The organism is Enterocloster aldenensis (assembly GCF_003434055.1).
In the GTDB taxonomy this organism is placed as follows: Bacteria; Bacillota; Clostridia; order Lachnospirales; family Lachnospiraceae; genus Enterocloster; species Enterocloster aldenensis.
Genome location: NZ_QVEX01000001.1, coordinates 1,070,210 through 1,127,880 on the forward strand (window position 1 = coordinate 1,070,210; position 57,671 = coordinate 1,127,880).

56 protein-coding genes and 1 pseudogene (2 of these 57 running past the window's edge) are annotated in these 57,671 nt (G+C 52.2%); 12 read left to right on the forward strand and 45 right to left on the reverse strand.

Translation table 11 applies throughout. The features are described from left to right. Both DWX59_RS05035 and DWX59_RS05040 read right to left on the reverse strand, forming a co-directional pair. Nucleotides 1-390: the start of a ComEC/Rec2 family competence protein gene (locus tag DWX59_RS05035; protein ID WP_117556647.1), read on the reverse strand. 831 nt of this gene lie to the left of the window's left edge; the window shows 390 of its 1,221 coding nt (coding positions 1-390); its start codon is at nt 388-390; its stop codon lies beyond the left edge, outside the window. A gap of 13 nt (nt 391-403) precedes the next feature. Further along, nucleotides 404-952 (reverse strand): hypothetical protein, encoded by a 549-nt coding sequence (locus DWX59_RS05040; RefSeq protein ID WP_117556649.1) that lies wholly within the window; start codon nt 950-952, stop codon nt 404-406. A gap of 186 nt (nt 953-1,138) precedes the next feature. Between DWX59_RS05040 and DWX59_RS05045 the strand changes: the two genes are divergently transcribed. Further along, entirely contained in the window at nt 1,139-2,683 is a 1,545-nt protein-coding gene (locus DWX59_RS05045; protein WP_117556651.1) for a BCCT family transporter, read from the forward strand. Nucleotides 2,684-2,775: 92 nt separating this feature from the next. Here DWX59_RS05045 and DWX59_RS05050 read toward each other — a convergent pair whose 3' ends face one another. The 9 genes from DWX59_RS05050 to DWX59_RS29790 form a co-directional block, all read right to left on the reverse strand. Next, nucleotides 2,776-3,024: an HPr family phosphocarrier protein gene (locus DWX59_RS05050; RefSeq protein WP_117556653.1), complete on the reverse strand. Its 249-nt coding sequence runs from the start codon at nt 3,022-3,024 to the stop codon at nt 2,776-2,778. A gap of 252 nt (nt 3,025-3,276) precedes the next feature. Next, nucleotides 3,277-4,512: a TolC family protein gene (locus tag DWX59_RS05055; RefSeq protein WP_117556655.1), complete on the reverse strand. Its 1,236-nt coding sequence runs from the start codon at nt 4,510-4,512 to the stop codon at nt 3,277-3,279. Between the two features lie 38 nt (nt 4,513-4,550). After that, nucleotides 4,551-5,786, reverse strand: coding sequence for a TolC family protein (locus tag DWX59_RS05060; RefSeq protein ID WP_117556657.1), 1,236 nt, complete (start codon nt 5,784-5,786; stop codon nt 4,551-4,553). Next, nucleotides 5,783-6,457: a TetR/AcrR family transcriptional regulator gene (locus DWX59_RS05065; RefSeq protein ID WP_117556659.1), complete on the reverse strand. Its 675-nt coding sequence runs from the start codon at nt 6,455-6,457 to the stop codon at nt 5,783-5,785. Before DWX59_RS05065 ends, DWX59_RS05060 begins: the two co-directional genes overlap by 4 nt. A gap of 208 nt (nt 6,458-6,665) precedes the next feature. After that, on the reverse strand, nt 6,666-7,601 hold the full coding sequence (locus DWX59_RS05070; protein ID WP_117556661.1) for a glycosyltransferase family 2 protein: 936 nt from the start codon (nt 7,599-7,601) through the stop codon (nt 6,666-6,668). A gap of 23 nt (nt 7,602-7,624) precedes the next feature. Further along, nucleotides 7,625-8,467 carry a LicD family protein gene (locus DWX59_RS05075; protein WP_117556663.1) on the reverse strand — a complete coding sequence of 281 codons (843 nt, stop codon included), beginning with the start codon at nt 8,465-8,467 and terminating at the stop codon, nt 7,625-7,627. A 69-nt stretch (nt 8,468-8,536) separates the two neighbouring features. Beyond that, on the reverse strand, nt 8,537-9,892 hold the full coding sequence (gene rfbH / locus DWX59_RS05080) for a lipopolysaccharide biosynthesis protein RfbH (protein ID WP_117556665.1): 1,356 nt from the start codon (nt 9,890-9,892) through the stop codon (nt 8,537-8,539). Between the two features lie 43 nt (nt 9,893-9,935). Next, on the reverse strand, nt 9,936-10,994 hold the full coding sequence (rfbG, locus tag DWX59_RS05085; protein WP_117556667.1) for a CDP-glucose 4,6-dehydratase: 1,059 nt from the start codon (nt 10,992-10,994) through the stop codon (nt 9,936-9,938). Nucleotides 10,995-11,085: 91 nt separating this feature from the next. Then, nucleotides 11,086-11,289, reverse strand: a complete 204-nt coding sequence (locus DWX59_RS29790; RefSeq protein WP_117557264.1) for a DUF6783 domain-containing protein — start codon at nt 11,287-11,289, stop codon at nt 11,086-11,088. On the opposite strand from DWX59_RS29790, the pseudogene DWX59_RS29795 reads away from it, so the two are divergent. Continuing rightward, nucleotides 11,209-11,490, forward strand: a pseudogene (locus tag DWX59_RS29795) (DUF6783 domain-containing protein); the annotation flags it as partial. The gene DWX59_RS29790 and the pseudogene DWX59_RS29795 overlap by 81 nt on opposite strands. Here DWX59_RS29795 and rfbF read toward each other — a convergent pair. The 11 genes from rfbF to DWX59_RS05145 all read right to left on the reverse strand — a co-directional run bounded on the left by rfbF (nt 11,378) and on the right by DWX59_RS05145 (nt 27,470). Further along, a complete protein-coding gene (rfbF, locus tag DWX59_RS05095) occupies nt 11,378-12,151 on the reverse strand; it encodes a glucose-1-phosphate cytidylyltransferase (RefSeq protein WP_117556669.1) in 774 nt (257 codons plus the stop codon). The pseudogene DWX59_RS29795 and the gene rfbF sit on opposite strands and share 113 nt — an antisense overlap. A gap of 45 nt (nt 12,152-12,196) precedes the next feature. Beyond that, nucleotides 12,197-13,738, reverse strand: a complete 1,542-nt coding sequence (locus DWX59_RS05100; RefSeq protein WP_235844918.1) for a hypothetical protein — start codon at nt 13,736-13,738, stop codon at nt 12,197-12,199. A gap of 126 nt (nt 13,739-13,864) precedes the next feature. Beyond that, on the reverse strand, nt 13,865-15,727 hold the full coding sequence (locus tag DWX59_RS05105) for a hypothetical protein (protein ID WP_117556671.1): 1,863 nt from the start codon (nt 15,725-15,727) through the stop codon (nt 13,865-13,867). A 126-nt stretch (nt 15,728-15,853) separates the two neighbouring features. Further along, entirely contained in the window at nt 15,854-18,163 is a 2,310-nt protein-coding gene (locus DWX59_RS05110; protein WP_117557268.1) for a hypothetical protein, read from the reverse strand. A gap of 23 nt (nt 18,164-18,186) precedes the next feature. Then, nucleotides 18,187-18,972, reverse strand: coding sequence for a glycosyltransferase family A protein (locus DWX59_RS05115; RefSeq protein WP_117556673.1), 786 nt, complete (start codon nt 18,970-18,972; stop codon nt 18,187-18,189). Further along, a complete protein-coding gene (locus DWX59_RS05120; protein WP_117557270.1) occupies nt 18,962-19,603 on the reverse strand; it encodes a D-sedoheptulose-7-phosphate isomerase in 642 nt (213 codons plus the stop codon). Before DWX59_RS05120 ends, DWX59_RS05115 begins: the two co-directional genes overlap by 11 nt. Nucleotides 19,604-19,608: 5 nt before the next feature. Beyond that, nucleotides 19,609-20,187, reverse strand: a complete 579-nt coding sequence (locus DWX59_RS05125) for a D-glycero-alpha-D-manno-heptose-1,7-bisphosphate 7-phosphatase (protein ID WP_117557272.1) — start codon at nt 20,185-20,187, stop codon at nt 19,609-19,611. A gap of 16 nt (nt 20,188-20,203) precedes the next feature. After that, a complete protein-coding gene (locus tag DWX59_RS05130) occupies nt 20,204-21,274 on the reverse strand; it encodes a GHMP family kinase ATP-binding protein (protein WP_117556675.1) in 1,071 nt (356 codons plus the stop codon). 52 nt (nt 21,275-21,326) lie between these two features. Further along, nucleotides 21,327-22,034, reverse strand: coding sequence for a nucleotidyltransferase family protein (locus DWX59_RS05135; RefSeq protein ID WP_117556677.1), 708 nt, complete (start codon nt 22,032-22,034; stop codon nt 21,327-21,329). Between the two features lie 31 nt (nt 22,035-22,065). Next, nucleotides 22,066-26,052: a glycosyltransferase gene (locus DWX59_RS05140; protein WP_117556679.1), complete on the reverse strand. Its 3,987-nt coding sequence runs from the start codon at nt 26,050-26,052 to the stop codon at nt 22,066-22,068. Continuing rightward, on the reverse strand, nt 26,049-27,470 hold the full coding sequence (locus DWX59_RS05145) for an ABC transporter ATP-binding protein (protein WP_117556681.1): 1,422 nt from the start codon (nt 27,468-27,470) through the stop codon (nt 26,049-26,051). Before DWX59_RS05145 ends, DWX59_RS05140 begins: the two co-directional genes overlap by 4 nt. A 191-nt stretch (nt 27,471-27,661) precedes the next feature. On the opposite strand from DWX59_RS05145, the gene DWX59_RS05150 reads away from it, so the two are divergent. Next, nucleotides 27,662-28,216, forward strand: coding sequence for a rhodanese-like domain-containing protein (locus tag DWX59_RS05150; protein WP_117556683.1), 555 nt, complete (start codon nt 27,662-27,664; stop codon nt 28,214-28,216). A gap of 161 nt (nt 28,217-28,377) precedes the next feature. Further along, a complete protein-coding gene (trxA, locus tag DWX59_RS05155; RefSeq protein ID WP_117556685.1) occupies nt 28,378-28,695 on the forward strand; it encodes a thioredoxin in 318 nt (105 codons plus the stop codon). 98 nt (nt 28,696-28,793) lie between these two features. On the opposite strand, the gene DWX59_RS05160 is transcribed toward trxA, so the two are convergent. Continuing rightward, nucleotides 28,794-29,504 carry a hypothetical protein gene (locus DWX59_RS05160; protein WP_207660398.1) on the reverse strand — a complete coding sequence of 237 codons (711 nt, stop codon included), beginning with the start codon at nt 29,502-29,504 and terminating at the stop codon, nt 28,794-28,796. A 377-nt stretch (nt 29,505-29,881) separates the two neighbouring features. Between DWX59_RS05160 and DWX59_RS05165 the strand changes: the two genes are divergently transcribed. The 3 genes from DWX59_RS05165 to DWX59_RS05175 all read left to right on the forward strand — a co-directional run bounded on the left by DWX59_RS05165 (nt 29,882) and on the right by DWX59_RS05175 (nt 31,546). Next, a complete protein-coding gene (locus DWX59_RS05165) occupies nt 29,882-30,160 on the forward strand; it encodes an ATP-binding protein (protein ID WP_117556687.1) in 279 nt (92 codons plus the stop codon). Continuing rightward, the gene (locus DWX59_RS05170) at nt 30,150-30,794 is read left to right on the forward strand and encodes a 4Fe-4S binding protein (RefSeq protein WP_117556689.1); all 645 of its coding nucleotides are present in this window, start codon (nt 30,150-30,152) and stop codon (nt 30,792-30,794) included. The genes DWX59_RS05165 and DWX59_RS05170 overlap by 11 nt, the downstream gene beginning before the upstream one ends. 68 nt (nt 30,795-30,862) lie before the next feature. Further along, the gene (locus tag DWX59_RS05175; RefSeq protein ID WP_117556691.1) at nt 30,863-31,546 is read left to right on the forward strand and encodes a Crp/Fnr family transcriptional regulator; all 684 of its coding nucleotides are present in this window, start codon (nt 30,863-30,865) and stop codon (nt 31,544-31,546) included. Nucleotides 31,547-31,573: 27 nt separating this feature from the next. Here the strand turns inward: DWX59_RS05175 and DWX59_RS05180 are convergent, their stop codons facing one another. Further along, nucleotides 31,574-32,449, reverse strand: coding sequence for a LysR family transcriptional regulator (locus tag DWX59_RS05180; protein ID WP_117556693.1), 876 nt, complete (start codon nt 32,447-32,449; stop codon nt 31,574-31,576). A gap of 175 nt (nt 32,450-32,624) precedes the next feature. Between DWX59_RS05180 and DWX59_RS05185 the strand changes: the two genes are divergently transcribed. The 3 genes from DWX59_RS05185 to DWX59_RS05195 all read left to right on the forward strand — a co-directional run bounded on the left by DWX59_RS05185 (nt 32,625) and on the right by DWX59_RS05195 (nt 35,297). Beyond that, complete coding sequence (locus DWX59_RS05185) at nt 32,625-33,242, forward strand: chromate transporter (RefSeq protein WP_117556695.1); 618 nt, start codon at nt 32,625-32,627, stop codon at nt 33,240-33,242. Continuing rightward, nucleotides 33,239-33,811, forward strand: a complete 573-nt coding sequence (locus tag DWX59_RS05190; RefSeq protein ID WP_117556697.1) for a chromate transporter — start codon at nt 33,239-33,241, stop codon at nt 33,809-33,811. The genes DWX59_RS05185 and DWX59_RS05190 overlap by 4 nt, the downstream gene beginning before the upstream one ends. Nucleotides 33,812-33,965: 154 nt before the next feature. Then, nucleotides 33,966-35,297, forward strand: a complete 1,332-nt coding sequence (locus DWX59_RS05195) for a Na+/H+ antiporter NhaC family protein (RefSeq protein ID WP_117556698.1) — start codon at nt 33,966-33,968, stop codon at nt 35,295-35,297. A 20-nt stretch (nt 35,298-35,317) separates the two neighbouring features. Here DWX59_RS05195 and gloA2 read toward each other — a convergent pair whose 3' ends face one another. The 6 genes from gloA2 to DWX59_RS05225 form a co-directional block, all read right to left on the reverse strand. Beyond that, complete coding sequence (gene gloA2, locus DWX59_RS05200; RefSeq protein WP_117556700.1) at nt 35,318-35,698, reverse strand: SMU1112c/YaeR family gloxylase I-like metalloprotein; 381 nt, start codon at nt 35,696-35,698, stop codon at nt 35,318-35,320. A gap of 111 nt (nt 35,699-35,809) precedes the next feature. After that, nucleotides 35,810-36,742 (reverse strand): hypothetical protein, encoded by a 933-nt coding sequence (locus DWX59_RS05205; RefSeq protein WP_117556702.1) that lies wholly within the window; start codon nt 36,740-36,742, stop codon nt 35,810-35,812. Nucleotides 36,743-36,852: 110 nt separating this feature from the next. Next, nucleotides 36,853-37,851: a carbohydrate kinase family protein gene (locus DWX59_RS05210; RefSeq protein ID WP_117556704.1), complete on the reverse strand. Its 999-nt coding sequence runs from the start codon at nt 37,849-37,851 to the stop codon at nt 36,853-36,855. 5 nt (nt 37,852-37,856) lie between these two features. Continuing rightward, nucleotides 37,857-39,239, reverse strand: coding sequence for an MFS transporter (locus tag DWX59_RS05215; protein WP_117557274.1), 1,383 nt, complete (start codon nt 39,237-39,239; stop codon nt 37,857-37,859). A gap of 47 nt (nt 39,240-39,286) precedes the next feature. Beyond that, nucleotides 39,287-40,312 carry a zinc-dependent alcohol dehydrogenase gene (locus DWX59_RS05220; protein ID WP_117556706.1) on the reverse strand — a complete coding sequence of 342 codons (1,026 nt, stop codon included), beginning with the start codon at nt 40,310-40,312 and terminating at the stop codon, nt 39,287-39,289. A gap of 244 nt (nt 40,313-40,556) precedes the next feature. Next, nucleotides 40,557-41,684 carry an ROK family transcriptional regulator gene (locus tag DWX59_RS05225; RefSeq protein ID WP_117556707.1) on the reverse strand — a complete coding sequence of 376 codons (1,128 nt, stop codon included), beginning with the start codon at nt 41,682-41,684 and terminating at the stop codon, nt 40,557-40,559. A 165-nt stretch (nt 41,685-41,849) separates the two neighbouring features. Between DWX59_RS05225 and DWX59_RS28525 the strand changes: the two genes are divergently transcribed. Next, nucleotides 41,850-42,035, forward strand: coding sequence for a GNAT family N-acetyltransferase (locus DWX59_RS28525; RefSeq protein WP_147325759.1), 186 nt, complete (start codon nt 41,850-41,852; stop codon nt 42,033-42,035). A 25-nt stretch (nt 42,036-42,060) separates the two neighbouring features. Here the strand turns inward: DWX59_RS28525 and DWX59_RS05230 are convergent, their stop codons facing one another. From DWX59_RS05230 to DWX59_RS05285, 12 genes are all read right to left on the reverse strand, one after another. Continuing rightward, nucleotides 42,061-42,660 (reverse strand): M48 family metallopeptidase, encoded by a 600-nt coding sequence (locus tag DWX59_RS05230; protein WP_117556709.1) that lies wholly within the window; start codon nt 42,658-42,660, stop codon nt 42,061-42,063. A gap of 122 nt (nt 42,661-42,782) precedes the next feature. Next, the gene (locus tag DWX59_RS05235) at nt 42,783-43,598 is read right to left on the reverse strand and encodes an ABC transporter permease (protein ID WP_117556711.1); all 816 of its coding nucleotides are present in this window, start codon (nt 43,596-43,598) and stop codon (nt 42,783-42,785) included. Between the two features lie 33 nt (nt 43,599-43,631). After that, nucleotides 43,632-44,186, reverse strand: a complete 555-nt coding sequence (gene rfbC / locus DWX59_RS05240) for a dTDP-4-dehydrorhamnose 3,5-epimerase (protein ID WP_117556713.1) — start codon at nt 44,184-44,186, stop codon at nt 43,632-43,634. A 225-nt stretch (nt 44,187-44,411) separates the two neighbouring features. After that, complete coding sequence (locus tag DWX59_RS05245) at nt 44,412-46,136, reverse strand: DUF2142 domain-containing protein (protein ID WP_117556715.1); 1,725 nt, start codon at nt 46,134-46,136, stop codon at nt 44,412-44,414. After that, nucleotides 46,126-46,530, reverse strand: coding sequence for a DUF2304 domain-containing protein (locus DWX59_RS05250; RefSeq protein WP_117556717.1), 405 nt, complete (start codon nt 46,528-46,530; stop codon nt 46,126-46,128). Before DWX59_RS05250 ends, DWX59_RS05245 begins: the two co-directional genes overlap by 11 nt. A 31-nt stretch (nt 46,531-46,561) precedes the next feature. After that, complete coding sequence (locus tag DWX59_RS05255; protein ID WP_117556719.1) at nt 46,562-47,530, reverse strand: glycosyltransferase; 969 nt, start codon at nt 47,528-47,530, stop codon at nt 46,562-46,564. Continuing rightward, nucleotides 47,511-48,833: a lipopolysaccharide biosynthesis protein gene (locus tag DWX59_RS05260; protein ID WP_117556721.1), complete on the reverse strand. Its 1,323-nt coding sequence runs from the start codon at nt 48,831-48,833 to the stop codon at nt 47,511-47,513. Before DWX59_RS05260 ends, DWX59_RS05255 begins: the two co-directional genes overlap by 20 nt. A gap of 6 nt (nt 48,834-48,839) precedes the next feature. Then, nucleotides 48,840-49,526: a glycosyltransferase family 2 protein gene (locus DWX59_RS05265; RefSeq protein WP_117556723.1), complete on the reverse strand. Its 687-nt coding sequence runs from the start codon at nt 49,524-49,526 to the stop codon at nt 48,840-48,842. A gap of 67 nt (nt 49,527-49,593) precedes the next feature. Continuing rightward, entirely contained in the window at nt 49,594-50,607 is a 1,014-nt protein-coding gene (locus DWX59_RS05270) for an ATP-grasp domain-containing protein (RefSeq protein WP_165641790.1), read from the reverse strand. An 81-nt stretch (nt 50,608-50,688) separates the two neighbouring features. Then, complete coding sequence (locus DWX59_RS05275) at nt 50,689-51,822, reverse strand: DegT/DnrJ/EryC1/StrS family aminotransferase (RefSeq protein ID WP_117556725.1); 1,134 nt, start codon at nt 51,820-51,822, stop codon at nt 50,689-50,691. A 49-nt stretch (nt 51,823-51,871) separates the two neighbouring features. Then, the gene (locus tag DWX59_RS05280) at nt 51,872-52,768 is read right to left on the reverse strand and encodes a glycosyltransferase (protein ID WP_173906011.1); all 897 of its coding nucleotides are present in this window, start codon (nt 52,766-52,768) and stop codon (nt 51,872-51,874) included. Nucleotides 52,769-52,825: 57 nt separating this feature from the next. Then, nucleotides 52,826-53,827 carry a glycosyltransferase family 8 protein gene (locus DWX59_RS05285; protein ID WP_117556727.1) on the reverse strand — a complete coding sequence of 334 codons (1,002 nt, stop codon included), beginning with the start codon at nt 53,825-53,827 and terminating at the stop codon, nt 52,826-52,828. 162 nt (nt 53,828-53,989) lie between these two features. On the opposite strand from DWX59_RS05285, the gene DWX59_RS05290 reads away from it, so the two are divergent. Beyond that, nucleotides 53,990-55,534, forward strand: coding sequence for a L,D-transpeptidase (locus DWX59_RS05290; protein WP_117556729.1), 1,545 nt, complete (start codon nt 53,990-53,992; stop codon nt 55,532-55,534). 146 nt (nt 55,535-55,680) lie between these two features. On the opposite strand, the gene DWX59_RS28635 is transcribed toward DWX59_RS05290, so the two are convergent. The 3 genes in view from DWX59_RS28635 to DWX59_RS05300 are tightly spaced (at most 51 nt apart) and all read right to left on the reverse strand, a layout consistent with a single transcriptional unit that may run on beyond the window. Then, entirely contained in the window at nt 55,681-55,821 is a 141-nt protein-coding gene (locus DWX59_RS28635) for a hypothetical protein (protein ID WP_166460166.1), read from the reverse strand. Between the two features lie 51 nt (nt 55,822-55,872). Continuing rightward, nucleotides 55,873-57,321 carry a lipopolysaccharide biosynthesis protein gene (locus DWX59_RS05295; protein WP_117556731.1) on the reverse strand — a complete coding sequence of 483 codons (1,449 nt, stop codon included), beginning with the start codon at nt 57,319-57,321 and terminating at the stop codon, nt 55,873-55,875. A gap of 42 nt (nt 57,322-57,363) precedes the next feature. Next, nucleotides 57,364-57,671 carry the 3' portion of a glycosyltransferase family 2 protein gene (locus DWX59_RS05300; RefSeq protein ID WP_117556733.1) on the reverse strand. The gene runs 679 nt beyond the window's last position, so only the last 308 of its 987 coding nucleotides appear in the window; the start codon falls outside the window, past its right edge; its stop codon occupies nt 57,364-57,366.

Here is a 57,671-nt window from a genome sequence, read left to right on the forward strand (position 1 = left end):
TGTCTTTGGAGTGGAAACTTCCCCAAACCCAGCCACCTGGGCCTTGGCCTGAATCACTGGCTGGCTGGCCGCTGCTGCCTGGCTGCCGTTGTCCTGGATTGCCGTCTGGGCTCCGCCGCCCTGTCCCGCCGCCTGGGCTCCGCCAGCCTGGCCATTGGTTGATTGAATCTGCTGGATTACCGGAGCCGTCTGGCCGGACTGAGAGGACTGGCCGTGGTCCTGGTCATCTTTTATGATAATCTTATCCGGTGCAGTGAGGGCCTGTCCCTGTGCCTTAAATGGCTGTGAATCAGTCATTGCAAAGCTGTCCATCCCTCCTCCTGCTGTCATGAACATCATCATGGCAAGCAGTCCGGCTGCCGCCTGTTTCCAGTATCTGTCAATTCGCATCCTTATTGTCTCCTTACTGGTTCTGGGCTGTCAGCGCCCGCTGTTCGCCTGCCTTCATGGTGTCGTTGACCAGATACGTATCGGTCTTGCCTTCCTGATTGTAATAAAATACCTGGACGCACACATCATGCTCATCAAAGTAGCTTCCGTAATAAATCCTGTCTGTCTCGTCCTCATCCGGAGCTTCATAATAGAAGTTCTGGGTGGCAATGGAAGCGCCCACTGTCTTAAGCACCGCCTCGCCGAAAACAACGGCGACCTCACCCGTAGTCTTGTGGGTAACAGGAAGCAGCACGGTAAGCAGGCCGCTGCCCGCATCATATCTCACATCCATGTCCAGCACATAGTCGGCAAACTCTCCGTATGGGTCAAGATAGTTGTCCCTCAGTTCCTCCCTTATCTCCGTCCAGTCAATGGCGATATCCTTATTCACCTCCACATCAGGCACCCCGTCCCCTGTGACGGTCCCTCCGGTAGGTGATACAATATTACTCTGGGTACATCCGCTAAGCAGAGCCACTAAAGCCGCTAATATCAATGATAATTTCCCAATTTTTTTCATGATATAAAAAACCTCCTTTTGTCAACGGTACTATTATAACGAAGATCCAGATAATTTAACAGTCCTTTTTTCTTACAAAATTATTGTTATTTTTCCAAATACTACTTGCTTTTTCCAGGGACAGGTGATAATATGTTCAATATGATTTATATTTTAGATTTTTTGAACACTCAAGGAGGACATCTTATGAAACCGAAACCAAACACACCCCAAGGCGCCAGCCTGAAAAAACGGCTGGATTGGATAACCACCATCATACCTTTTATCTGTATTGTCATATTATGTTTCCTGTTCATGGCATTTCCCCAAGGCTCCACATCCATCCTGGAGTCAGTCCGTTTCTTCCTGGGCGACCAGCTGGGAAGCTATTATCTGGTCATCGGGCTGGGAGCGCTTATCTGTTCCTTCTATATGGCATTTTCCAGATACGGCAAAATCAAACTGGGAAGCCTGGAAAAACCCCAGTACTCTGCCTTCCAGTGGGGCTCCATGATGTTCACCGCGGGACTTGCTGCCGATATCCTGTTCTATTCCCTTTGTGAATGGATGCTTTATGCCAATGAAAGCCATATCACGGATATGGGCTCCAGACAGGACTGGGCCTCCACCTATCCCCTGTTCCACTGGGGTCCGATTCCCTGGAGTTTCTATATCATCCTGGCTGTTTCCTTTGGGTTTATGATCCACGTGCGCAAGCGCAGCAAGCAGAAGTATTCTGAAGCCTGCCGCCCTCTACTTGGCAAAAGGGTAGACGGGATTTTGGGAAAACTCATTGACCTTACCGCTGTGTTTGCACTGCTGGCAGGCACCGCAACCACATTCTCCCTTGCCACCCCCCTGCTTTCCATGGCCTTAAGCCGGGTGTTCGGTATTGAGGAAAGCAATCTGCTGACCATTTCCATCCTGGTTGTGATCTGCGTGGTATACACCATGGCCGTATACTTTGGCATGAAAGGCGTTGCAAAGCTGGCGGCTTCCTGCGTCTACCTGTTCTTTGCATTGCTGGCCTATTTCCTGTTCCTGGGCGGCGAGACCCGCTATATTATTGAGACAGGCATCACTGCCATCGGCAACCTGACCCAGAATTTCATTGGCATGGCAACCTGGACCGATGCCATGCGCACCTCCTCCTTTCCACAGTCATGGACGATTTTCTATTGGGCCTACTGGATGGTATGGTGCGTGGCAACCCCGTTCTTCATTGGAACGATCAGCAAAGGCAGGACCATCCGCCAGACCGTGCTTGGCGGATACTTCTTTGGGCTGGCAGGTACCTTTACCTCCTTCATCATATTGGGCAATTACGGGCTGGGCCTCCAGATGCACGGGAAGCTGGATTTAATGGCGCTTTATGAAAAGACCGGCAGCCTTTATGAGGCCATCATCGCGGTATTTGAAACAATGCCCCTGGCCCAGGCAGGGCTGGTGCTCCTGGCCGTTACCATGATTGCTTTTTACGCCACCTCTTTTGACGCGCTGACCATGGTTGCCAGTTCCTATTCCTATAAGGCCCTGGGCGCGGACGAAGAGCCGGACAAATCCGTAAAATTATTCTGGGCCGTCATGCTGATGCTGCTGCCCATAGCGCTTATCTTCTCAGGGAATTCCATGGCCAACCTGCAGACGGTTTCCATCATTGCCGCATTTCCCATTGGATTCATCATTGTTCTTATTGTGTGGAGTTTCTTCCGGGATGCCAGGCATTACCTGGACAATGAAAAACAGATTTAAGTTCAGATTCCATAAATAAGCATAAAAACGAGGGCCGCCCTTTCAGCCCTCGTTTAGTGTGTGCACCCCATAGATGTTATTCTCCTTATCCCTTATTGATCCTCCCAGAGGATACTCTGTATCCTATCCTCGGCTTCTGATTCGTCACTTCCCTTAAAGTAAAACGTCAGAAATCCTGTCATCCTGAAATTCTTAACTTCATCGTAACGCTTCACATTCGCCGTGGTCTTATCACTTGTCACATAGATGTCACAGTCAAATTGATTTGCTGTCTGAATTAAATAGGAGATAGGGATTGCCTTGAATACCTTCTCCTTGCTGTCAACCTGTCTCGTTAACATAGAATCACCTCAATTCAAAAACAAAACCAACTACTTGTTACCACTCTCCCTCGAATAATTATACATACCCCTATATTGAAAGAATAACATTTTTTTCCTTTAATTGCAAGGGACAATCCGGAAAACTTATCTATTCTTTGTAAAATGTTAATAAAATAAAGTTTAAAAAATTCCTGATTTTACAACAAATTGTCAAAAGACACATTGTGTGGTAAAATCAGGAAATTTTTGTAACCAATCACTTAAAGAGTTTTAGGATGCACTTACATCCAGACCTTTCACGGCCCAGGTATAATTCTGCATTGCCTGCTGCAGGTTCAGATCCGCTGACCTGAATCCTGCCCTGGCCTGAAGGTATGCCAGTTCCTGCTGCATATATGCAATCTGGCTTAAGCTTCCCGTCCCGTACTGGATCTGGGCTGCCTGCCATGTATTCTGTGCTGCCTGCCACGCAGTTGTGGCGGAATCATATTCCACCTTCTTTTCCAGGATGGTGTCGTACAGGGTCTGGATATTAGACCGTACCAGGTCTTCACTGTATGCCACGTTGCGCACCTTATTCTTGGTCTGGGTGGTATTCTTTGAAATAATCTGCTCAATCTGGTCCATGCCGCCGCCCTTGGCGCCCCTCATGGATATAAGGCTGTAATTGTTATTGACCGCTGTTTCCTTGTCCGCATCCACATCAATGGCTGCAATGGCAGCCACATCTGAGGATGGGACTGCCCCAATGACCGGATTGCCGTCCGACCCCCAGCCGGTAAAGGTGCACAAGGTCTTTTTAATGCTTTCAGCCTGTGTATCCAGCGCAGCCAGCTGGGACCTTGCCGAGGTCAGGCCGGAGGCGGCGCTGATCACATCCGCGTCAATGGCCAGGCCCTGGGCCTGCATGGTCTGCTGTATGTTCCTGGCTGTTTCTGCAATCTCCACGCCCTTGGCTGCCACGTCCCGGTTCAGCATAATCTGTTCATAACCGTTCATGGCCTGCTGGAGGCTGTAGACGATTTTGTTTACACCGCGCTGGATCTGCTTCAGGTTCTTGTTGTCCTCCCTTGTCCCCAGCTGTATATTACGTCCCATGCTTTGGGCCCCTGTACGGTAGCCTTTGGCGGTTGCTTTGGCCATCATCAGATCCGCCATGCCATCAGCTGCTGAAACCGCCCCTGACTTTATGGCATCCTCCAGGTCATCTGCCGCCTCATCCATCTCCCTTGCAGCTTCAAACATGGAGTTCACGATACCTGCCTGTTCATCCTCATACGTATTATAATAGGTGTCATATGTATTCTTTATAGGCGGATAAAAATTCTTAACCAGATCCTCAAGTTCGTCATAATCCATCTCATTATCATAAAGTCTCTGATAGGCCTCTGTGAATTCCTGGTCCGGGACTTCCTGTGGCAGCGCCAGGGATGTCACGGCACCGGATACCGATATGGCCAGGGACAGGGATGCTGCTGCCAGGCTTTTTGTGTGTCTGTTCATCATAATCATTACCCTTTCTAAACAACTGTCTTACCTTGGTTTTAGCTGAAAGTCAGTCCCTTCTTTATCCAGTCGTATTTTTCCATGGCAAGGGTGAGCTGCATCTTACCGGTTTCCACGCTGTTTTTGGCTGTTGTATAACTGGTCTGCTGCTGGATCAGTTCCAGCGCGCTTATGTTTCCCGTTGCAGCCTTGGCCGAAGCAGCGTTCATGTTCACGGTCTCCAGCTGAAGCTTTATGTTGGCGGCGTCCAGGGCATCCTTTGCATCCAGGACCGCATTGTACTGGGTCTTAAGGCTGCTGTATACCTGGTTGCGCTTATCCTCCAGGTCGGCCTTGGTGGCATCCGCCTGCTCATTGGTCTTCAGGTTCTGGAGCTTGTGTTCATCGGATTTGATTTCATAATTATTTGCAAGCGCCTGTTCCCTGTCAGCATCCGGGTCCATTGCCCCAATCCTTGCCAGGTCCGGCTCAGGTATATCCCGTATCTCAGGCTGTGAATCCGCGCTCCATCCCAGCATAAGCAGCAGGGAACGGTATACATTGTCCGTTGATTTCTGTGCGGACAGGATGTTGGCGTCTATGTCCTGGACGTTCTTTAAGGAAGTCAGCACCTCTGTCTGGGTGGCCATACCTGCTGCCTGACGCGCAACCGTGGCCTCATAGGAGGCCTGTGCCAGGGCGCGGTTGGCATTGAGGTTTTCCATGGTATAAGCGGACTGTTTGTAGGTGGTCATCAGCTGCTGGGCCTGGAACACCAGGTTGGCCTCTGTCTGGTCATATGAAATCTTATACATTTCCGCATCCATAAAATTCTTATCTGCTGTCTGTGCAAGGGTATTTCCTGCAAAATCCAGGTTGGCGGCAGTCATTCTCCCCATATAGCTGTCCGTGTCCGTGGAACTGGCATCATCCCACAGATCCATGGCGTCGCTCAGCAGCTTATCATTGATTTCCGTCAGATCCTGGTTCTTCTTATCGCTGAGCGTGGAACGGTTGCTGCGCACAGTGGGGTTGTATTCATGGACTAAGTCAGCCAGTTCCCCGTATTCCATCACATTGTCCCTGAGGGACGCCCATTTATCTGCGGAATAAGCAAATTCCGGGCTTATATCCTTGCTGATATCCGGCGCCGGCGGCTCCGCCACCTCGTAATTCTCATCCGGCCTGCTTGCCAGGGTGGCGAAGGCGGTCATGGGAGTGGTCCCTGCAATTGCCGATGCTGCCAGAATGACAGCTGCCCGGTATCCGTATTTCCTGTCTCTGATATGTCTCATATTGATTCTCCTCTTTTTTCTGTATGCCCTTTCATATGGTTCTGAAATGTGCCTGGGCTGATTCCACTTTCCAGAATCTGCATTTCCCTCCTGGCCACATCCAGAAGCTGGTCCTTGCCTGCAACATTTTTATAATACATGGTTATGGTCCTGATGACGATGAGCATGAGCATATCCACCAGATATGCCAATGTCTCCCTCTCAATGAGATACCGTTCCCTGTCAATGCCGTCGTGCACCTTATCCACAAATTCCATGTACGTGCTGTCCTGGAACAGGAATCCCTTAATGCCGAACAGATGGGTCTGGTCCATCAGGCTCATGTCTGACAGCATGTTCCTGTACATCCTGTATCCCAGCCCACCTTCTCCTTGTTCCATCACAATCCCCAGCAGCCCCATGGCTGCCTCAAATGGATTGCCCTGCTCTTCCCTGAGGAATTTAAATATCTTTTTTTGGCAGTTATCCCTGAATCCACGCAGTATATACCGCATCAGATCATCCTTATCCTCAAAATATGTATAAAAGCTTCCCCGTGAAATGTCAGCTTCCTTGATAATCTGGTTAATGGATGCAGATGAATAGGGAACCCTGGAAAACTCATGGACAGCGGCATCCAGTATGACCTGCTTCTTTTCTTCCTTTAATTTCAAAAAACGTTGTGTGGGCATAGGGCCAGCCTCCTTGCTATCATTCGTATCCTCATATTCCCTAAAATGACATAATGTCATTGTGACATATTGTCACGCCCCCAATTATAAACACTTATGGTATGGATTGTCAAGAAAGGAAGCATTAAATTTCCATTAAATATCAGTCTGACCCAGGAGGAGGCATGGTTGGGAAGCGGAAAAAATCAAAAAAAATCCGGGGAACGCCTTATGGACGTTCCTCGAAATTCTCAGTTCTGTCAACTATATAGATAGGCCTGTCTTTTAATTCAGTAAACAGGATGGCGATGTATTCACCAATAATCCCAATAATAATGAACATCATTGCGAACATGAAGCAGAGCAGTACCACGATGGTTGCATAACCGCTGGGAGCGCCCCTGCGGGTCAGGAGGGTGTATATCATGACTGCAAAGCCCAGGAGGGCGGAAAAAATGCCTGCATAGATTCCCAGCTTCAGCGGCATATTGGAAAAACACAGGATTGTATTGATGGAGAACACAAACAGCTTCTTGATGCTGTACTTGCTCTCCCCTGCAACCCTGGCCCTGGCCTCATACTCAATGGTGGTCTTTTTAAAGCCCACATTCTGCACATATCCCCTCAGGAACCGGACCTTTTCACGGTAGCTGTCCTTAAGGACCTGGGCCACATGGCGGCTGATGGCAAAAAAATCCGAGGCATTGGACTCAAAATGCACATCTGATATGTGGTTAATCAGCCAGTAAAAACCGGAAGAAGTTATGTTCTTTATGAACCCGGCTGTCTTATTCCTGGTGCGGACCATGTTGATGACCTCATACCCTTGGGTTAACCGATTAAGGATGACCGGGATGCATTCCGGCGGATGCTGCAGGTCTGCGTCCATGCAGATAATCCCATCCCCGCTGCTGTAATCCAGTCCCGCAATCATGGCAGCCTCATGGCCAAAATTCCGGGAAAAGCTGACAACTTTGACCGCACGGTCAGAAGCAGACAGGCGCTCAAGAATGGCAAGGCTCTGGTCTGAGCTCCCATCATTGACAAATATAAGCTCATAGGCCCAGTCAATGTCCTTTAATATTCCGGTGGTTTCTTTGTAGAAGTCTTCCAGCGCTTTTTCTTCGTTGTAGACTGATACCACAACTGATAACAATCTGTCCATGAACGATGTCTTAAGTCCTTTCTTTAGTCATATACCTCAATCTCAAGGCTGGAATGGGAGGGAACCCGCTGTTCCTCTGGCGGAAGTTTCATATAATCCCCATACACCAGGGTCAGGACCTGGTGCCAGCCTTTTGGTATCATAAGCCGGGTGTCCTCAAAATCAATGTCCTCCACCTGGTCGCACCAATCCTTATCCAGTGTGACATACAGGAAATCCGGCTGGTAATTGCTGTAATAGCGCAGGCGCCCTTTGCTGTTCCTGTCTTTGAGGGCCAATGCCTTCTGCATGGCAAATATGGCCTTCATGGGGATAATGCGTCCCACCGTGGCAAGGCCGCCCACCAATATTTTATTCATCAGGCTGTATTTGCCAAAATCCAGCTTATCCCGGTGGGCCATGGCCATGCCGTAAACAGCCATGTGCAGGAACTTTGTGGCAGCAGCGCCCGCCCTGCCGGCCGGAAGCCGGTCAATGACAAACAGATCCACCCAGAGGTGGTTCAGCTTACCTTCATAGAAAGCCATCTGGGGGCTGTCCTCATGGCACCGGCTCTTCTTATAGATGATGCGGGCCGTAAAATCATAGAACCCTTTTCCGCCCCGGAAGCTGTCAGGTTCCAGCAGTTCAAGGCCCTCGGGCAGTTCCCTCTTCACCACTTTCATGAAGGCGTCATACTGGTTCCTGGTAAATGCCACATCCGCGTCATCATCCCAGGGAATGAATCCATTGTGGCGCACAGCCCCAATCAGCGTGCCTGCGTCCAGCATATATTTTATATTGTATTTGCGGCATATCCTGTCAATCTCCTTGAGGATCTTAAGGTTAGCCCCATGGACCCTGCCCATGTCATAAGATGGTTTCATTCTGCTGCACTCCTTCAGGGCCGCCGGCCCTTTTCATCCATTGTTGTTAAGGCTCTGATGATTGATTACCTACGCCTCCACTGCCCGGCGGATCGTCTTTGCCATGTAATCAATCATATCATCGGTCATGCCCGGATACACGCCTACCCAGAAGGTATCCGACATGATCCTGTCCGTGTTTGACAGGCTGCCCACGACCCGGTATCCCTCACCACTGCTTCTCATCCCGTCAAAACAGGGATGTCTGGTCAGGTTCCCGGCAAAGAGCATCCTGGTCTGTACGCCTTTGCCTTCCACATACCGCACCACCTGGTTCCTGTCCACGCCTTCCCGGCAGGTAATAAGGAAGCCAAACCAGCTGGGGATGGAATGCTTTGCAGGTTCAGGAAGGATCAGCTTATCCTCCAGGCCTTTAAGGCCTGCCTTTAAACGGTCAAAATTCTGACGGCGGCGTTCCACGAAGGAGGGGAATTTGTCCAGCTGGGCACAGCCCACGGCCGCCTGCATATCCGTTGCCTTCAGATTGTATCCAAAATGGGAATACACATACTTATGGTCATATCCCAGGGGCAGTTCGCCAAACTGTCTGTCAAACCTGTGTCCGCACATATTGTCGCGTCCGGAGGGGCATACGCAGTCACGGCCCCAGTCACGGAAGGAACGGATGATTTTATTCAGCAGCGGATTATCCGTGTACACAGCGCCGCCTTCCCCCATGGTCATATGGTGGGGCGGGTAAAAACTGGAGGTGCCGATATCGCCGATGGTTCCGGTGAACCTGGTTACTTCCTTCCCATCCTCTTCCATGGCATACCTGGTTCCCAGGGCATCGCAGTTATCCTCCACCAGCCACAGGCCGTGGCGTTCACAGAACGCCTTCACTGCCCTCAGGTCAAAGGGGTTGCCAAGGGTATGCGCAATCATCACTGCCTTTGTCTTATCAGACAGCGCATCCTCAAGCTTTGTCACGTCAATGTTATACTGGGGAATGGTCACATCCACGAACACCGGCACGGCGCCATACTGGATTGCAGGCGTGACCGTGGTGGGGAACCCGCAGGCAACCGTTATGATTTCATCTCCCCGCTTCACACGGCGCTCCCCTAAAAGAGGGGAAGTGAGGGTCATGAATGCCAGCAGGTTTGCCGAAGAACCGGAATTCACAAGGGAGCAGAACCTGACGCCCAGGTATTCCCCAAGCTTTTTCTCAAACTCATCCGTAAACCTGCCCGAAGTCAGCCAGAACTCCAGGGCGCTGTCCACCAGGTTCACCATCTCGCTGTGGTCATAGACACGTGATGCATAGGGAACCCTGTCCCCTTCCTTAAACGGTCCCTTCTTATTGTGGTAGGTATCGCAGTATTCCTTCACCATGCCAAGGATCTGCTCCCGTGCTTCATTTTCCGTCATATTGTCAAACTTCATATCATCATCTCCTCTATTTCAGAATACCAGCGCCAGACGGCGCTTACTCAAAAAACTCCATAATCTGCCTGTCCATCACCTGAAGCATTTCCTGTCCGTCCAGGTAAGCCTTGGACCATTCCACGGTCTTTGCAACCGCCTCTTCCACGCCATACCTTGGACGCCATCCAAACACATGCTTGATTTTAGAACAGTCAAGCTTCAGGAAATTAGCCTCGTGGGGACCGCCGTCGTACCGGTCCACCCATGTCATCCCATTGCCCCAAGCACGGCAGAAGATATCCACCAGATTCCCGGTGGTCACGCAGTCCCTGTCATCCGGTCCCACATTATAGTATCCCTGGAATTTCCCATCCCCATACTGTTTCATGGCAATGGTCAGATAAACCGCCAAAGGCTCCAGCACCAGCTGGTAGGGCCTGGTGGAATGGGGGTTCCTTACAATGATATCTTTGCCGGAAGCAGCCGCCCTTACACAGTCCGGGATAATCCTGTCATTGGCAAAATCCCCTCCGCCAATCACATTACCGGCCCGCGACGTGGACACAGCGCACCGTCCGTCCCCCAAAAACGACTTCTGATAGCTATGGGTCACCAGTTCCGAGCAGGATTTACTATTGGAATACGGATCATACCCATCCAGGGGATCACATTCCCTGTAACCATACTCCCATTCCCTGTTCTCATACACCTTATCCGTGGTCACATTTAAGAAAGAACGCACGCTTTTTGTCAGCCGCACACATTCCAGCACATTCACGGTCCCCATTACGTTGGTCTCATAAGTATACACCGGATCCTTATAAGAATCCCTGACAATTGGCTGTGCCGCCAAATGAAACACAACCTCGGGCCTTACCCGGTCAAAGACCTCCCGCAGATGCTTCAGGTCCCGTATGTCCCCAATCACGCTGTCCATACAATCCTCCAGCCCCGCAATCTCAAACAGGCTCGGATCCGTAGGCGGACTTAGCGCATACCCCGTCACCTGAGCCCCAGCCAGCCCCAGCATCCTGCAAAGCCAGGCCCCCTTAAACCCGGTATGTCCGGTTACCAGCACACGCTTACCTTTATAAAATCCTTCCAACTCCCTAATAGTCATAAAAACTCCTCACTAAATCCATCTATGTTCCACAACGTTTTTCCTCCCTGGCGTTAGCGGAAGCGCAGCAGGGCTGCGGTATTCCTTCCTGCTAAAACCATCTTTCCACGCCGGCACTTAGGCGCGGTCTTTCACGCGCCTTAGGGTGTGTTTGGAAATTGCTTTCCGTCAGCTGTGCGTTCCACTTTGTGGGAGATTTGGTCCCGATGAGGGAGGCGTAGCGGGCTACGTTGACCGAATTGGGACCAAATATGCCGCGAAGTGGGGCGGGCAGATGGCGGGAATGAATTTTCAAACAGACCTTAGTACCGCTGCGTGGAAAACGAGCGAGAGCGGGTTGCAGCAGGAAGGAATACCGCAGCCCTGCGGACCCTCCGCCAAACCTACTCCCATATCTTCCACGGCGCATTACCCGACTGCCACAGTTCCTCCAGCTTGTTCATCTCCCTCTGGGTGTCCATGCACTGCCAGAATCCGCTGTGGTAAAAGGATTTAAGCTGTCCTTCCATGGCCAGCCTCTGCATGGGCTGCTTTTCAAACACAGTGGTATCATCCTCCAGATAATTGAAGATTTCCGGTTCCATCACCATAAATCCGCCATTAATCAGTGCGCCGTCGTTATCCTCCTTCTCACGGAAGGAAAGGATGGTATTGTCCTCATCAATATCCAGTACCCCCTTCATCTGGCCGATGTTCACCGTGGTAATGGTGGCTGTCCTGCCATGGGATCTGTGGAACTGCACCAGCTTATCCAGATTAACGGTGCTGACACCGTCCCCGTAGGTCAGCATGAAGGTCTCATTGCCAATATAGGGCTGGATGCGCTTCACGCGTCCGCCGGTCATGGTGTTAAGGCCTGTGTCCACAAGGGTCACCTTCCATGGCTCAGAATAATTGTTGTGGACTTCCATCTTATTATTGGCCAGGTCAAAGGTCACATCTGAGGTGTGAAGGAAATAGTCAGCAAAAAATTCCTTTACCACATACTGCTTATATCCAAGGCAGATGACAAAATCATGGAAACCGAATCCTGAGTAATATTTCATGATATGCCACAGGATGGGCCTTCCGCCGATTTCAATCATTGGCTTTGGCTTTAGATGGCTTTCCTCACTGATCCTGGTTCCAAGTCCGCCTGCTAAAATAACAACTTTCATCTTTATCCTCCATTGTGTCCCAGCCGCCCTCCCCGGGGCCGCCCGTCATCTGAAAACGTTCCATCCATGTTCCTTCAGGATACGCAGTGCATCCTGTATCTTGTCCACACCCTTCCTGTACTCAAACAGGCCGGACAGTTCCGCGTCCCTGGCCCGAAGTTCCTCTTGGTCCATATCCGGCACCTGAAGGGCCATGGCCGCCATTTTTTCAAAATTCCCTTCCCTGTGCGGGGCCTTCTTAATCTCATGGTAAGTAGTATAACCATTTCCTGACAGGATTGCAAGACAGAATACCGCAATCAGGCACCGCCGGAACACGCCCCTGGCGGTACGGACCCCTCCGGCTGATTCCGGATTCCCATGTGCATGCCGGCACACTCCCGGATTCCCACATGCATGCCGGCTCACTCCCGGATTCCCACAAACGCCCTGGTCCTTTCCGGGATTCCCACACATATACCCCTTCCTCCCCTGGTTCCACGCAAGGGCAAAGGTGATTACCATTCCCAGGATTCCCACCTGGAACTGCAGGGCGTACCTGGAACTCAGGGCATATGACTCGCTCTCAAATATATACCGGGACATGAATATAAGTATATGGTTCAGCCCTCCGCCCACCAGAAGCATCATGGGGAGAAGGGTTTTCTCATAGAACCGGAACCGCAGGTTAAGCCAAAGCGCAAACAGGTAACCGCTGACCACAAAAAGGCCGATGATGTAAAGGAAGCGGTTGGTAATGACCCCCTGCCTCACCAGTTCCTGCAGCTCCTCACCTCCAACAAGGATACCTGCAAAGGATTTAAGCAGGAACCGGATAGGGAAGTCAGGATGGTCTGACAGGATTTCCATCAGGGAACGCCCGGTTGCCCCTGCATGTTCCTCCACTGCGAATGAATTGCTGAGGATATAGAGAAGCAGCGGGGCCAGCGTACAGGCCATATAGGCAATGTAACGCATGTCCCATTCATTTTCCCGCATCCTGCCCCGGATTATGCAGAATGCGTAGGACATCAGGATGGTCACTGCGTAGATTGCACAGTAAGGGCCTGCTGTCCCCAGTATGATAAGCCACGGGAGCACCAGAAGCTTTAATCTGTCCCTTGTCTTTTCCTCACCGGCCCATACCCGGTCCAGCACCAGTTCATGGTAGTAAAAGCAGGCAAAGGCGAAGAAATGGGACCAGCCGCTGCCGTTTGTGAGCATTTCCCATTTATTCAGGCTGAACATCACAGCCATCAGAAGCGCAAACCAGCCAATACCAATCCTTTTATTTTTACAGTAAATCCCAAATACCCATCCGGCCAGCCCCAGGCTTATAACCCCCAGGACACGCTCCAGGGTAACGGAGAACCCAAACAGCTCAACATTGATAATCCGGCACAGGTAGTTGATGGGGATCCTGGTGAGCACATCCGGGACAAAGAATCTGCCAGGGTCATACACATCAGGAAGATAGCTGTTAACCAGACGGATGTAATCAGAATACACCACGTCACAGGTGGCATTTTTAACATACCAAAGGCAGAAGCCAATGCCAAGAAGGGGCAGAAGCCAATATATGATTTTTCTGTACCTGGATGTGTCCATGGTTCCTCCTTTTCTAAACGGTACGCACTCTTCCGGCAAAATAAACCTTGCCCTGCCGTCCTATGCACAATCCCCGCAAGACAATCCTGCCCTGCCGTCCTATGCACAATCCCCGCAAGACAATCCTTACCGCGCCGTCATATGCACAATTGCAGCCAGACGGTCCTTGCCGCGCTGTTCCTGGGCATTGTGCATATAGAAATTGTAGTCAAAGGTCAGGTGGACCATCTGCCACGGTTCGGCCTCAATGGTCTGGTTCACCACGGTGGAACGCACCGGGATTGTGAACGGCTCATCCTGGTCCTTTGTTATCTTAATCCCCTCGCCTCCGCTCATGACGCCCGGATATATGATTTCCAGGTCAATGACTCCTGTCTCACCTGCCATGACCGTCAGGCTGGCATGTTCATCCATCCATCCGTCATCGTAATAGCCATACTCCACATTCAGCTTGATTTCCTTCACGAACTGGGTGATATCCTGGAAACCATTGTGCTCCGGGTCCTCCCTCAGCACAAGCATACGGCTGTCCACCAGTCCGATGTCGCGGATACTGTCAATGAATTCCACACTGGTCCCCTCTGCTGTCCTTTCCTTGTCAAAGACCTTAAAAAAGGTACGGGCCGTAAAGTCGCTCATCTTATAACTGCTGCCTATGATATAAATATTTTTTCCGAACAGGCTGTCGCCATACCGTCCGTATGTCTCCTCTGCCAGTGAATTGTAGCGCAGCTGGTCCGGCCACAGGTACAGGTTCGGGTACTGGGCCCGGTAGAACAGCTCTGCCGGAAGCATGAGGATGACATAGCAGGCAAATGCCGCGCCCCAGGGCCACAGACGTTTCAGGTAAAGCTCCGGCTTCACCCCTTCGGTCAGGTATCCGTACATATATGCCAGAAGCAGAAGGGCTGCTGTCAGGGAAACATAGACCCAGCGCATCTCCACCCGGATGGTCACGCTGGAGGACGCGATACAGGCCCCGATGAATAAAAGGAACAAGGCCAGGCTGCATAGTACCTTACCCTTCACATCCTTCCTCTTGTCCCTTATGACTTTTATAAGGAAGCCCAGTACAATGACGGCAATGGCCGCATCGGCCAGCAGGACCAGGATCCTGATTGCCAGGGGGCTCTGCGCCCATGGACGGCCGTTGAGGTGTTCCGGGCCAGCGTTTATGCCGAACACGTACGCAATCTGGCTCAGTCCATGGCGGATTGTATCTGCCAGACTGAAGGTATCCGCCACCTGGGTCCCGCCAGTGCCCGCGGGAAGGACACTTCCAATGGCAAATACACGGATTGCCTGGACAAGCAGGAAGGAAGCCAGGCCGGCGCCCCATTCCGTCAGATTCTTAGACCCTTTGACAAGCAGTACAAAGAGCAGCAGCGGGAACAGCACCATATACCGTTCATGTACAAAACACACGCCAAAATACAGGGCGCAGGACAGGTAATAATACTTCCTGCCGTCCTCCCCGTCCATATAACGGTACAGGTACCAGAGGATGCCAATGGCCATCCAGAGCGCCATGGTCTCCATCAGCCCCAGGACCTGTCCGATCTGGTAATAAGCCATCCGGCTCATAAGATACATGAAGCCGCACAAAAAGCCGATTCCCTTGGAACGCGAAAGCCGTCTGCCGATTAGGTAGACAGAACAGGAAACCGCTGTGTTCAACAGGATGTTAAATGGCACAAACCAGTTCACATGATTACCCACCACCGCCATCTCAAGCCAGGCAGCCAGATAGTAAAGGAAACGGAACCTGGTGCTTCCCAAAGGGAATACATACTGGAGGAACCCCTGCTCACCATAACAGGACCAGAAATACAGGTCATCCATATAAAGCCCTTTGATTTCAATGTTCCTGTTGACCCACACTGCCGTGGCCAACAGGATTCCCATGAAAATCACATGGTCTTTCCACTCATATTTCTTCTCCATCCTGGAGAAACCGATCCTGGTCCTTGACCGTTCTTTTGTCTCCACTGCTTATGCCTCCTTTGCAGTACCTTGTGTGTAAATCCATCCGTGTCCGTGTGGGTGCCGCCCGGAAAGGACCGGCACCGGACCATGGCCATGACTTCCGTCCGATTGACATCCGTCCAATCAGCTTCAGTCCGATGAAAAACTGTAATTATTGTGGAAATCCTCTGCTGCTGCCACAGGATCCTCAGGCGGTACGGGGGGCAGCGTGACCCTGGCCGACAGATTACCCCACTCGTACGTAAGGTCCGTAAGGCTGCCCTCCTCTATCATGTCCTCTATCATCTCAAGGGCGCGCGGCTGTGCTGCCAGATATCCTTTTTCCACGAAAAAGTATTCTGTGTCCGCATATTCCAGGAACTCCTCAAAATATGCCAGCTTTTTCACCAGAAATACATTGCCCCCGCTGCCAGTGACATCGTAATAACTCTGTACACTGCAGGGCATGTCCAGCACATCCGGGTGGTTCCCGAATGCCAGCACCCTTGTATCCGGGGAAAAGCCGGATATAAGGTTCAGATACCCTGTTTCCAAATCGCGCTGCCGTGCCTCCCGCCGGTGGTCGTAGTATCCCAAATGCTTTAAGCGTACCGGGGTGAAACCGGGCTGTCCGGCCCAGCTGGTCAGGCATGTAAGAGGAATGTTAGCAATCATGAAGCAGATGACCCCCAGGCCAAGCCCGCGTCCCAGCGCATGTGCGCGGGCGGGAACCGCGCCAAGGCAGCCACTGCTTAACACGCTCCCTCCCATCCTCATGGAAATGACGACCAAAAGGGAATAAAACAGGATGAAATAATTGCCGTCCACCTGGGACAATGTATAAATGCTGGCAATGCATCCCATTATCATGACCACCATCAGAACCCTGTCAAATACTTCCAGGGGCGTCCGGTCCTTCCTGCCCCTTATGGCAGAAATGAGCCAGATGAACAGGAACAGCGTCACAAGTCCGGTTCCCCAGGCAATGACAACATGGTCCATGTCCACGGAAACAGGGGCCGTAAGCATTTCTCCAAGGCGCCGTCCCAGGCGGGCCAGTTTTTCCCCGGCAGTCAGCATGGAAGGGTCCCCAATCACATGGTTAAAGGAGTAAGGATACCTGACTTTCCATCCCAGCCGTTCGCACAGGCCTGCAAAGATGGAGGTCACCGGCACTCCGGTCAGAAGCCATGTGCGGTACCAAAGCCCTGCTGCCGCGCCAGCCGGCAGAAATAGCAGCAGCCATCCCTTTCTGTCCCCCAGGCAGAACCTGCCCCTGGCCATGAGACATATAAGGGCGGTTCCCCCCAGGGCGGTTGAAAATACCAGGGCCGTGGGCTTATATACCAGGGTCAGCAGATAGGTTGCCACCGCCATAAGAAGCCATGGCGTCTTTTCTTTTTTCTCAAACGCGCGGCACAGGAAGTTATAGATAATCAGCTGGTGCAGCAGTGTGATGATATCACTCTTGGCCGTGGCAGCCATGTTCATGATTCCAGGGATGGAGGACAGCACGGCGGCTGCAAAAAGCCCCATTCCCAGTCCCCTGCAGCGTCCCACCATGGAAGCTGCCAGGACCAGGACCGCAGCTGCCATCCATAGGGAAAATGCCAGCACAAATCCATAGGTGGGCGTGCCGCACAGGGGAAGGGCCAGCACCTCCAGTCCTTTGCTGTAGGTGTAGACCAGGTTAATCATACCCAGGTTTTCATAAATCCCCTTCCCATTGTCCAGCACGAATGCCGACCGCAGTCCATAGTGCAGGGAGTCATAATCCAGTTCTATATTCAGGCGTCCGGCCTGGATCAGGACCATGGTGATGATAAATGCCAGGAGCCAGGGTCCGGCTTTCCCAGGCAGCTGCCTCTGACATCCCGGCGTCCCCGGCGTCTTCTGCCCGGCCCGGCCTTGGCGGATTGCCAGATACGCCTCCGCACCCATTGCCGCGCCGCCAAGAACCAGCGCCAGGACACGCCAGAGCCTAATCCCCCCATGGCCCGTGAGGGATATAAGGCACACAAGGACCATCCAGAATGCGCTTCCGGTCACCAGGGACATGGACAGTTCCTCAACAGACGTCTGCCGGACCTTCCATGCAAATAACCGATGGATCCATCTTCCCCAGAGGATCAGGACCGCCACATAGATACCGGATACGGCAATCGGCACCAGGATCTGATGGCACCAGGTAAAGACAGCAGCGCCTCCAGCCACACAAAACCAGCAAATCCGGAGGTTTCCGGCGCCCTTGTCCCGCTTCCCGCCGTAAGCCCTCCTTAGCCAGAACAGGTTCCATGCAAATACAAGCACAACCTCCCCCAACATGGTCCACGTGGCTTCCGACTCCAGGACGCTCCTTAAAGGCCCTGCCATCACTTTGTAATACGATATGATAAGAAACGCTCCTGTCAGCCCCAACAGCACTGCCAGAAGCAGATTCTCCCTTTTGCTACCCTTCATATTCAGAACCCTTAATTTTTTTATCACTCATATTCACCATAGGCAGTTTTATAAAAATGCATCAGCAGCCTGGCAACCGGCCATGGCCAGAACCGTCTGAACATGGCTTCCTCTTCTTCTGCCCTCCTGTTATCCATGATGCACGCCTTGGTGGTGGCTCCGTCATGGACCCTGTAGTACAGAAGCGGACGCTCGTCACAGATAAAACGTCCCCTTTCACAGGCCAGCTGATATAGGTTGTCCCAGTCCAGGGCAAACCTGTACTCTGAACGCACCAGGGGCGTGCCCAGCATCTTCTTCTGATAGGTTGTGGCCGGACAGCAGATGGGATTGCCCAAAATCAGGGACATCTTCTTAACCCACGCCCGGTGGTTCAGGGCCGGAACCCGCAGCGGCAGACGGAGGATGCGTTTCACCCACAGCATGGCGTCGCCTGTAATCAGGCGTCCATTTTTCACAATCACATAATCCGTGGTAAACACGGTCATGTCAGGATACGCCCTGTAGGCTGCCAGAAGCCGCTCCGCATATTCTTTATGGTACATGTCGTCCTGATGTGCGATGGTGACCAGCTCGCCGTCCGCCATCTCATATGCAAAATTCCAGTCATCCCTTATATTGCTCCCGCCATGCCTTACAAATACCTGGATGCCGTATTTCCACGCCAGCCCGTCTATGTATGGGCTGGGGGTGGAGGTGCACAGGATGATATGGCTGGGCACGCTCTGGGAAACAAGGGAGCGTATTAACGGTTCCAGATAAGGCGAATCCTTGTAAGCGCATATGGAAAACACATGCTTATACTTCATAAAAATGTTCCTCCAGCATCAGGCAGAGGGCGTGATAAACCGGCAGATGCAGTTCCTGGATTTTAAATGTCTCCTGCTCCGGCACCACGATGGACACATCGCAGGCCCTGCCAAGCTCTCCCCCGTCCTTGCCCGTAAGGCCAATGGTCCTGATGCCCGCGGCCTTTGCCACAGCCACCGCATACATGATATTCTTAGCATTGCCTGAAGTGGAGATTCCTATGAACACATCCCCGGGCCTGCCGTAACCGTAAAGCTGCTGGGCATAGGTCAGTTCCCCTTTCACATCATTGGAAAATGCAGTGGATAGGGATATATGCCCGGTAAGCGCAATGGCAGGAAGGCTTCCCTGAAGCTGTGCCGCCAGTTCCCCGCCCCGCACCGGGTCCGCTGACCTCAGTGCGTCCGCAAATTCCCCGGATACCGGACGGCGCTTGACAAATCCCTTCATCAGCTCCCCCACGATGTGCTCACTGTCAGCGCAGCTTCCGCCGTTTCCTGCAATGAGGACCTTTCCCCCATGTTCATAACATTCCCTCATCATCTCATAAGCAGCAAGGACATCCGCCTTCACTGCATGAAGCACCGGATACCTTCCGGTCAGTTCCTCCAGATATTCCATTTCCCTCATGGTCTTCACACCTGTCCTTTCCCTAAAATCCACCGGGCAGCATCCGGCAGGGTCTCTGCGTAAAAGTCATATGCAGGGCTTAATCCAGTTTTCATATCCTCTTCATGCTGTTCCCTGCCGTATCCGGTTCCCACCAGAATAGAAGCAAGCCCGTAATTCTTCCCCGCCTCCACGTCCAGCAGCTTATCGCCCACCATGAAGGAATGGGCCTTGTCCACGTCAAACCGCCCTTCGGCCATCTCAAACATCCCGGTTCCAGGTTTCCGGCATTGGCACTGTATCTTATATGGTCCAATGCCATGGACCGGGTGATGGGGGCAGTAATAAAATGCATCAATGCCCGCCCCGTCACGCTCCAGCAGTCGGTTCATATGCAGGTGCAGACGCCGTACGTCCTCCTCTGTATAATATCCCCTGGCCACGCCGGCCTGATTGGTAACCACCACCAGACGGTATCCCGCCTCCTTTAACATCCTAAGCGCTTCCCCGACCCCCGGAAGGATATGCAGGTCCTCCGGCCTGTAGAGATAGCAGACCTCTTCATTTAGCGTCCCGTCCCTGTCTAAAAAAACAACCCGTTCCATGGCTTTTAACCGTCCTTTATATGTCAAACTTATATTCCCCATCCGGCATATGGACGCTGACCTGGCCGTACTGCCACCTGTCATCGTCCATGACCCAGCTCTGGGCGCCGCGCAGTTCAAAGTTCCAGTCGGCCAGCTGGCCGCCCGCCTGTTCCATCCTGGCCGCCACCTTATGGCGTACATTATACGGGCAGTACATAAGCAGGTAACCGCCGCCCCCAGCGCCCAGGAGTTTCCCGCCCAGCGCCCCTGCCTTCAGGGCCTCATCATAAAGCTCATCAATCTGAGGCGTGGTAATCTTGTCGCTCATGCGCTTCTTGCTCTGCCATCCGTAGTCCAGAAGTTTCCCAAAACTGTGCAGGTTGCCCTTTAGAAGCTCGTCCTTCAGGGCATAGGCCAGGGCCTTTACCTCGCACATGGCCTGAAAGCTGTCTTTTTTCTCATAGTTCTGCACCTGGTCCTTGATGATGTTAGCTGACACGTGGATCTTACCCGTATAACAGAGCAGCAGGTTGTATTGAAGTTCATGGATGATATCCTTCTTAATCCGCAGCGGATTCACCACCACATTATTGCGCCCATGGAACTCAATGAAGTTAAATCCGCCAAATGCAGCCGCATACTGATCCTGGTATCCGCCGTCTATCCCCAGGTCAATCCTCTCCACCTGATAAGCCAGGTCAGCCATGGCATACGCGTCCATCATGATTCCTTTCCACCGCGCCATGGCCATCAGCATGGCCACCATGACAGTGGATGAGGTTCCAAGGCCGGAACCAGGAGGCGCATCACACTGGAGGTATACCTCGCAGCCCTGCTTGATATCCATGGCCTTAAGGGCCGCTGTCACAAGGTCCAGTTTTCCGTCGTAAACATAATTCTCATTGGTGTTATATTTAACCGTCATGTCAAAGTCAATGGAATTGACAATAATCTGGTCATCCTCCCTGGGAACAATGGAGCAATACGCATATTTGTTGATTGTGCTGCCGATAATGGCGCCGCCCTGCTCCACGCAGAATGGCGCTACATCCGTTCCTCCTCCGCCAAAGCTTACCCTGAGCGGCGCCCTTCCTCTGATTACCATTTGTTTCTCCTTCCGTATTCAACCTATCCGTGTTTCCCGGCGCAGATGCACCCTAGATTACCACCAGGTTCCTCACATCCTCCTGGAACTGGCGGTACGCCTCAGGAATCCCGATATCAATGAAGTATCCGTCATTGACAAAGCCTCCCAGCGCCTTCCCTTCTTTTAACCACCTTGGAATCATATCATTTTCCAGTGACACCTTACCCTCCGGAATGGTATCCATAAGGCTTCGCCTCATCAGGTAAATCCCGCCGTTTATGGTGCCTTTCCTGGCTTCTTCTGTTTTCTCGTTAAATGCGGTCAGGAATCCGTCCTGGTCCAGGATGGCCTGGCCGTATCTGGACACATCCGGCACTTCCCGCAGTACCAGGGCCATGTCCAGATCCAGGGAATCCAAAAGCCGTTTCAGGCGCGTATAGTCAATCTGGTAAAATGTATCTGCATTCAGCACAAAGAACCTTTCCTCCGTGATATAGCGTCCGGCGTTCCTGATTGCGCCTGCCGTCCCCAGCAATGTCTCCTCATAGGCATAGGATGCGCAAAACCCAAACCGCTTCCCATCCCCAAAATACTCCTCCACCATGGTCCCTTTGTATCCCACGGCAAAAATGATATCATCGATACCGCTGCGCACCAGTTCCCTGGTGACATATTCCATGAAAGGCCGTCCCTCAATCAGGGCCATGGGCTTGGGCCGGTCGCTTACCACGCTGCGAAGCCGCGTCCCAAGGCCCCCGGCCAAAAGTATTGCCTGCATTGCACTCCTCCTTCTCGGTTTATCCTCACCGTCACACCCGGAAGTCCTCATCAATCACCTTCCAGGCGCCGTCCATGCTGAAATTCTTCTTAATATAATCCTGGGTCCTGCGGCACAATTCCTGACAGCGGCCATTATCATTGTAAAGCTCCGCCACCCGGTCCGCAAATGCTTCCGGCTCATCCGCAATCTCCAGCACGGATTCCACAAAGGGAATGCCCTCCGCACCGGTGGATGTGGTCACGATGGGGGCGCCGTGATAGATGGCCTCCACCACCTTGCCCTTGACCCCTGCGCCGTAACGCAGCGGCACCACCACCAGCTTGCAGGCGGAATAAAGCTCCTTAAGCTCTTCCTCGCTGACAAAGCCCTTTATCACAATTCCCTCTTCCTGCCCAAGGGCCTGAATCTCCCCGGTCACCTTAGACCCGACCACATAGAACCGTATGCCCGGAATCCGTTTCCGGATGGCAGGGAATATCTCCCTTGCAAACCACAGGACCGCATCCGCGTTGGGCGGATGGGCAAAGCCTCCCACAAACAGAAGTCCTTCCCTCTTGGCAAAGTCATCCTGTATGTTGGACAGGAACGTGTCATAGACATATGCGGTAATGGCCTTTGCATGGATGCTTCCGTCAATGGCATGGATTGCATTTATCTCCACATAGGACGGATAATAGGAAACAGCCGCCTTATGCATCATGGTCAGTTCCACTGATTTCCAGTAATCAGCTTCCCGCTTGATATGAATGTCGCCGGTCAGTTCATACTCCCTGCCCAGCCTGAGGAAATGAAGGTCGTGTCCGTAATAGATAACCTTCATCTTCGTATAATCCTTAATATAATCCACATATTTGGCAGCAATATGCGGACGGTTCAGGTATGCGTAGTTTATCTGGTCCCCATTTGTCTTAAGCCAGTCCCAGATACCGGCCGCATAATCATCCCCGTACAGCACTTCAATGCCCATCTGCTGGAGCGTGGTGGAGTACGGTTCTTCATGGAGGAAGTTGTCTCCCAGGAATTTAACCACATAACCTTTTTTCAAGAACATTTTCAGGTACTGGTATGTGGTCTTGGAACCGGCGTCCTTATCAAACGTGGGCACGTAGTGGTCCACCACCAGGATGATTTCCTTTCCCTGGCTGCGCTCCCTTGCCCTAAATGGGTTGGGGCTGCCCGTGTTGACACACTGGCCTTTCAATTCCTCCGCCCATTTTTCCTTAAGCTTCCTGCTGTTTTCCACCTGGTAGCGCTTCAGGCCGGTGCCGTTTACATCCGTGCCGTTGGACACTCCCTCAAAATGGATTACCTTTGAAAGCGGCTGATACACTACCCGGTATCCCGCCCTCCTCACCTCAAAGGCAAGGTCCGAATCCTCGCAGTACGCGGGGGCATACCGCTGGTCAAAACCTCCAATCTGCTTCCACAGTGCGGAGGACAGCAGGATGGCTGCGCCTGATATATAATCCACATCTTTTACATAATTGTATTCTGCCTTGTCCGGATTATCCAGACGTCCATAATTCCAGCCGGAACCGTCACTCCAGATGATTCCTCCCGCCTCCTGAAGCCGTCCGCCCGGGTATACCAGCTTGGATCCCACCATGCCGATGGTGCGGTCTGATTCAATCAGGTCCACAAGGGAGGAAAGCCACCCATGCGTCACCTTGGTGTCATTGTTCAGGAACATGATATACTTGCCCCTGGCCGCCCTGGCCGCCTGGTTGCAGTTTTTCAGGAAGCCCTGGTTGGTCTCGTTGCGGCAGATGACCAGGCCTTCCACATACTGCCCAAGACAGGCCGTGGCGTCCGTGGATACGTCATCCGCAATAATCACCTCGTAGGTCACATCCTTTGTGAATTCCAGGATGGACTGGAGGCATGCATAGGTGTAATGCACCTGGTTATAACACGGGATTACAATGGATACCTGGGGTCCGTCCCAACCGTCCGGGCCTTCCCCGCCCGGGCCCGGCACCTGCGGGAATACGAGCCTTCCATATTTGAGGTAATCCTCCCCTATCTTAAAATCCCCGTCAATCTGGTTGCGTCCTGAGCGGGTGGCGTAAAGCCTGCCATAGCGGATTGGATGTTTAACCGTATTAAAACAATAATTCAGGACCTTGCGCTTTTTGGTCCCCTTTGGAAACGCCTTATTGACCTGGGCGCCCAGTTTGCGGCGCACCTTGAATATAAGGGCCTCATGCCCGTTTAAGTAGGTGGCCAGCCTGCCCAGTTCGTCAATCTCGTGACGTAAGTCCTTAATCATCACTTCCAGGTTGGCAACATGGTTGTTGGTAAGGCGCTGCACTTCCTGCTCCTTGCGTATCTGGAAGTTCTTTTCCTCCACCTCTGCCTGAAGCGCATGTATCCTGTCCCTGGCCTTTGTAAGTTCTTCATCCGTTTTCATTAATTCACCAAGGCCTGTAACCTTCTGGCTGTACCTGGCCAGATATCCCTGGCTGCCATCCCCGTGCACATAGGACTGGAAGGCTTCCTCCATGGAAGCATACAGGGCCGCGGTCTGCCTGGATATGGAAAATTCCTCAAGGAAATCCTCCAGTCCGGCGTATTGAAGCAGTCCCTGGTATTTATAATAGAAGTAAGCCAGATTGCGGTACTGTACAAAATGGGCCGGAACCGGGAAATCAAATACCCACTCGTAATCCAGGCAATAAAGTCTCTCATCCCCAGCCTGTCCATCCTGTCCGTGGTTCTTTGCATCCGCCTTCACAAGCATCAGGTTCTCAAACAAACCGTCTATATTACTGACTTTATAGGAAATGTCGTCTATATCCGGTATTTCCCCAAAGACCTCTGTAAATTCAGGGGTCACGGTAAATGGCATGGTCTGGTCCTTGTCCACATCAAAAACCACCTTCATGGCTGCCCGGATTTCCTCCAGCGGTGCCTTTCCATTCCTAATCTGACTGCCCAGCTTCTCTGCCAGGGTAATCCCCTCCAAAAACCGGAACCGCACCGTCATGCCGTCCTCTGAAAGCAGGGGTTCCAGTACGCGGACCCAGGGGTTAAATGCCTTGAGCTGGTCGTATTTCTTTGCAAAGGAAAGGATATGCCAGCTTCCCTCACTGCTAAGGGCAGCCTTTTCCACATACCGGGTTCCATCTTCTTCCAGAATACTGGTGCGTATCTGGAAAGCCTGCTTTCTGGTGCGGTTATATTTTACGTAAACCGTTTTCTGGAGAGGCGCTCCCTTTGATGCAATCAAAAGGAAGCCATTGGAAAACCTGGAGAAATCCCCCTCTTCCAAAAGCATGTCATAAACCTCTTCCTCGTTGAGGCAGGCATATCTGGGCCTGTCATAGGATACGTCCATATGGGTAATGCTGCCCTTGCCCGGAAGATACCGGTCCGAATAAATGGATGCCGGGAGGCGGTAATCCGGCATGGGATAATAGAATTCCATGCTTGTAAAACCGGCTTCATGAAACGCAGACATAAGGCGCCCCTTTGTATAGGAGGCCTCCTCACCGTCATGCCCGCCGCCTGCCAGGAACCTTAGCCCCATTGCATTCTCACAGGCAAATACAAACCTGCCTCCGTCCTTCAGATATCCCCCTGCCCTGCGGACCGTTTCCTCAAGCGGTTCCTCACGGCCAGGCCCCACAAGGAAAACCCAGTCAAACAATGGCTCCTGGCCTTCCAGGTTTCCCCTGTCCGTCAGGTCTTCTCCGCCTTCCAGCCCATAGGTTATATTGCCCCTTGCCTGGTTCCGCTGCCGGTTCACCAAAAGGTTCTCGTCCCTGTCATCCACCACGGTCACATGGGCGCAGCGCCCTGCCAGCAGTCCGGTAAATACACCGTATCCCGAGCCAAGCTCCAGCACCTGGTCCTGTCCGGTCAAATCCAGCCATTCCAGAAGGTTTTCCCGGATAGGCGAAAGCGCATGAAGCACCTGGGGGCGTTCATCCTGGTCCAGAGCCTGGTCCATGCCTTCCCGGGTACTGCCATATGTCTTGAATAAATCTAAGATTTCGTAACTGATATCCTTCATGAACATCCTCCGCCACAGCTTTTCTTCTCTGCCTTCACCTGGGATTCCATATCATACACACCCACCGTGTTCTTATTGGAGATGACTGTAATATTCGTCACATTGTACAGGCGGTGATAGACAACATGTTCCCCATGTTCAAAGCCCGTACAGGACATGCTCAGGAGATATTCCCCTCCCTGAAGCGTCATTTTCTGTGAAAACTCTACCGTGTATTCGTCCCCGCGCTTCACCGGCTTTATATCCGCGCCTTCAAACATGGTGTTGGTCCCTGTCAGGTCGCTTCCCTTCTTGTCCTTGATTGTGTAGGTAAAAATCGGCGCCTGGATATCCGTATGGAAACGGATGCATTCCCTGATGGTGAATGTTTCTCCTTTTAACAGAAGGTTGGTAAGGTTTCCCCGCTCATCAAACAGGCCAAGGTCATAAATCTCAGCCCTGCCGTCCCCATATTCCGTCCTGTCATAATTAATGGTCAGCTGGTCCTTCATAAGGCCTTTGCCATGTGCGGCACCGCCATCCTGCAAAACCCCCGTGCCCTGCCCTGCAGGACCATCCTCCTTCTGTGCCGCATCTGCGCTTTCCAGCGCCATCTCCATGCCGCCGGAAAAATCGGACATTTCCACTTGGTTCTTCTTTTCCAGTTCCGCTTTCAGCGAATCCAACTGGCCGGCCAGTATTTTCTTATATAAATCCACCATATGTCCGGGAGCGCCTTCGGACACGAATTCGCCCTTATTAAGAAGGACCACCTTGTCACAGTACTTGATGATACTGCCCATATCATGGGTTACCATCAGGATTGTGGTTCCCTTTTTGCGTATCTCCTCCATCCTGCGGTAGCATTTGGACTGGAAAAAAACATCGCCCACGGACAATGCCTCATCCACAATCAGGATTTCCGGGTCCACGTTGATGGCTAACGCAAAAGCCAGCCGTACAAACATACCGCTGGAATAAGTCTTGACCGGCTGGTACACAAAATCCCCTATTTCCGCAAAGTCCAGGATATCCTGAAGCTTGGCGTCCATCTCCTTTTTCGTGTATCCCATCATGGTGCCGTTCATATATATATTTTCAATTCCTGTATAATCCATATTGAAACCGGCGCCCAGTTCCAGTAGGGCCGATATCTTACCGTCCACCGCAACCTCTCCTGTGGTCGGCGTCAATACCCCGGTAATGATTTTTAATATAGTGGATTTGCCGGAACCGTTGGTTCCGATGATTCCCACTGTCTCCCCCTTCTTCACATGGAAGGAAAGCTGGTTCAGTGCATAAAAATCCCTGTGGTAATTCTTATGGGAAATGCTCATGGATTCTTTCAGACGGTCAATGGGTTTCTCATATAATCTGTATACCTTGGTCACGTCCGCGACCTTAATGGCGTACTCACTGTCCTTTTCTCTATCTGGCATAACTGTCTCCATCCTAGTTAGTACATACTTTTCCACTTTAGGCATAAGTATAGCATAGAATGTGGGATTTTTATACCTCAAACAATATTTTTCAAAAAAAGTTAAGGATTGCCTATTGACAAATTCAACTGTATATACTATAGTTACAGTATAAACTGTACCAAAATTAATTACAGAAAAGGAGGCGTAAAATGCACAAAGGGACCTATCTTATAGCGGCGGTTTTATTCTGTACAGCAGCACTGGCAGCCTGCGGTGCTTCCAACAGCGCCAGCCCGGCGCCAAGCCCGGACAGCATGGCCACCCGGTTTTCTCAGGGCAGCATGGATGACCCGGCTTTACAGGGCAGCATGGATGACCCGGCTTCACAGGGCAGCATGGATGACCCGGCCACACAGGAAAGCATGGATGCTCAGGCCGCGCAGGGCGAAAGCGCCTATCATAAAATCACGGCCAGCGAGGCCAAAGCAATGATGGATCAGGGCGGCGTTACCGTGGTTGATGTGCGCAGGGAAGACGAATATGCGGCAGGGCACATCCCGGGCAGCATCCTGGTCCCCAATGAAGGAATCAGGGATACACAGCCAGAGGAACTTCCGGATTTGGATGCGGTCCTTTTGATTTATTGCCGTACCGGCGTACGCAGCAGACAGGCATCCGATAAGCTGGTGGAAATCGGATATCAGAATGTCTATGATTTCGGAGGCATTGCGGATTGGCCCTATGAAACAGTGACAGAGGACTGAAATCCATGTTTTCATAAGCCGAGCTTAACATCAGAAGATAATCTATTAGATTTAAGAATGAATGTTTCGTGACCTTTGTCACATAACTATACGCCAAAATGTGGTATGCTATAACCAATACAAGAAATAATATTAATGAATATAAATCAGGAGGTTCTATTATGGCTGTAAAACATTTATCTAAAAGTGAATTTGATCAGGCAGTAAACGCTGGTGAGGATTTGGTAGTGGTTGACTTCTTTGCAACATGGTGTGGTCCGTGTAAGATGCTTACCCCGGTTGTGGAGAGCATGGCAGAAACCCATCCGGAAGTACATTTCTACAAAGTCGATATCGACGAGGAAATCGAACTGGCAACCCGTTTCCAGGTAATGAGCGTCCCCACCCTTCTTTATATGAAGAAAGGCCAGATTGTCGGGAAGTCCATTGGCCTTGTCTCAAAGGCTGATATGGAAAGCGAGATTGCAAAGAATAAATAATGCTCCCTCTTCTTTTTTATAATTATAGATAACTGACCGGCCGGCAGCATTGCCGGCCGGTTGTCTGTCCACTCACGGCTGGCGGGACATATCATCCTCTATACCTGCCGTTCCTCACTATCATTGATACTCAACTGATTCCAATACCTGTCAATCAAATCCTCCGTCTCATCCACGGGCAGGGAAAACTTGCCCATGGCCCTGGAAACCACATCTTCCTTTGAAAGCCCTAACTCCCTGCATACCTCCACAAGGGCCCCAAGTCCCTGTTTAACCCCTTCAATCCTTCCATCCTCTATCATCCCGCGGATTGCCTCACACATATTAATTTTTCCTCCTTCCTCACAGTACATATCCTTTATCTGCTCCAGTTCGGCAGAACCTGTTACCGATATAATCACGTCAAACGCATCCTCATCCAGACACTGAAATGTTTCCTCATTTTGAAATGCAAATTCCCATTCCCTATTCTTGTCATTCGAATGTTTGATGAACCCAAATACTTCCCTTAAATCAGTCCGGAAGCAGTCAATGTCCTCAAAGCTTCTAAGTTCCAGCACCTGGCGGTGACGTTTCCTTATATGCCGCAGCTGTCTGTCATAACCCGCAGCATCTTCCAGCATGATCCGGACAGGCATGGCATAATGGACCTGGTCCTGGTTTTCAATCCCAACAATTGCAAACCCTGTGTCAAAGACGATTTTCCTGACACAGTCCCGGTATTTCTGTACCATGAACCGGTTCCTTAACCTTCCAAATACACCTGTGACATTGGAATCCATCTCCTGCACATCTTCTTCTGAAACCACCTGTTCCCCGCAAAATATAAACCCATTGATTAAATCCGCATAACGCGCCCGGTCATCAAAGTAACGGACCAGATACCGGGTCCTTTCTGAAAATGCAATAAACCCTGTCCTCCCATATTACCAGTCCTGTGATCCTGCCAGCGACATTGCCGGCCAATGAAAATATTAGATATGGACGGCAAATGATTTACCATCCTGTGATTGAATCATAGCATATCACATTTTGTCCAAAAAGACAACTGCCATTTTGACAATATGAATCGACATTCCCCGGCAAAGGCCACAGTCTCTGTGACCCCGGTCACCGAAGCATTTCCCTTATTATGGTATCCTTAGCACACAGACGCATCGTCAAAAAATCAGGGAGGTATTATCAAATGAAACCCCAATCCAAATCCATTGCATTTATCCACAAGGATTCCTGTGTTGCCTGTGGCTGCTGCCTTAAGATATGTCCGCGCCAGGCGCTTGATATATGGAAAGGCTCCTATGCCATTGTCAGCCATGACCTATGTGTGGGATGCGGAAAATGCGCCAGGGAATGCCCTGCATCCGTCATTGAGATTGTACCGCGGCATGCAGCTGTCCAGGATTCATCCAACATCCACGTTACTTTTGCCAGTTCAGAAAAAGGAGGTGCGCGCCATGAACAGTAAAAAGACAAAAAAGGGGGACCGCCACTGGTATGACTATCTGTGGATTGCATCCATGACCTATCTGATTCTTGGTTTCTTCAATATCATGTTTGCTTGGCTGGGCCTGATCTGTTTTCTGGTCCCCCTGGCAATTTCCATCGTGACAGGGTCCAAACTCTACTGCAACCGCTACTGCGGCAGGGGGCAGCTGTTTTCCATACTGGGGAGTAAGCTTCACCTTTCCCCGGGTCGTCCGGTGCCGCGCTGGATGAAGTCCAAAGCTTTCCGTTACGGCTTTCTGATTTTCTTCCTGTTCATGTTCTGCCAGATGTTATTCAATACCTGGCTGGTGTTCAGGGGCGCCTCGGGCCTGAAACAGGTGGTGACAGTGCTGTGGACCTTCCGCCTTCCCTGGAACCATGCTTATCATGCGGAAGGCGTGCCCCTGTGGATGTCCCAGTTCGCATTTGGATTCTACAGCGTCATGCTGACATCCACCATCCTTGGGCTGGCCACCATGGTCCTGTTCCGCCCCCGCTCCTGGTGTGTGTACTGTCCCATGGGAACCATGACACAGATGATATGCAAGGCCCGGGCTGCCGGTTCCTCCGGATTCACGGAACCGGACACAAGGGATATGGGAAGCATACTTTGACAAAAAATAAAAAACAGGATACACTAATGACAGATGACTGATACACAGCAAAAGGAGTAACATCTGCCATGAGTAATGATTCCTATGATATTGCCAAAACTTTAGAGGACAATTATCCCTTCTGGGATTATCTTGACCAAAGCCAGAAAGCCGACCTCATATCCTGCTCCCATATACGCCGCTATTCCCCCGGCAGCTTCATACACAGCCGAACCGAGGAATGCCTTGGGGTCATCCTGGTACTGGCAGGCCAGATACGTACCTATATACAATCCGAGGAAGGACGGGAGGTCACCCTGTTCCGGCTGGGGCCGGAAGAGGTGTGCACCTTGTCCGCTTCCTGCATGATGCAGGAAATCACGTTTGATATATTCATAGAATCCATAGAAGGATCCACGCTTCTCATCACAACCGCGGCCTGTATCCACAGGCTGATGGAGAAGAATATCCACGCGGAAAACTATATCTACCGACAGACAGCGGAACGTTTCTCCGATGTCATGTGGTCCATGGGGCAGCTTCTGTTCTCCAGCTTTGACAAACGGCTGGCCGCGTATCTGGCGGATGAACAGGTCAAATCACACAGCAGCACCATTTCCACCACCCATGAACAGATTGCCAAGAACCTGGGCACTGCCAGGGAAGTGGTCTCCAGGATGCTTAAATACTTTGAAAAGGAAGGATTGGTGTCTCTTGGGAGGGGTACCGTCACCATAAAGGACAGCCAGGGGCTGCGTGGGCTTTTAAGCTGACCCGCTGTCCGCTCCTTCTTTGCTGCTTCATGCATTTCCTTTGCACAGATCCATCAGGGCCATTGCGCTTTTGGGAAGGAATTTATTCCTGTGATAAATGACCGAGAACTTCCGGTTCAGGGTCAGTCCCTTTATCTTAAACTCAGCCGTCTCCCCCCGCTCCAGGCTTTCCTGCACCAGGAAATAGGGAAGGATGGATATTCCCAGCCCTTCTTTTACACCGTGGATGATGGCCTGGTTGCTGGCGCTCTGCCATATGGGGGTGATGGCCAGCTCCTGGGATGCCGCCAGGCCGTCAAAAATCTCCCTGCCCGCACTTCCCTTTTCCCTCAGTATGAAATCCTGGTCCTTTATCTCTCCCAGTTCCTTTAAAGTCTTACCGGCAAATATGTGGTCCGCGGCGCAGATAAAGGCAAGCCGGTCCCCCGGAAAGCTTTCACTGCAGATATAACTGCTGTGGGCCACCCCTTCTATAATCCCGATATCAATCTCATTATCCAGGATCCTCTGTTCAATACAGCCTGAATTTCCTATAAATGCCTCTACTTTAACAGATGGATACCGTTCTTTCAGCTGGCGTACATAATGCGGGAGCAGATACGTGCCAATGGTAATGCTGGTCCCCACCCGCAGCTGTCCCACTGTGTCAAGATCCTTAACCCCCTGCTCCATCTCATCCAGCAGATCAATGATATGCCTTGCATACTGCAGGGCCCTCCGTCCGTTCTCCGTCAGATAGAGTTTGCGTGAAATCCGGTCAAACAGCTTTACACCATAATATTCCTCCATCTCCGAAACCGCCAGGCTGATGGAGGGCTGGGCAATAAACAGCTGGGATGCTGCCGCTGTCATGCTGCCCGTTTCACACACGGCAACAAATATCCTTAAATGGCGCAGTGTCATGGAATCCTCCTCTGAAAAATGCTTCTGTCTTTTATTTATAATATTTTAATTATAGTTATTATTTAATTATAGTATTTTACATATGTATTTGCAAGCTGTATAGTAGGAGGGAACAGGAAGGAACATACGCGTTTCCGTTTTCCTTCCACACTCTCCCAGAAAGGAAGTTGTTTCCATGGTTGTTAATGTCAAAGCCAAGCAGGACACTGGGTCCGGCAGTGGCCGGGCTTTATTATGTAAACTATTCATATCCACCTTGTATCTCAGTACATTTACCTTTGGCGGCGGATATGTCATCGTCACCCTGATGAAAAAAAAGTTTGTGGATGAGTATCACTGGATTGATGAACAGGAAATGCTGGACCTGGTGGCAATCGCCCAGTCCTCTCCAGGCGCAATTGCTGTTAACGGCGCAATTGTGGTGGGCTACAAACTGGCCGGAATGGCCGGGGTCCTCACATCCGTACTGGCCACGGTAATCCCGCCTTTTGTAATCCTCTCTGTCATCTCACTGTTTTACGCTGCCTTCCGCTCCAACCTGGTGGTTGGATGGATGTTAAATGGAATGCAGGCCGGAGTGGGCGCTGTCATTGCCCAGGTGGTATGGGAGATGGGCGGCACGATTGTAAAAGCCAGGCAGTGGATATCCGTATGCATCATGGTTGCTGCCTTTGCTGCCAATTATGTTTTCAGGGTTAATGTAATCCTCATCATCCTTATATGCGCCCTGATCGGAGTGGTGCGGACCATGCGCAGTGAAAAGGCAAGGAAGAAAGGAGAGCGGGCATCATGATATATTTACAGCTGTTTTTAAGCTTTCTCCAGATTGGCGCCTTCAGCTTTGGAGGCGGATACGCAGCCATGCCATTAATCCAGAATCAGGTGGTGGACCTGCACCACTGGCTAAACCTTTCCGAGTTTACCGACCTGGTCACCATATCCCAGATGACCCCCGGGCCTATTGCCATTAATTCAGCCACATTTGTAGGCACCCGCATTGCCGGAGCGCCCGGCGCCCTGGCCGCCACGGTGGGATGTGTGCTTCCGTCCTGCATACTGGTAACCCTGCTTGCACGGATTTACTTAAAATACCGGGATTTAAGCATCATCCAGGGCGTGCTGAAATCCCTGCGCCCGGCTGTGGTTGCCATGATAGGCGCCGCAGGCGTCAGCATCCTGGTCACGGCATTCTGGGGCCTGGAAGGTTTCTCCCCCAACTTAAGCGCCCTGAACCTGCGTTCCGTCTGTATCTTTGCAGGCGCAGTGGTTTTACTGGTCCGGTTCCGGATGAGTCCGATTCTTGTCATGGTCCTGTCCGGCGCGGCCGAGACCGCCTGTCAGCTGGTTATGAGGGTCCTTTAAAATGTCTCATTGACTTTAACCCATTTCCGCTATAAAATCAATTAAGTCCCACAGCTGTAAGGCGGCTGCGGGACTTATTGCGGCTTTGGGCGGTTCCTGGTCAGGGTACTGATCCGGATTCCGGCACATCCTATAAATATACGGGGGATTTTTTATGATAGGGGAAATCATCACTCTTGGACTTTTTCTCACAGGGCTTGGCCTGTGCATTTTTACAGGCGTACCGATTCTTTACGCCCTTGTGTTCGGTCTGGCCTGCTTTTCTGTCTACACCTTATTAAAAGGGTATTCTGTCAGGGAGACCTGCGGCATGCTCATTGAGGGAATGGGAAAGGTGAAGAATATCCTTTTCATTTTCCTGCTGATTGGTTCCCTTACATCCATATGGCGTACCTGCGGAACCATACCATTCATCCTATATCATGCCATGGGGCTCATCAATCCGCGCTATTTTGTGCTGTGCACATTCCTGCTGTGTTCCCTGATGTCCTTCCTGACAGGCACCTCCTTTGGGACTGCCAGCACCATGGGGGTCATCTGTATGCTCATATCCAATGCAGCGGGCCTGAATCCCGCCCTTACAGGCGGAGCCATCCTCTCCGGCAGTTTTTTCGGGGACCGCTGCTCCCCCATGTCCACCAGCGCCCAGCTGGTCTGCACCCTGACCAGGACCGATATCTATATCAATATAAGGCACATGTTCAGGACCTGCCTGGTTCCCATGGCAGCCAGCTGTGTCCTGTATGTGGTGCTGGCCGGCCGTGACGGCGGCGCCAGGGTGGACTTAAGCCTAATGTCCCTGTTCCGGGACAACTTCTCCCTGCACCCGGCAGCCGCGGTGCCCGCGCTTATCATCCTCCTTCTGGCCCTTCTTCATGTGGATGTAAAATACGCCATGGGCGCCAGCATTGCCGCGGCAGCCGTGGTCGCCCTTGTATGGCAGAAAGCCGCCCCTTTGGAGTTATTAAGGAGCCTTTGGACCGGTTATCACGCAGGCCAAGGGACCCGTCTGGCCTCCCTCTTAAATGGCGGAGGAATCGCCTCCATGGTAAAGGTGGGAATCATTGTACTGATATCCTCTTCCTACTCCGGCATCTTCTCACACACCCGCCTGCTGGCCGGTGTCAAGACAGCGCTCCTGCGCTCTGCCAGGATACTCACCCCCTTTGGCACCGTGGTCCTGACCTCCGTGCTCTCCTGCGCCGTAAGCTGCAACCAGAGCCTGGCTGCCATCCTCACCTGCCAGATGTGCGACACATTATATCCCAGCAGGGAGGACCTGGCCCTGGCCCTTGAGAATACAGTGATTGTCCTTGCGCCCCTGATTCCATGGGGAATCGCGGGCGCTGTCCCTGTGGCAACCATTGGAGCGCCTATGGTGTGTATGCTGTATGCATTTTACCTGTACCTGCTGCCGGTGTGGAACCTGTTTACTGCCTTTTACCATGAATGGCCCGGGACATCGGTGCCATGCCGTGACGCATGATACCAGCATCCCGGTGCCTTTTACTCATGCAGTTCCAACGGCAGGCCGTCCGGGTCCTGGAAAAAGGTCATCCGCTTGCCTGTAAATTCATCCACCCGCACAGGCTCTGTCTCAATGCCCTTTTCCCTCAGCTCCGCGATGGCGGCATCCACATCATCCACCCTGAACGCCAGATGTCTCAGGCCGCAGGCTTCGGGATAACTTGGCCTGGGCGGATTGCCGCTGGCTGAAAACAGTTCCAGTTCACATCCCTCCAGCTTAAGGTCCAGTTTGTAATCCCCTCTGGAAGGCCTGTAGTTTTCTCTTATTATCTGAAATCCCAGCGTCTCAACATAGAATTTCCTTGACTTTTTATAATCTGATACAATGATTGCAACATGATGGATCTGTCTTAGGTTCATGCTTCCTCTCCTTTGTTTGTCCGTATGTATTCCGGGCCAGCCTTCCCATCCGCTTCCTGTCAGCGTTCCGTAAGCTTCCCATCCTCATCGCCTCAGTCACACCCGTTTATATCAGCTTATCATCTCAGCGCCAACCTTATAGGTCCAGCCCCCATCCTTATAGGTGGCTGTTACATCTGAAAAATAGTATGCCCCGGTTCCGCTCCTGTATTTTCTTGCGCTGCAGGTCAGCCGGCTGCCGCTGTTGGATGTTTCCTCTATGGTGACCAGGATTCCGTATTCCAGCCCCTTTTGGGGGTCAAGGGCCCCGCTCTCCACCAGATCCTTCTCCGTGGCAAGTTCGCCCCAGGTGCCAAAGCAGGTTCCTCCCATATACGCCAGGCCTTCTTTCTCCGCATCAGACAGGGAATCCACCATGGAAAGGTCAAAATAGCTTTGGGTAATCCCGTCATTCAGCCCCGGGTCCACTTCAGCCAGATCCTTTATCAGCTGTTTATAAAACTCCAACTCCCTGCTTCCCTTTTCTTGTGTTATCCTGAGTTTTTGATAGCTGAACTGTCCCGGATAGCTTTCCAGTACATATCCCTCCCAGCTCAGTTCCACTATCATGCCGGATTTCAGTTCCGATATCCGGACGGATTTTCCATCTGCGTCTTCCAGGACAGAACCATGTCCAACCCGGAACAGGCCGCTCATGCCATTGGAGCCCGCGCCGCAGACCAGCATGCCGTCATCATCCGCATCCAGGATTTCAAAACGTTCCGTCCTGGCATCACCGGACAGAACTGCGGTATCCGCAGGTGCCTGCCCCGGCTTTAATCCGGCATCACCTGTATTCCTGTCAGCACCCGCCTCTGATCCGCCAGCACCTGTATCCCTGCCATTCCCTGCCTCTGATCCGCCGTCTGCTGCCACGCTGCTGTTGATTCCGGTTCCAATTCCGGGATTTCCTGCCACCGCTGTCCGCTGTCCGCAGCCGGACAGGCATACCAGACAGAATGCGCTCATCCATACAGCTCCATAATACCTGTAACCTTTTCTCATAAAGACCCTCCTCCCATTATAACCACTTTATGGAATACACTGATTATAACAGACCGGACGCCTTTATATCTTATTATTTGCTGAATATTCCATTACCAGGAACTTAATATTCACAGTACATTCCTTCCCAACATGGCATGGGATGTGCCCGCCACTGCCTCAATCTCCTCCGGATCCGGCATGGACCTAAGCGCCCCTTTCCTGGTGGTCACGATGGAGGCTGCTGCCGAAGCCATTGTCAGCATTTCCCTTACGCCTTCCCGGTCCAGGGAATCCACCGGATGGTCCAGCAGATAATTCAGGCAGCATCCGCAAAAGGTATCCCCGGCCCCAGTGGTATCAATGGTCCTGTCCGTGCGGAAGGCTTCTGCTTTCAGGAACTCCTCTCCCCAGTATGCCGTACTCCCGTCAGCTCCTGCCGTCACAAGGATCAGCGGTATCCCATAAACGGCCTGCAGATGCCCCACTGCCTGTTTTTCATCCTCTATCCGGGTCATGAACCGCAGCTCCTCATCCCCGATTTTCAGTACATGGCACAGGGATGCGCCATGGAGCATCTGCTTTCTGGCCTCCTCCATGTCCTCCCATAAGGGAGGCCGCAGATTAGGGTCAAAGGAAATCAGGCATCCGCACTCCTTTGCACATGCAATTGCCCTTTTGGTAGCCTTCCTTACCGCTTCATGGGTCATGGACAAGGTGCCGAAGTGGAATATCCTGGAACTGCGTATCATATCCAGATCCACCTCATCCTCTGTCAGGGCCATATCAGCGCCTGGATTCCGGTAAAAAGAAAAGTTCCTGTCGCCTGCCCCGTCAATGCTGACAAACGCAAGGGTTGTGTGCACCTCATCTGACATCACAAGTCCCTGGCTACTGATTCCCGCGTCCCGGACAGCCTTACTCAAAAACCTTCCATGGATATCATTTCCAATCTTGCCAATGAATCCTGTGGTCCTTTTGTATCTTGCCAGCATGGCCAGGACATTGCAGGGCGCGCCTCCCGGATTCTGCTCCAGGATGGGGCTGCCCTGGGCACTGGTCCCGGCAGGCGTGAAATCAATTAAAAGCTCCCCCAGGGCGGTTACATCATATTTCTTCTGGTTTTCCATGACAGTCAGGCACCTCCTGTATACATTTCCTTCATGATTTCATTGTAACGCCTGCGGTTCAGACGGTAGTAGAAAAGCACGATACCGGTGATGATCCAGAACATGCCCGGTATGGTGGTAAATGAATGCTTGATTACTGCCAGCACGGCGGGATTCTGCCGTCCTCCGGCCACATATCCGCACATGCCCAGAACCATGGCCAGAAGCGAGGTGCCAAGAGCCATTCCCATCTTGTTGCCAAGGGAAATAAAGGCATACTGGAACCCATCATTCCTCAGCCCGGTCTTCCACTCCCCATATTCCACACAGTCCGGGATGATTGCATAGATGGCTGTATTAAACCCGGAAAAGAAGAACTGGGTCAATGCCGATACCCCGTAAAACAGGATGGGGGAATCCTTTGCCGTAAACAGCCCCAGCCCCATCATGGAAATGCCGGTCAGGAATGCAAAAATGGATGCCGCCCTTCCCTTGTTGTTGGTCCAGCAAAACAGCAATGGAAAACAGGCTGCCCCGATAATGGAAGGGATTATGATACACATGGAATATACGCTAAAGAACGCCTTGCTGCCCTCCACATAGGTGAAATAATACAGTGCATCCGCATTCCTCCCATACAGTGTGAACCCGAACAGCAGCTGGCCTGCCAGGGCAAGGATATAGGGACGGTTCTGGGATACGGCCGCAAACTGTTCCTTCAGGGAAATCTTCTTATGCTCAGGTATGGCCACCACTTCCTTTGTCTTTGCAAAACAGAACATGTGGCACAGGGCAAAGATGCCTCCGTAAATAACGGCTATCAGGAGATATCCCCTTCTGTCGCTGCCCGCGCCCAGCGTTTCAATCAATGGCACGGTTATGATATTGATGATTCCAATGGCAATCATGGCTGCCACTGACCGGAAGGTATTAATCTGCGCACGCTCCTCTATGTTCTGGGTCATGGCCCCGCACAGGGTCCCGTATGGGATGTTGACGCATGTATATCCCAAAACCAGGATACAGTATGTCACGGTCATGTAAACAATCTTGGCCGTGCTGTTCCAACCAGGATGGGCCCAGAAGGTCAATATAAGGACAATGGCTGTCAGGGGCGCGGCCGCCAGAAGCCACGGCCTGTATCTTCCCCATCTGGTATGGGTCCGGTCGGTCAGGCTCCCGATGATGGGGTCATTGACAGCGTCCCAGAACCGTGAGAAAAGCATCAGCCCGGCCACGGCCCCCATACTGATCCCAAATACATCGGTATAAAAAATCATCAGGAAATTACCCACAAACATCCAGCTGAAGTTGCAGCCCACATCCCCCATCCCATAGGCAACCTTGCTAATCAGCGGAACCTTTACGTCAGTGCCTGCATTCAAACCGGCACCTGTATCCCCTCTCATCCTACATCTTAAAGCCATATCTGTCATATCCCCGTATCTCCTTCTATCTATTCCTGGACATTGATAATTACCTTCATGGTGCTTTCCCTGTTCTCATCTATGTACTGGTATGCCTTCAGATAGTCCCTGAATGCAAAGTGCCTGGAGATAAGAGGGGACAGGACCACCTTTTTCTCATCCACAAGACGGATTGCATCCAGATAATCCTGGTTGCGGTACATCATACTGGTCTTAAGGTCCAGCTCATGGTCGTTAAGCACGGCCAGGTCAATCTGCCCCAGGCCAGCGAACACAGCCACCAATATGATGGTACTTCCCTTGCGCGCATACCTGACTGCCTGGCCCATGGTAATGTTGTTGCCTGCGCAGTCATAGATGAGGTCTGCTTTATCCGGCCCAAAGCTTTCTGTCATGGCCTCCCCAAAGTCCTTTTCCCTGGTATCCACACAGAAGTCCACGCCGCACTCCTTTGCTTTCTCAAGACGCAGGGCGCTGACATCCGTAATCATCACCTGCCGCGCACCCAGACCCTTTGCTGCCTGGGCCACCAATATCCCGATGGGGCCTGCTCCCAGCACTGCAATCCTTGCTCCCGCCACATCCCCTGCCTGCTTCACGGCATGGACCGCAACTGCCAGCGGTTCAATCATGGCCCCCTCATCATGTCCCATGTCCTGCGGAAGCAGGGTAACCTTTGCGGCATCCACGGCAAAATAGTGGGATGCAGCGCCTGTGGTCTGAAAACCCATCACCTTCAGATCCTCGCACAGATTGTATTTGCCGTGGCGGCACGGGTAGCATTGGCCGCACACCACCTGAGGCTGGATTGTCACCTTCTGCCCCGGCACGAATCCGGTCACTGCCCGCCCCGTCTTCACCACCTCGCCGGAAACCTCATGTCCCTGGGTCACGGGATAGCTTGTAAATGGATGCTCCCCATGGTACACATGGATGTCCGATCCACAGATTCCTATCTTCATGATCTTTATGAGCACTTCCCCCTCACTGATTTCCGGTACCGGAACCTCATGAAACCCGATTTTACCTGGTGCTGTCATTACCTGCTGTAACATATCCCATCTCTCCTTTTTCTTTTTTGTATAATCTTTTATAAAATGTTTTATTAAAGTAGTTATATTATTGCACCAGGCAATGGGTTTGTCAATAACCAAACTACATTTTCATCAAAATGATTATTTTCTCTCTACTTTTTTGTGCAGTCTGCACAAAGCATACCGCCGCATAGGAAAACGGATTGCCCATAATGCAAAGGATGCGGTTCCTGTGTCTTAACAGAAACCGCATCCTCAATCTGACCTATATCATTGTCCGAAAATACTCATCCATGAATGTCATGGCAATCCCCACCGCGGACGCCTCCTTTTCATAGCTGCAGTTTTTCATGTAAAGGGTATCATTATCAAACTTATTATGAACCATCACCTTCCTGCCCAGCTGTGACATATAAGGCCTTAGATAACCGCCCACATATCCGCCCAGCACGATATCGCAGTCAAAACACATCCTGAGGTTGGTAATGACAATGGACAGGTCCTCCAGATACGTGTCCCAGACCGCCGCGGCATCCCGGTCCTTATTCACCAGAAGTTGGAAAAACTCCCCCAGGCCTCCATCCTCCCCCACAAAGGAGGACAATACCCTGGCGGAACAATAAGGGTCCGCACATCCCCGCTTACCGCAGTAACACGGCTTTCCTTCCGGATATATGATCATGTGCCCAAACTCCGCGCTGCGGAAATGGTCCCCCCCGTAAATATCATTATCCAGATAGATGGAACCGCCCACCGTGTTGCTGAGGGAGAGGTAAACCGCGTTCCGGTCCCTGCCCTTTAGTTCTGCGATTGCAGCGCTGTTGGCATCATTTTCAAAATGCACCGGATATGGGATATGCCTGCTTATGACCTCCAGGTTGATGTCGCTGACCTGAAGGATATGGGAACGTACCAGACGGCTGTTTTCCTTATCTATGATACCAGGCAGGGAAATGCCCACTCCCAGGATTTTCTTTTTGTCCACCCCGCCTGCATCCAGGAACTGCTCCAATTCCGCTGCCAGGCCTTCATAATACTCTGCCGTGTTCTCAAACCGCCTGCGTACCCTGATGCTGCATACCGCGTCCCCTTTCAGGTCTATTATCACAAACCCCACATGGTTGGCCGTGATATCAACCCCGGCCGCATACCTTACATCCTTCACAACAGACAGCGCCTTGGCCTTGCGCCCTCCTGTGGATTCATATTCCCCCACCTCCTCCACGATTCCTGCTTCCAGGAGTTCCTTCACATTCTGAAGCACGGTGGGCATGCTCAGACCCAGTTCAATGGCCAGCTCAGGCTTGGAAACCTGCTTTCTGTGAAGGATATGGCTGGCAATCCTTGCCTTGTTCTGGCGTTTCTTTTCCATTGCTTTTTCATTTATCTTCATAATAGGGCCGCCTACTTTCATAAACTCTTTTCTAAAAGCAATCATACATCTAATAAGGGCAGATGGCAAGGGGTAATTCAGGAAACCGGGAACAGCTGCCCTGCTTGCTTAGGAAGGCCTTCAAAAAAACCGGCTTTGATGCAGCGGGTCCAAAGTTGTCCCTCCATGGACCAGGGAATCCAGATGGCTGTCATTTCTGTCCGGACAAATTCTTTGATTGGGGATATATACCTGAAACGGGAGGACGCCATATGCTGGATCGGCTATACAATCTCACCGGACAACGCCCGGCAGGGATATATCCGTGAAGTAATTCCCGCTGTCATAACCCCTATAAATGAAGCCAAATAAAGAAAGGTCCCTGGCGCCGTCATCCTCACACCTGGGACCCATAATCCTTCAGCCATTTCCTGCGCCTCTTATAATCCGGCAGAATCCGCTCCACCTCTGCCCAGAACCTGGCAGAGTGGTTCATCTCTTTCCTGTGGGCCAGTTCATGGACCACCACATAATCCAGTACCTCCGGCGGCATGAGGATCAGTTTCCAATGGAAATTCAGGTTCCCCTGGGCGCTGCAGCTGCCCCACCGTGTCCTGGCTGCCCGGATGGCAATGCGGTTATAGGTCACGCCCATCAGCCCTGCGTAATAAGCCGCCCTGGCTTCCAGCTGCGTCCTGGCCCTTTTCCTGTAAGCTGCCTCCAGTTCCGGATGGGCCACATAGTCGGGCAGGGGCCTCTGCTCCCTGATGCGCCGCTTTTCTTCCATGAGGAACCATTTCTGCACAATCCAGTCCTGGCGTTCTTTTATGAAATCCATCACCGCCTGGCTGGGGATTCCCCGCGGCATCCTGGCACACACGCGCCCGTCTGCCTTGATTTCAAGCCCAAGGGTGATGCGTCTGGAATACAGCACCTCCACCGGTATGTTCCCTTCCTCATCCCCGCGGCGCCAGCCGATTTCCACTTTGCGTATCATATCAATGCCAGCCTTCTTTCCACAATCCGTCCAAGGCACACTCCGCACCAGCGCCTGTGCAGTACATTAAAAGCACCCTTACAGCACACCGGCCGCGCCTTTTTAACACACAGGCAGCACCCTTACAGCACATCGGAAAAATGCGGTCTTAAGCGCTTGAACATTTTCAGTCCCACCAGGAATACCACTGTGGTAACCCCCCAGTAATACAGCGTCAGGGTAGGCCTTTCCCAGAACCAGTTCCCGGTCAGCATACTGTCCCTGTAGCCTGCCGCAATATAATAAAAGGGGTTCAGCTTTAAGACAGTCCCAATCCAGGGGAGGCGGTCCGTAAACATGGATTCATGGTACATGATCGGTGTCATCCAGATTCCGAACTGGATACAGATGGAGACAATCTGTGCCATGTCCTTGAAGAATACATTGACCGCAGAGGTAAAGAATCCAATCCCCAGGGCCAGCATGGATGCCGCAAAGGTATAGTACAAGGCCTGAAGCCAGGTAACCCTGACCGTAACCCCGGTCACAAGATACAGCCCCAGCATGATGAGGACAAAGAATCCATGAACCATCAGGCAGCTCATCAGCTTGATGATTGGAAGGATTTCCACCTTAAACACCACCTTTTTCACAAGATAACTATATTCCTGCAGGCAGTTGGTAACCGTATTCAGCACCTCGCTGTAAAAAAACCAGGGCACGATGCCCGCTACCAGCCAGGCCACATAGGAAGCCCCCGGCACTGGCGGAGGCGTCCTGAAACCCGCAGGTCCAAAGATGATTGCATAGATGGCAATGGTCACAATGGGCTGGATGAACATCCATACAATCCCAAAATAAGACCCAACGAACCGTTTCCGGAAATCAGCCTTGCCCAAATCCCATATCAGCTTTCTCTTCTCAATGATCTCCCTACCAAGAGACAGTACATAATTCATATATGATTTCCTTTTCTCTAGACGCTGTATCAGTTAAAATTTGAATGTGTCCTTAAGGCCGCCCCACTTCTTATCCTTTTCCGAGATAATCAGTTCCATGCCCTCTGATACCGGCCAGTCAACCCCGATTTCAGGATCGTCCCACTTAAGGCCGCCTTCATCGCCGGGATGATAGAAGTCCGTGCATTTGTATGCGAACTCCGCTTGATCCGAGAGCACCAGGAAACCATGGGCAAATCCTTCCGGAATATAGAACTGCTTTTTATTCTCAGCGGACAGGACCACACCGAACCATTTTCCATATGTCCCGGAATCAGAGCGCAGGTCTACCGCCACGTCGAACACGGTCCCGCGTACGGCGCGGACCAGCTTGCCCTGGGGATACTGTTTCTGGAAATGCAGGCCCCTTAACACGCCCTTGACCGACATGGACTGGTTGTCCTGGACAAATACCATATTAAGGCCGGCTTCCCTAAAATCATTCTGGTTGTAGGTTTCCACAAAATAGCCTCTCTCATCCTTAAACACGGTCGGCTCAATCACATATAACCCTTTGATATCACAGGGTGTCACTTTAATCTTTCCCATTATCGTCTGCTCCTCTTATCTTAAATCTTTGGCCTGTCATACCCGTATAGGACGGGTATCCATGATACATGCGGGGTTTTCCACATCCATTTGGCAATTTTATCACTTTATCCACTGTATGGCAATACCTTGTCCACTTTCCCTGGCCGGATGCCAGGGTCTGTTTAAAAATTCATTCCCACAAAGTGGGACGCACAGCTGACGGAAAGCAGTTTTCAAACACACCTAGGAAACGCGCAGGCACACGATACTGAAAATCCGGACGGCAACATACAGATCCATCACCATCATGATATATAACAGCGGCCTGTCCCCGCAATCCGTCCGCACCACCTTGTCATTTTTAAGCGTAAGTAAAAACATGGGCAGCAGCGGCAGCAGGTATCTTCCCTGTACCCCGTTAATCACATTGGAGGTCACCGGGGTCCAGGCCAACAGCATGGAAAACATCAGGGCTCCAAGGCAAAGCAGGCAAAGGAACCATATCCAGACACGGCTTCCCATGTTCATGACAATGCCCTCCCCCGGTTTCCTGAATGCAAGCATCAGCAGGATGGCGGTCATCCCCAGTATGACCACATATGGGGTATTAAGCACGGCGTCCATGTTGCCCAGGGCTTCCCCCAGCATACCGGAATATAGCTTCTCCCCCTGCCACATCAGGGTATTGTAGCACATCTTAAGGACCAGAAGCGGGCTGTGAAGCAGCTGGGCAAATGTATATCCTGCTTCCTCCGCCCAGGTGATATAGCCCTCCGACGCCTCTGTGTACATGGCCACGGTCTGCCGGTTCACCAGCAGCATGGCTGCGCCAAAAGCGCCCAGCACAGCCGCGGCGGACGCGGTCCATTTCCCCCATCCCCCAAATTTGCGGACCGGGATTAACAGGCAGAAACCTGCTATGACCCCGTATACCATCTTACACGGCCCCATCACCCCCATGACAAGGGCCAGCTGGACCACATCCCATACGCGGACCTTTTCCGCCTTATAGGCCAGGTGCAGGCAGACCGCGGCAAAATAACTGCTCAGTGAGATGATCATCACATCATAGGAAAAGGATGAAGCCAGGTGCAGTGTCATGGGAAGCAGGAATACGCCGGCCGCCACTTCCTTTCCAAAAGGCATCCTGCGGATGGTAAGGTATCCCATGGCGGTAAAGAACAGAAGGTTGAACAGTCTTCCCATATAGAGAAGCCCCAGGCCTCCAAGACCCATGACCCGCGCCATGGTGATGCCCAGGGCCTGGGGCACATAGGCCAGGGGGGTTGTCCTCACAGGCGGCTGGCAGGAAACCGCTGTCCCCTCCCCGCCGGCGCTTTTAAGCCCCCGCTCCCTTATGGTCCTGTAGGTCCCCTCTGTCAGTTCCTGTCCAAGAACCACTGCCCGGTCCACAGAAACACCGCTGCCTTCACCGCCCTCTATATGGCGGTAACCGCTTCCGTCGTCTTCCATCACATCATATAAATCCTCGATAAACGCATCCTGCACACGTATCAGCACATGTCCGTCCTCTGCATTGGCAGCCTGCCCCATCATATGGCTGGACAGCTGGTAAGCGCTGATATAGTGGCTCACCTCGTCCGGCGCGGACAGCGGCGGAAGGACGAACAGGAACAGGATCCCAAGGCTCAGGGAAGCGGCTGCAGATATCTGCCCGATTTTCCATTTATCCCGGATGAAAATAACATATCCAAGGCCAGACGCACACAGCCCGGCCCAGACGCACACAGCCGCGTACCAGCCGTAAAGCCACCGGTCCCCTGTCTTAAGGACTCCTGCCCGCACATCCAGGAAATGCCAGGCAGCCAGAATAAGAAGTACAATGCCGCACCCAATCCATAACACCGGTTGTTTCCTGCCCGGCATATGCCTCCTGACCAGAATACCTTTCCTGTCCGGCACAGCTTTCCTGCCCGGCGCGCCCTTTCCACCTTTCCTATCTGCCATCCTCATCCTCCCCGTCCCCTTGGCCCCCAAGAAGTACCTGCATCTTAAGCTCCAGTTCCTCCCTTTCCTTCTGGGCCAGGGCAATCTTCTGCACCAGTTCCTTTTGTTTGCTCTCCATCTGGGACACCTGGAGGGTCATGCTGAAAACCTTGACCATAAGAAGGAAAATCATGAACAGGAACAGGAAATTGGGCGTGGAATATATCCCAAGGAGCCTGGCACATGCGTCAGCCACGCCCGGGAACAGGGAAAACACCACCAGAATCAGGGCCACAATCACCCAGAACATGGCGGCTTCAATCTGTACCTTTGCCTGGCGTATTTTCCTCATCATAAAGGACATAGTCAGTAAAGAGACTATAACCAATATGACCCTGAATATAGGTTGCATCATAGGCCCACCTGCTTTCTTTTGTTGTTTCCGTTTATTTCCAATACTCTTTATTCATACTGCATTTGGCCGCAAGGCCGGAGGGCAGCAGCCGGTAACATCTGCCCAGGCGGTAGCCCATGTACTTAAAACCGCTCTTCACGATCATTCCAGGCACCAGCCACGGACGGCGCTGCTTCACCAGATAGCGGGCCGTCTGCTTTACCAGACGGATTCCCTCGCTTTCAGAGTGGATGCCCTGAAATACCTCCGGATGGTCTGCCTGGGACACGGCCAGGTCAAAGTTCCTGTGGAACTGGGCCATGCAGCCGTAATTATGGGAGTGGATGACCCTTGCCTCTGCCACATAGGCCACCGCGTAATCATCCTGCAGCACGGCCTTTCCTGCAAATATCATATCCTCATTAAAAATCGTCTTGTTGATGAAACCGCCCTGGAACCAGAATTTCTCCCTGTCATAGGCGCAGCACACATTGGAGGCGAAAAAGGTCTTGATGCCCATCCGGCCCAAATCGTCCTTTGTCTTAATGCAGCCCTCCTCCGGATAATTAAAGGACCTGGTATACCGCTCTGCCAGGGGGCAGTCCTTATCCGGCAGCTGGCGGGCGTATGCCATGATGACGGATTCCCCCTGGGGGCCCCTCTGATCAAAGGCAGCCACCAGATGTTCAATCAGCCTGTCATCCGCCGGCACCGCGTCATCGGTCATGAATACCATGATATCCGCCCTGCTGTAGCGTGCGCCCCGGTTCCTGGTGGCCCCGTGGTCAAACTCAGCCTTTTGCAGGTGATGGACCTGAAGATTGTCGATTCCCTCATACCCCTTATCATTCCAGTAGGCTTTCTCCGTGTTCATCACGATGATCCTTCCTATGGGGTATGTCTGCCGTTCCAGCATTTTTAAAAGCCTGGAAAACTTCTTTCCCGGTTTATAGGTCGGTATGATAACATCCACCCTGCGGCGGTATGTGTTCTCTGATGTCCTATTCTTCACTTCCTCCATTACCAGCATACTCCTTTTTTTCGTTCTGATAAACACCTGTCATGAACAGGCCAAACCCCACAACCAACATAACCATTAAAAGCAGATAACAGGATGCCGCCCCGTTTATACCAAACCTTGAGACCAGCGTCCCTGACAATAGCGCTGCCGCTGCCGCCGCGCTCAGATATACGATGAAAATGGCCTTCTGTTTACGCATGATGACCAGCGAGTAATACATCAGGTTGGCCAGGGCATAGAACCCGCCTCCCAGCACGATTACCATGAACGCAGCCTGATATTGCACCAGCATACCGTCATACCGGCCGCCTAACAGGAATTCCATCACCGACAGCACCCATCTGCCAAGGACTGCCGTGGCCCCCACGGCCAGGGCAGTAAGCCCCAGGATGACTGCGCCGATCCTTAAAAGTTCCCTCTTAAAGCTGTCCAGGTCACGGGCCAGCCACATGTCGGTAAGCTTGGTAAGAAAGGGGCGGATGATAAAGTTGGCTACCATATAAATAACAGAGGTGGGCATAAAAATCAAGTTAAAGTATCCGGACGCAGCATCATTCATTTTCGCGTCAATGGCATACTTAGCAGCGGAAAACACATAGAAATCCAGGAAGGTGGACACAAACAGGAATACGGTGCTGTGAAACAGCTTCCGGTTCTTCCCCTCCCCCTTATTCCAGTCCACATGCGCCAGGGCGTGGATTACATCCAGATTAAACAGGGCCACGCCAAGCATCTGGGCCGCCACCGCGGCCACGCAGGCCAGCAGAAGGTGTTCAAATGCAGCCAATGTCACCAAAAATACGGACACGGATAAGATTGTCCTGAAAAAGTTGGATTTTCCGGTCAGGTAAAGGCTTCCCTGACGCTGGAATTCCGACTCATATACATCAGCATACCCATCTATTACCTTGTATATGACAAGCAGGATGAGAATCATGCACTTGGATGCGCTGTACTGCCCGGTGCCATGCCGGAAGGTCAGGAGCAGCGCCCCAAGGATCAGGGCCAGGATGCATGTGATGCTGCGGTGCTCCAGGTATTCCCCAAAGGAAAACTCCCCTTTATTATCCGTGATCTGAAACGGCCGGATTCCAAAGTAGGCCACAATGAACATCTGCTGGCCCAGGGTGGAGAAGCCAAAGGAGAATATCCCTCCCTGGTCATCCCCCACCACGCGGATGACCAGAAAAGACAGAACCATGCTGGCCAATGCATAGACGAAACTTCCTGCAATATTCCAGACCACGTTCTGCCGGTCAATGTCCGTTCCCTTATATAGTAAATGTCTTGTCAGTTTCTTCATCTATACTCAGCGCTTTCTAAAATTCTGTATCAGCAGTATGGATAGCAGCATACGGGTCATGTAGCTTGCGGCGGTCAGGGGCTTTAAATAACTCTCCCCCTCCAGCCTTTCATCAATGGTAACCGGCACCTCCGCCACCCTGGCCCCCTGCTTGATCAGGAAGGACACGGTATCAGGCTCCGGACCGTAATTCAGGTTCAGGGCAAACTCCTCTATCATCCTCCGGTCAAACAGGCGCATGCCGGAGGTGGGGTCCGTGATCCTGGCCCCGGTGGTCAGGCGGATTGCAGCCCCGATCAGACGGCTGCCCACCATGCGCATGGACCAGCCCTTTTTCCCGTAAATGAACCTGGATCCGATGACAATATCAAAGCCCTGTTCCATCTTCTCCTTCATGGGTCCGATGAACTCCGGCCTGTGCTGCCCATCCCCGTCAAACTGGATGGCGTAGCGGTAGCCTTTCTGGTAGGCGTATTTCATGCCTGCCTGGAAACAGCCCGCAAGGCCAAGGTTCACCGACAGGTCCAGAAGGTTGTATCCGTTCTCCCGGCATATGCGGGCGGTGCGGTCCCTGGAACCGTCATTGACCACCACATAATCCAGTTCAGGGAAATCCCTCACCAGGTGGTCCACCACCTTTTCTATATTCTTTTCCTCATTGTAAGCCGGTATCACTAGCAGTACCTTATCCATATTGATTCCTCTGTCAGATTATATGTAACAGTTTTGTGGCTTAACTGTTACGATTGCATCATGCCTGTTACCATACCAGAAGCCGTATATCCTTCTGCGCCCTGACGCCGGGCCTGGCGGACAGCACTTCCTCCCGCGGCTCCCTTCCCATGGCCCAGAGTACCAGGGCCAGGGGCAGGTCTGCGCCGGCAGCATGGCTGAAGGGATATCCTCCCCCAAAGCGGGCGTTCATTTCCAGAACATAATAGGTTCCGTCCTCCTCCAGCACATCCACATCCAGGTTCCCCCTGTGGCAGAGCAATGTGCCAAGCGTCCTGCCGAGTCCTTCAAGTTCCTTATTGTCAATGGTCCCGGCCGCATCTGTCTCGCCGGAACGCATGGCCATCTTCTCCTTGACAATGGTGGTGCGGTATCTCCCGTCCAGGCCGTTCATCACATCCAGTCCATATTCCCGCCCCTTGATCCGCTGCTGGAACAGGACGCAGGAATCAGGATCTGCCATGGATTCATATTTCATGTAAGAGTCCTGTATGCCCCTGCGGCATTTGCCTGCAAGCACCTTCATTTCTTCCGGGTTGTCAGCCTGGTATACGGACAGGGAACCCATGCCCCACCGTGGTTTGACCATCACCGGCCAGGATAGGCTCCCATTCCCCGCCGCCTTAAGCGCCTCCTCCATGGCCAGCCAGGATGCCGGCACAGGGATTCCCGCCTCCTTCAGCACTGTAAATGTCTTCCATTTATCATTGCAGATATCCACTGCCTCCGGTTCGGCCGTCACCACCAGGGTTCCCACCGCTGCAAACAGGGCCCTGTTTGCAGCCAGCACCGGCACATCAATATCAAACAGCGGGACCAGCAGGCCGATGGCCTCCTTTTTACAGTATTCCAGCAAAAAGGAAATATATCCCTTATCATAGATAAGAGGTGTAATCACTGAACGGTCGGCGCTGGCAAAGGCAGGGCATTCACTGCTGTTGGCTGCATGGACCAGCCCGCCGCAGCCCGCCGTCTTAAGGGCCTCTTTAAAATATCCTGCAAGATAACCTCTCCTGCCTGCGCTTGTGAGTAAAATATTCATAATCAGGCTCCTCGTCATATTTTCTTCCGGCGCTGCCACGATAGCTCCCGGCCGGATAAAACACATCTTAGTACCGCGCCGTCATCTGCCCGGCCCGGTACCGCATTCCTTCAAGATCCTGCATATCCGGTCCACATCCCGGACAGAAAGGCCGGCATACAGGGGCAGGGTCAGCACCCGCTCCGCCATATACGAGGCCACCGGCGTATCCTCGGGCGAGAACCGGCCCTCGTAACACTGGAACGCATTGGTCAGGGGATAAAAATATTTCCTGGGATAAATATCGTTAGCAGCCAGGGCATCGTATATCTGGTTCCTGTCAGCCCCAAAACCGTCAAATACAACGGGGAAATACGCATAATTAGGCGTAAGCCCTTTTTGGCAGTGCGGCAGCTTAAGGCCGGGGAGGCCGCCCAGATGTTCCATATAACGCTCCACCACCTTCTTGCGTTTCCCAATCTCCTCATCCACGTGGCGCAGGTTGCACAGGCCCATGGCTGCCTGGAACTCATTCATCTTGGCATTGCCGCCCACCCAGACCACATGGTCCTGGTCCACAATCCCGTAATTCTTCAGACAGTTGAGCCTGTGGTCCATCCAATCCTCGGCAAATGTCACTGCTCCGCCTTCTATGGAATTGAACACCTTGGTGGCGTGGAAACTGAAAATGCTGGCGTCCCCGAACTCGGCCACACCCTTTCCGTTGTAACGCTCCCCAAAGGTATGGGCCGCATCATAAATCACTTTCAGGCCATGCTTTTTGGCAATGGCCCCAATCCGCTCCACATCGCAGATATTGCCGTACACATGGACCGGGATGATGGCCGATGTGCGTTCTGTTATCAGGTCCTCTATCTTGTCCGGGTCCATGGTATAGTCCTTGGGATTGATGTCACAGAACACGGGCGTCAGGCCGTTGCGGACAATGGCATGGGTGGTGGATGCAAATGTAAAGGGCGTGGTTATCACTTCCCCGGTCAGTTCCAGGGCCTGGATTGCCATCTCTAAGGCCATGTGCCCGTTAACGAACAGCACCAGCCGTTCCGTTCCCATGTATTTTTTAAGCTCCTGTTCCAGCTGCTTGTGGAAATCCCCCATATTGGTCATCCACGCACTGTCCCATATGGGCCTGATCATCTCAATATATTCTTCATAAGAAGGCATCGAAGACCTGGTAACCAGAATCTTCTTCCCTTTATCTTCCTGTCGGTTCATGAAACATTTCCTTTCCGGCCCCGGTATTCCCCATCCATGTCCAGTCCGCTTACCACCGCATCCTGCACACAACCGTGAGGAACCACACCTCTGCCAGTATGATGTCTAATGCCACCCCGGCCGCCGCCATCAAGGCAGGTCCGGCATGCAGGTATTCCCTGTAATAATATAGCTTGCTCTGGTGAAGCAGCCTCTGCTTGTCAACCATCCGCTTCAGGCTCTTGTCAATGGTGGCGGAATGCGCGTGGACATAGGATTCGTCTGTTACCAGCACGGTCTTTAACCCCATCTCCTGAAACTTCCGGCCCAGCACCTTTTCCTCATAATACAGGAAAATGCGGCTGTCAAACAATCCTTCTATGTCCTGGGGTGTCAGAAGCCCTGGCTTCAGCATAAAAAAAGACCCGGGTACTGCGTCCACCAGGCGGCTGCCCTCATCCCCCGCATTGGGAAGACGGTAGGGCGGGGTATTCAGCATGTCCTTAAACAGCCGTCTGGTGATAAGACCGGTGTCCAGCAGGTCCTTCCACAGCGGCAGCAGGGTCCAATAGGAGAACAGATCCTTTCCCTGCGGATCCGTCACCCGGGCCGAAGCCATCACTGCGCCCTCCGTGTTATCCAGGGCCTGCTTCACCCGCTCAATGCACCGGGACGTCACATGGATATCCGGGTTGGCGATGATGATATAATCCGCCTCCAGATATTCCACTGCATAGTTTATGCCGGCCTGGTTGCCCATGCCGTATCCTCCATTTTCCTCGGTCCTCAGCACGTGGACCTTATCCGTATGCCGCAGTGTCTTAAGCTGTTCCCAAGAATCATCCGTGGAGCAGTTGTCCACCAGCACGATGGAATCCAGGCATGGATACCCCCTTATCTCATCGGCAAGCCCCATGGCTGTGGCTGCATCGTTATAGTTTAATATAATACAGCATATTTTGTCCATATCAATCCTTGTTTCCATTTTATTTGCGCTTCCTCCGGGCATCTGCCTGTCCTCAACCTATTTGCGCTTCCTCCGGCTGTCCACCAGCTTCATCCCCATATGGCGGCTGACCCACAGCCTGAAGGGCGGGCAGAGCCAGGTCAGGCGGTTGAACAGCCACCACATGTGCATGTACCGCTCTTTTCCGGTCTGTCTGGGCGTGTCCTTCCATGGCGTCCTGGCCAGATAATACTCATACAGTTTCTTAAAATGATTATGGTTCCCGGCAATCCATGGCCGCTCATCCCCCAGATAATGGATGATGGCCGGGGAGCGCCTGGCCTCCAGATACGCTTCCTCCCCGATTTCCCGGTAGGCAGCGCACATGGTACAAAGGGTGGAATACCGGAAATAGCGGTAATTGGTAAAATAATTGTATTTCACCGGAAGGGTCTTTATTCTTCCTTTTAGGGCTCCGTTGATGGTATCCTGGTCGCATGCAAAGAGCCTGCCATGACAGCTTTTGTAGAAATCCAGAAGCTTCTTAAGCACATCCTCCCCGCGCCACCTGTCAAGGTCCATAAGCAGGACGCCTGAATTGTAATACGGGTCGTCCTTGCCCAGGCCAATGGATTCCTTCATCTCCCGATACACCGTTGGTTCCATCACCATCCCCACCAGCGCGTCCCCTAACCCTGTTTCATAAAGGGGCCTTATGCTCTGGCATACAATGGTGTCGCAGTCCAGATACAGGGCCTTTTTCACGGTGCCTGGCAGCACCTGCGGCGCAAAGAGCCTGCCCATGGCGCTGATATCAAATCCCCTGGTATCAATCTCAAAGTCAAACCGCTGCCTCAGGTCCCCCAGTTCCACCACATAGAGGGTCCTGTGGAATGCCCCCGCCATATCCACAAGCCTGTCCTTATATTCCTGGCACATCTGGGCAGATAATACGTAAAGATCCATATTCCTTATATTCCGGTTATTATCCAGCAAAGAATACATGGATGCGGCCAGATGTCCGGCATACCCGTCATTGGACGCATATATGATATTGGCTGTTTCTTCATTCCATTCCATATTATGCCACCTGTTTCTTACGTTCTTTGGTCTTTCTAAGGTCATTTTGTTTACAATTTTACATTATCACTTCTAAAAAGTAAATCACATCTGGAATTTTTCCCTTAAATATGATAAATTAGGACATGTATGGTATCTATAAAAATTAGGAGGATTTTTCCAATGCATAAGTACATGAAACGTACTGCTGCCGCCCTGCTTGCCGGAGTCTTCATCATCGGACAGGCCTGTACGGCATTGGCAGCACAGGATGATTCCAATTACGGGCCTGCATTCGGCACCACCAAGGCAGAACAGACTGCACCTGGCGGCGGACAGGCTTCTGGCGATAATCAGGCTTCCGGTGGCAACCAGGCTTCCAGCGATAACCAGGCTTCGGGCGGCAACCAGACACAGCCGACCCAGGGCGCTGCCACGGAGACCATCCCCGGCAACGATGCTGCAGCCAATGCCCAGGCGGATGCGGATGCGGCGGCAGCCCAGGCAGCGGCCGAACAGGCAGCGGCAGCCGAGGAAGCAGCCATGCAGGCTGCCATCATTGCCAACACGCCTTATCTTCAGCTTCAGGTGCTGCGTCCCGACACCACCTGGACCGACCCGGTCATCGGTGACACAACCGTTGTTTCCGAAGGAGGATTCCGTTCCCTCTGTATCTATCTGAACAACATCGTGGGCAATGTACTTTACAGGACCTACACCAGCGCACACGGATGGAGTGAATGGGCCATGAACGGCGACCATACCACGGTATGGGAGGACGGCGCCCTGGTAGAAGCCATCCAGATCCGCTTCACGGGATTTGTGGGCAACACCTTTGACGTTTATTACCAGACTACCCTGACTGACGGCACGGAACTTAACTGGGCGCGCAACGGACAGACAGCAGGCACCATGGGCACAGGAAAGGTAATGCAGAGCTTCCGCGTATCCCTCTGGGGCAAGAACGGCGAGGCCGCATCCTACAACATGGATAAACCCCTGGAGGCAGCTGCCCCGGACGGCATCCAGACCATTGACGGCGCTGTTGTGTACAGTAACGGGACCGGCGTACCATTCACCGGATGGGGCTGGAATGACAGGGACCGCTACTACTTTGTGAACAATGTCCCGGTAACAGGCTGGCAGTACATAGACGGCTACAAGTACTATTTTGATGAGACAGGCAAGGTCGTAACTGACCTGGAGCCGATCATCGGCGCCAACGGTCCCTTCCTTATCCGCATCAACAAGCAGATGAACACCACCACCGTGTATGTGAAGGACGGCGGAAACGGTTTTATCATCCCGCTTAAGACATTCCTCTGCTCCACTGGTGAGGATACCCCGTTAGGTACCTTCAAGACACCTGAGAAGTACCGCTGGAGGCTGATGAACAGCGGCGTTTATACACAGTATGCAACACGCCTTGGTTCCGGTTTAAGCTTCCTGCTCCACTCCATTATTTATGACAGTCCCAATGTGAACACGCTGAAGCCTGAGACCTATAACTTCCTGGGCGTGGTACGTTCCGCGGGCTGCATCCGTTACACATCCGGCGATTCCAAGTGGATTTTCGACCACTGCGCGCTGGGCACCACGGTTGAGGTTTACAATTCCTCCATCCCCGGCCCATATGACAGGCCTGCCATTGAGCAGCCCATCTCAGCGGACCAGCACTGGGATCCCACGGATCCGGTTGCAGTGGCAGCCATGAACGGCGGACAGTAAGTACTGCGGACCACGGTAGATATTGTGGACCGCGCTCCATGCAAAGATACATGAAAGGACATGAAGGCCGCAGCCCCCATAATAAATCACGGGGCTGCGGCCTTTTTATATTTCCCGCTGTCTGTTCTGCTGCTGTTTCTTTCGGGTTACATTAAGTCTTTCCTCTCCACCTCTATCCTGCACTGCTTCCTGAAAAATGCAATTCCGTAATTCAGGACCTCTGTGTATCCTTCCTCCGACAGCACATCATCATAATACCTGTCATATACAACATAAGTATAGCCCATATGGGTTTTCAATACAACAGGAATCCTATAGGCCCAAATGGCGGCTTCCTGTCACCCAGGCCTTTTCCGTCCCACCATCCGCAGCAGATAGGTGAAGCTTTCCATCTTAAACACCCAGGCCCCTCCCCCATACAGGACCGCCCCTGCGCCGATCTGAAGCGCCAGCTTCATCCAGGGCCCCCCGGGCAGTACGGACCCAAGGGCATACACAGCGGCGCACATTCCAACGGACAGGGCCATGGACGGCATGATATCCATCCACTGGCTGGATATGCTGTACCCCAGCAGCTTCTTGTTGGGCCAGGCATTGATGAAGGTGCAGAGGAAATCAATGACAGCCTTGATGGACACAAGGATAAGGGGACCGAACCAGGCCCCGATTACAAGTCCCAGGATACCAATGGTCTTCTTGATGACCTCCAGCTTCAGGAAGATATCGCTGCGCCCCACCGCGTTAATGGCCTGGAGATTGGTGATGTGGATGGGCCAGAAGGAGTAGGCGATGCACATGATCCTAAGATACGGCACACAGATCATCCACTTCTCCCCCAGAAGCGCCAGTACCATGGTATCCGCCACTGCAAACAGCCCAAACAGCATAGGCAGCACCAGGAAGGAGCTGGTCCTGATGGCCCTTCGCACCATGCTCCTGACCTGGGCAACATCCCCCTGCCTGGAGGAAAATGCGGGCAGCAGAACTGCCTGGATGGCCGCCCCCAGGTTATTGACAATGAGCTTGGGGAACTGGTCGCCCCGGTTGTAGGCGCCCAGCAGTTCCTCATTATAAATCTTCCCCATGATCAGGCCATAAAGGTTGTTGAACAGGGTGTCTAAAAGGGCTGCCAGCAGCAGCTTCCACCCAAATGAAAACATGGCGCTTATACGGCCCATGGCAAACACCAGGCGCGGTTTCCAGCTGACCGTCATGAACAGGGTTGTCATAAGCGCCAGATAATAGGCAATCTGCTGCCCCACCATGGCCCATACGCCCATTCCCCTTAATGCCATGAGGATACTGGCTGCGCCGGATATCACCACCGCCACCATGGTGGCTTTGAACAGGCCCTTGAATTCCATTTTCCTGGACACATAGGCGGTCTGCACTGAAATCACGGCTCCCGGGAACAGCACCACGGCCAGGACCCGTACAATGGGCACCAGCACGTCATTGTGGTAAAATCCGGCAATGGAAGGCGCGGACGCATAAAGGGCTGCATACATCACGGCCGCTATAGCCAGGCTGAAATAGAAAACAGATGAGAAATCCGTGTCATCTGAATGCTTTTTCTGCACCAGGGCAGTGCTGAAACCGTTCTGCACCACCACATTGGCAATGGTGATGAATATCATGATGATGCTGACAAGGCCATATTCCGCCGGGCTTAACAGCCGGGCAAGGATGATGGCAATCACGAACTGGATACCCTGGGCCCCGCCATTTTCTAATATTTTCCAAAACAGGCCTTTCAGGACCTTACTCTTAATCTCTGTCTCTGACAAATCCAAACTTCCTTTCCTGCACCCATTTTAGGTTAACCTGCCTTAATTACTTCCCCGCACCACTCTTTGGATCAGCCGGTACAGGCCGGGAGCCATGATTTCAAACCGGATGAAGAACCTGGTCCTGAGGCTCAGCTCCCTGTAATATCTCCGGTATTCCTTCTTCCTCACCTGGTCATAATGCTTTGTGTTAACCTGCGTGAGGAAATAAATCCGCTTTGCAGCGCTCATGGCCTCGTTATGGAACCGCCCGAAGGTGGACCGGTCAAAGGTCTCGTACATCTCCTTCATCTGCTCATAGTAGCGCTTCTGTTTGTTTTCATAATCCCCCTGTTTCATCAGGCTGGTCC

Bases quoted from the DNA above. Each gene is read 5' to 3' on its own strand.
- DWX59_RS05040 (WP_117556649.1), bottom strand. From the start codon at position 952: ATGAAAAAAATTGGGAAATTATCATTGATATTAGCGGCTTTAGTGGCT.
- DWX59_RS05045 (WP_117556651.1), top strand. From the start codon at position 1,139: ATGAAACCGAAACCAAACACACCCCAAGGCGCCAGCCTGAAAAAACGG.
- DWX59_RS05050 (WP_117556653.1), bottom strand. From the start codon at position 3,024: ATGTTAACGAGACAGGTTGACAGCAAGGAGAAGGTATTCAAGGCAATC.
- DWX59_RS05055 (WP_117556655.1), bottom strand. From the start codon at position 4,512: ATGATGAACAGACACACAAAAAGCCTGGCAGCAGCATCCCTGTCCCTG.
- DWX59_RS05060 (WP_117556657.1), bottom strand. From the start codon at position 5,786: ATGAGACATATCAGAGACAGGAAATACGGATACCGGGCAGCTGTCATT.
- DWX59_RS05065 (WP_117556659.1), bottom strand. From the start codon at position 6,457: ATGCCCACACAACGTTTTTTGAAATTAAAGGAAGAAAAGAAGCAGGTC.
- DWX59_RS05070 (WP_117556661.1), bottom strand. From the start codon at position 7,601: ATGGACAGATTGTTATCAGTTGTGGTATCAGTCTACAACGAAGAAAAA.
- DWX59_RS05075 (WP_117556663.1), bottom strand. From the start codon at position 8,467: ATGAAACCATCTTATGACATGGGCAGGGTCCATGGGGCTAACCTTAAG.
- rfbH (WP_117556665.1), bottom strand. From the start codon at position 9,892: ATGAAGTTTGACAATATGACGGAAAATGAAGCACGGGAGCAGATCCTT.
- rfbG (WP_117556667.1), bottom strand. From the start codon at position 10,994: ATGACTATTAGGGAGTTGGAAGGATTTTATAAAGGTAAGCGTGTGCTG.
- rfbF (WP_117556669.1), bottom strand. From the start codon at position 12,151: ATGAAAGTTGTTATTTTAGCAGGCGGACTTGGAACCAGGATCAGTGAG.
- DWX59_RS05100 (WP_235844918.1), bottom strand. From the start codon at position 13,738: ATGGACACATCCAGGTACAGAAAAATCATATATTGGCTTCTGCCCCTT.
- DWX59_RS05110 (WP_117557268.1), bottom strand. From the start codon at position 18,163: ATGAAGGGTAGCAAAAGGGAGAATCTGCTTCTGGCAGTGCTGTTGGGG.
- DWX59_RS05115 (WP_117556673.1), bottom strand. From the start codon at position 18,972: ATGAAGTATAAGCATGTGTTTTCCATATGCGCTTACAAGGATTCGCCT.
- DWX59_RS05120 (WP_117557270.1), bottom strand. From the start codon at position 19,603: ATGAGGGAAATGGAATATCTGGAGGAACTGACCGGAAGGTATCCGGTG.
- DWX59_RS05125 (WP_117557272.1), bottom strand. From the start codon at position 20,187: ATGGAACGGGTTGTTTTTTTAGACAGGGACGGGACGCTAAATGAAGAG.
- DWX59_RS05130 (WP_117556675.1), bottom strand. From the start codon at position 21,274: ATGGTAATCAGAGGAAGGGCGCCGCTCAGGGTAAGCTTTGGCGGAGGA.
- DWX59_RS05135 (WP_117556677.1), bottom strand. From the start codon at position 22,034: ATGCAGGCAATACTTTTGGCCGGGGGCCTTGGGACGCGGCTTCGCAGC.
- DWX59_RS05140 (WP_117556679.1), bottom strand. From the start codon at position 26,052: ATGAAGGATATCAGTTACGAAATCTTAGATTTATTCAAGACATATGGC.
- DWX59_RS05145 (WP_117556681.1), bottom strand. From the start codon at position 27,470: ATGCCAGATAGAGAAAAGGACAGTGAGTACGCCATTAAGGTCGCGGAC.
- DWX59_RS05150 (WP_117556683.1), top strand. From the start codon at position 27,662: ATGCACAAAGGGACCTATCTTATAGCGGCGGTTTTATTCTGTACAGCA.
- trxA (WP_117556685.1), top strand. From the start codon at position 28,378: ATGGCTGTAAAACATTTATCTAAAAGTGAATTTGATCAGGCAGTAAAC.
- DWX59_RS05165 (WP_117556687.1), top strand. From the start codon at position 29,882: ATGAAACCCCAATCCAAATCCATTGCATTTATCCACAAGGATTCCTGT.
- DWX59_RS05170 (WP_117556689.1), top strand. From the start codon at position 30,150: ATGAACAGTAAAAAGACAAAAAAGGGGGACCGCCACTGGTATGACTAT.
- DWX59_RS05175 (WP_117556691.1), top strand. From the start codon at position 30,863: ATGAGTAATGATTCCTATGATATTGCCAAAACTTTAGAGGACAATTAT.
- DWX59_RS05180 (WP_117556693.1), bottom strand. From the start codon at position 32,449: ATGACACTGCGCCATTTAAGGATATTTGTTGCCGTGTGTGAAACGGGC.
- DWX59_RS05185 (WP_117556695.1), top strand. From the start codon at position 32,625: ATGGTTGTTAATGTCAAAGCCAAGCAGGACACTGGGTCCGGCAGTGGC.
- DWX59_RS05190 (WP_117556697.1), top strand. From the start codon at position 33,239: ATGATATATTTACAGCTGTTTTTAAGCTTTCTCCAGATTGGCGCCTTC.
- DWX59_RS05195 (WP_117556698.1), top strand. From the start codon at position 33,966: ATGATAGGGGAAATCATCACTCTTGGACTTTTTCTCACAGGGCTTGGC.
- gloA2 (WP_117556700.1), bottom strand. From the start codon at position 35,698: ATGAACCTAAGACAGATCCATCATGTTGCAATCATTGTATCAGATTAT.
- DWX59_RS05205 (WP_117556702.1), bottom strand. From the start codon at position 36,742: ATGAGAAAAGGTTACAGGTATTATGGAGCTGTATGGATGAGCGCATTC.
- DWX59_RS05210 (WP_117556704.1), bottom strand. From the start codon at position 37,851: ATGGAAAACCAGAAGAAATATGATGTAACCGCCCTGGGGGAGCTTTTA.
- DWX59_RS05215 (WP_117557274.1), bottom strand. From the start codon at position 39,239: ATGAGAGGGGATACAGGTGCCGGTTTGAATGCAGGCACTGACGTAAAG.
- DWX59_RS05220 (WP_117556706.1), bottom strand. From the start codon at position 40,312: ATGTTACAGCAGGTAATGACAGCACCAGGTAAAATCGGGTTTCATGAG.
- DWX59_RS05225 (WP_117556707.1), bottom strand. From the start codon at position 41,684: ATGAAGATAAATGAAAAAGCAATGGAAAAGAAACGCCAGAACAAGGCA.
- DWX59_RS28525 (WP_147325759.1), top strand. From the start codon at position 41,850: ATGGACCAGGGAATCCAGATGGCTGTCATTTCTGTCCGGACAAATTCT.
- DWX59_RS05230 (WP_117556709.1), bottom strand. From the start codon at position 42,660: ATGATACGCAAAGTGGAAATCGGCTGGCGCCGCGGGGATGAGGAAGGG.
- DWX59_RS05235 (WP_117556711.1), bottom strand. From the start codon at position 43,598: ATGAATTATGTACTGTCTCTTGGTAGGGAGATCATTGAGAAGAGAAAG.
- rfbC (WP_117556713.1), bottom strand. From the start codon at position 44,186: ATGGGAAAGATTAAAGTGACACCCTGTGATATCAAAGGGTTATATGTG.
- DWX59_RS05245 (WP_117556715.1), bottom strand. From the start codon at position 46,136: ATGGCAGATAGGAAAGGTGGAAAGGGCGCGCCGGGCAGGAAAGCTGTG.
- DWX59_RS05250 (WP_117556717.1), bottom strand. From the start codon at position 46,530: ATGATGCAACCTATATTCAGGGTCATATTGGTTATAGTCTCTTTACTG.
- DWX59_RS05255 (WP_117556719.1), bottom strand. From the start codon at position 47,530: ATGGAGGAAGTGAAGAATAGGACATCAGAGAACACATACCGCCGCAGG.
- DWX59_RS05260 (WP_117556721.1), bottom strand. From the start codon at position 48,833: ATGAAGAAACTGACAAGACATTTACTATATAAGGGAACGGACATTGAC.
- DWX59_RS05265 (WP_117556723.1), bottom strand. From the start codon at position 49,526: ATGGATAAGGTACTGCTAGTGATACCGGCTTACAATGAGGAAAAGAAT.
- DWX59_RS05270 (WP_165641790.1), bottom strand. From the start codon at position 50,607: ATGAATATTTTACTCACAAGCGCAGGCAGGAGAGGTTATCTTGCAGGA.
- DWX59_RS05275 (WP_117556725.1), bottom strand. From the start codon at position 51,822: ATGAACCGACAGGAAGATAAAGGGAAGAAGATTCTGGTTACCAGGTCT.
- DWX59_RS05280 (WP_173906011.1), bottom strand. From the start codon at position 52,768: ATGGACAAAATATGCTGTATTATATTAAACTATAACGATGCAGCCACA.
- DWX59_RS05285 (WP_117556727.1), bottom strand. From the start codon at position 53,827: ATGGAATGGAATGAAGAAACAGCCAATATCATATATGCGTCCAATGAC.
- DWX59_RS05290 (WP_117556729.1), top strand. From the start codon at position 53,990: ATGCATAAGTACATGAAACGTACTGCTGCCGCCCTGCTTGCCGGAGTC.
- DWX59_RS28635 (WP_166460166.1), bottom strand. From the start codon at position 55,821: ATGGGCTATACTTATGTTGTATATGACAGGTATTATGATGATGTGCTG.